This window comes from Tepidimonas sp. (assembly GCF_036825565.1).
Classification (GTDB): domain Bacteria; phylum Pseudomonadota; class Gammaproteobacteria; order Burkholderiales; family Burkholderiaceae_C; genus Tepidimonas.
Genome location: NZ_DAISXZ010000006.1, coordinates 1 through 47,563 on the forward strand (window position 1 = coordinate 1; position 47,563 = coordinate 47,563).

Genomic DNA, 47,563 nt, shown 5'->3' on the forward strand with positions numbered 1-47,563 from the left:
GGATGATACGGGGGGTACGATCCCCCGCAATCGGGGTGGGCCATGGCCGATGCTGGGGGCACGGTCGGTCACCCGGCGTCCTGCGTCGAGGCCGCCGTCGTGCCCGGCGTCTCGGCGTCGGCATTCAGTGCGGCCCAGCGTTGCGGGGTGCCCACGTCGGTCCAGCCGCCGCCCCAGACCTCGGCAGTGACGCGGCCGGCGGCCATGGCCCGGCGCAGCAGCGGGGCCAGCGGCGCGACCATACCCTCGGGATTGCCGGGCGGGATGTCGCACCACGGCGGCTCGAACAGCGCGCGACGCAGCAGCGCCACGGTGGCGTAGGTCCAGCGCGGGCGCGGGTCGTCGGCCGGCAGGTCGAGTGCAAGGCCCTGTGCATCCAGTCCGAAATCGCCGCGCGGGTGGTGCGGCGGATTGGGCACCAGCCACAGGTGGGCCAGCGCCGGTCCGCGGGCAAAGTGCGCCCGCACGGCCGGGTCGAAGCCAAAGTTCGGCATGAAGACATCCCCCGCCGCCAGCCAGAACACATCCGCCATCCGCGGCAGGGCGCGGGCGATGCCCCCGGCCGTTTCCAGGGCGCGGTCGAAGTCTCGGCCCTCCATCGAATAGGCCAGCGCCACGGGGCCGTGCGGGCCGTCATACGCGTCGCCCAAAGCCGCCGGGATTTGCTCGCCCAGCCACGCGGTGTTGATGAGCACGCGCCGCACCCCCGCGCGGGCCAGCGCGTCCAAGTGCCAGACCAGCAGTGGCCGGCCGCGCACGGGCAGAAGGGGCTTGGGGCACGCGTCGGTCAGCGGGCGCATGCGCTCGCCGCGGCCGGCAGCCAGCAGAAGGGCCTCGGCGGGCGGTTCGATCAGATCGGGGGTGGCGCTTGGCGGGTGATCGTGCATGGGGGCATTTTGTCTACAATCCAGCGGGCGGCCACCGCTGCCGCTCCGTCCCGACAACCCTGGAGATCCCGCATGGCACACGTTCCCTCGACCGAGCACAGCGCCGCCGCGGCCGACCCGGCCGAGGCCATCGTCCCCGTGATCCCCTGGCTGATTCCGGTGGCCGGCGCCATTCTGATGTTCTTGCTTGCGTTCATCGCCGTCTTCATGGCCTGATCGGGCTCCGCGCGGGGGGCTCCTGCCCCGTTGCCGCGCAAGCCGGCTTGAGTGACCCCGCCGGGTTTTGGCCTGGCGGGGTTTTGTTATCGGCGCGTGGGTGTGGCCCCGGGTGCCGCGGCCGTCATCTGGGCGTCATGATTTCATGCATGTTTTGCATGGGGGTTTTCGGCGAGCGTGCCCCGACCCGCGGGGGCGCTACATACAATGCCCGCTCGACCCTGCCGGACCGGCATGGGCCCGGGCTATCCCGCGGGCCTCGTGTCGTTGCTGCCACCGCGATCCGCGTGACGATCGGCCGTGGGGTCCCCGACGGCCGGTGCCCGGCACCGGCTCGATGCCATTGAGTCGCCGGAGCGTGTCGGCCAGCATCCGCTGAGGCAGGCTCGGGCGCACCGCGATCCAGGGTTTCACCGCCATGAATGCTCCCGTGATGCAGGGACTCCAGCTCAACACCCCCGCGTATGTCAAACACGCCCGCCTGATCGCCTGGGTGGCCGACATGGCCGCCCTGTGCAAGCCCGACCGCATCGAGTGGTGCGACGGCAGCCAGGCCGAATACGACCGCCTGTGCGATCAGATGGTCGCGGCCGGCACGCTCAAGCGGCTGGATCCCGTCAAGCGCCCCAACTCCTACCTGGCGTGGACCGACCCGTCCGACGTCGCGCGTGTCGAGGACCGCACCTTCATTTGCAGCGAACGCGCCGAGGACGCCGGCCCCACCAACAACTGGATGGCCCCGGCCGAGATGCGGGGCATTCTGCAGCACGGGCGCGACGGCCAGCCGGGCCTGTTCGACGGCTGCATGCGCGGCCGCACCATGTACGTCATCCCGTTCAGCATGGGGCCGCTGGGCTCGCCCATCGCGCAGATCGGTGTAGAGCTGTCCGACAGCCCCTATGTGGTCGTGAACATGAAGCTCATGACCCGCATGGGCCGCGCCGTCTACGATGTGCTGGGCAGCGACGGGCATTTCGTACCCTGCGTGCACACCGTGGGCGCGCCGCTGCAGCCGGGGCAGGCCGACGTCGCGTGGCCGTGCAACCCCACCACCAAGTACATCGTCCACTACCCCGAGACGCGCGAGATCTGGTCCTACGGCTCCGGCTACGGCGGCAACGCGCTGCTGGGCAAGAAGTGCCTGGCGCTGCGCATCGCCTCGGTCATGGGGCGCGACGAGGGGTGGCTGGCCGAGCACATGCTCATCCTGGGCGTGACCAGCCCCGAGGGCAAGAAGTACCACGTCGCCGCAGCCTTCCCCAGCGCCTGCGGCAAGACCAACTTTGCCATGCTGATCCCGCCCCGGGGATTCGAGGGCTGGAAGGTCACCACCATCGGCGACGACATCGCCTGGATCAAGCCGCATGCGGACGGCCGGCTCTATGCCATCAACCCGGAGGCCGGCTATTTTGGCGTCGCCCCGGGCACCAATACGCTGACCAACCCCAACTGCATGGCCAGTCTGACGCGGGACGTCATCTTCACCAATGTGGCGCTGACCGACGATGGCGACGTCTGGTGGGAGGCCATGGGCCCCGCGCCCGCGCACTGCCTGGACTGGCAAGGCCAGGACTGGACGCCCGCCGATGGCGCCGCCGGGCGCAAGGCCGCGCATCCCAACGCCCGCTTTACCGTCGCGGCCACCAACAACCCGGCGCTGGACGCCCAATGGGACGACCCGGCCGGCGTGCCGATCGACGCCTTCATCTTTGGCGGGCGCCGTTCCAACACCGTGCCGCTGGTGACCGAGGCGCGCACCTGGACGGAGGGCGTCTACATGGCCGCCACCATGGGGTCCGAGACCACGGCTGCGGCCTTCGGCGCGCAGGGCGTGGTGCGCCGCGACCCGTTTGCCATGTTGCCCTTCTGCGGCTACCACATGAGCGACTATTTCCAGCACTGGCTGGACATGGAGCACCGGCTGGAAGAGACGGGCCGCACCCTGCCGCGCATCTTCTGCGTCAACTGGTTCCGCAAGGACGCGAACGGTCAGTTCATTTGGCCCGGCTACGGTGAGAACATGCGCGTGCTGCGCTGGATGATCGACCGGCTGGAAGGGCGTGTGGCGGGCGAGGACCACGCCTTCGGCATCAGCCCCACTTATGGCGAGATCCACTGGGACGGGCTGGACTTTGGTCCCGAGCGCTTTGCCGCCGTCACCGACATGAACCCCGCGGACTGGGCGCGCGAGCTGGAACTGCACCAAGAGCTGTTCGACAAGTTGGCGCACCATCTGCCGGCAGAGCTGGTGGAGACCAAGGCCCGCATGGTGCAGCGCATCCTGGGCTGAGCAGACGTTCCGCCCACAATCAAAAGCCCCGCCGTGCGGGGCTTTTCCACGGTTGGAGGGGGCGACGGGCGAGCCGTCGCGCGCCGGTCAGACGTAGTAGAGGCTGTAGCGCCGGCCGTTGGGCCAGGTCATCTGCTCGGCCTGGCTGAGCGCCCATTCGCGCACCGCGTGGGCGGCGCCGGTTGGCTCTGGCCCCAGCGGGCTGAGGGCGTGCGCCCAGGCCGCGTCGGGGGTTTCCATGCGCTGGCGCAGGGCGTTCAGCTCGGCCTGCAGGCGGGCGTCCCGGCGCGCCAGCGCGGCGGTGCGGGCTTCGGCGCGGGCGACGGCGCGGCGCAGCGCCCAGCCATTCAGGCCGGCCATGACGCGCTGGGCGGCGTGGCGGGCGGGCGAGGCCAGCAGCAGACTGCCCAGGAAGACCACCGCCCACATCAGCACCCAGGCGGCCAGCAGGTGGCCGTCGGCCCAGGTGTCGATGAGGCGATCCGTCACCACCGCCAGCGCGGCCACACCCGCTGCCAGCAGCAAGGTGGCCAGCGCGCGCGGCGCGACGGCGCGGCGTGCGGCTTCGACGTGCGAGGCGCCTGCGCCGGCCCCCACGGCGGGGGCCGGGTTCGGGGAATGAATCAGCGTGGTGCTCATGGTGTGACTCCAAGATGCTGCGTTGCAGCAATGCGATGGTTCGCATATTAGGGTTTGCCCTGACGGGTTGCAACTTAATTTTTGGAATGTCATATATTCACCGGGGTGATAAATCGACTCAACTTCCGCACCCTCGACCTGAACCTGCTGCGCGTTTTCGACGAGGTGATGGCCGAGCGCAACCTCACCCGCGCCGCGCACAACCTGGCGCTATCGCAGCCGGCGGTCAGCAACGCCCTGCGGCGGCTGCGCGAGCTGCTGGGCGATGACCTGGTGCGGAGATCCGGCTATGGCGTGGAGCCCACGCCGCTGGCCCTGCAGATCTGGCCGGCGGTGCGCGAGGCGCTGCAACGCCTGCGCGAGTCGTTGGCGCCGGGGCCGTTCGACCCCACGCAGGCGCAGGATGCGTTCGTGCTCGCCATGGCCGATGCCACCGCCTCCAAGATCGTCCCCGGGCTGGTGGCAATCCTGGACCGGGAGGCGCCGGGGGTGACGCTGCGCGTGCTGCCCCTGACCACGCGCGACCCGCGCCCGCTGCTGGAGGACGGCGGGGTGGATCTGGCCATCGGCTATTTTCCGGGGGTGTTGGCCGAGCTGGGCGCCACCCACCTGCAGGAGCAGGCGCCGCGCTTTTTGTCGCGCCGGCTGTACGAGGGGCATTACGTCGTCGTGATGCGCCGCGGGCATCCGCTCGCCCAGGGGCCGCTGACGCTGGACGACTACTGCGCCGCGCGGCATCTGCTGGTGAGCTTTTCCGGGCGGCCGTTCGGCTTCGTGGACGAGGCGCTGGCTGCTCGGTCTCGCCGGCGCCGTATCGTGTTGACGGTCAATCAGTTTTTTACGGCTGGGCAGGTGGTGGCTACGTCCGATCTGTTGACGGTGCTGCCGCACCATTTTTTGAGCAGCACGGGGCGCGCGGCCGAGCTGGCCGTGCAGCCGCTGCCCATCGATGTGCCCACGGTGCATGTGGACATGCTGTGGCACCGGCAAACCGAGCTGGGCAGCGCCCAGCGCTGGCTGCGCGAGACGGTGGTGCGCGCTGTCGCCAGCGCCCCGGCACCCGATGAGGCGTACTGATGCGTGTGCAACTGCTGTCGGATCTGCATTTGGAGGCCAACACCGGTTTCGTCCCCACGCCGGCGGCGGACGCCGACCTGCTGGTCCTGGCCGGGGACGTGGGCTCGTACCAACGGCGCGCCGATGGGGGGCGGCTGGGGCTGCCCGACTGGGGCTTGCAGGCCTTCTCGCCCTTGCCGCAATACGGGGGCTGGCCCACGCCGGTGCTTTACGTGCCGGGCAATCACGAGTACGACGGCCTGGACTGGGACGAGGCCCACGCGGGCCTGCGCGCGGCGTGCGAGCGGTTGGGCATCGTATGGCTGGAGCGCGAGGTGGTCGTCATCGACGGGGTGCGCTTCGTGGGCACGACGCTGTGGAGCGACTTCGACGCGCTGGCTTCGGTGCCGCTGCAGCGCCGTGGCCGGCCGCGGCCCATCACCGACCCGCAGGCGCACCGGCTGCACCAGCGACAGCGGGCCTTTCGGGCCGCCAATTTCCATTTGACCCAGATGGCCACGCAGCGCGCGGGCCGGCTGTTCGACGCGGCGGCCATGCGCGACGAGGCCCTGCGTTGCCAGACGTGGCTGCGCGCGGCGCTGTCGGCCCCCTTCGACGGCCCCACCGTCGTTGTGACCCACTTTGCGCCGACGCTGCGCAGCGCCGATCCGCGCTATGGCGTGCAGCCTGGCACGGCCGGCTTTTGCAATGGGCTGGACGACCTGCTGCCACTGGCCGATGTGTGGTTGCATGGCCACCTGCACTGCCCGCACGACTACCGCGTCGACCGCTGCCGCGTGGTGGCCAATCCGCTGGGGTATGCCGACAAGGGCGAGCAGGGCGCCTTCGCCCCGGCGTCGGTGGTGGCGGTGCCGTCGGGCGTGCCGTGTGTACCCCCCGGGGGATATCCGGCGCGCATCCGCGCCAGCGCCGTGCGCGAGGTGTGGATCGACGTCAGCCAAGGGGCCGATGTGCCGCCCGAGGCGCCGGTGGCTGAGGCGGTGGACGCGCCGCAGGACATCGCGCCGTTGCAGGCCTACGACGAGCGCGTGCAGCGCCTGCTGGAACCGGTCAGCCAATCGGTCGAGCTGCAGCGCGCCGCGCGCCTGTTGGCCAGCGCGCGCGGCGCGGTCAAGGACATGTTCCAGGACGCGCGCATGGGGCGTGCGATCGACCGACAGGTCATGCGCGCGGTGGCCGACGACATTGCCGACAGCGTCACGCGCAACGCCGGTGCGCTGATCAGCCTGGCGCGCGTCAAGACCGCCGACGAGTACACCTACATGCACTCGGTGGCGGTGTGCGCGCTGATGGTGGCGATGGGGCGTCAGCTCGGCCTGCCCGACGACGAGACGCGTGCGGCGGGCTTTGCCGGACTGCTGCACGACGTCGGCAAGGCCGACGTCCCGCTGGAGATCCTGAACAAGCCCGGTCGCCTGACCGACGAGGAGTTTGCGATCGTGCGCGAGCACCCGCGCAAGGGCTGGGAGCGACTGCGCGCGGCGGGCATCGATGACGCGGTGGCGCTGGACGTCTGCCTGCACCACCACGAGCGCTACGACGGCACAGGCTACCCCGACCGACTGGCGGGCGAGGGCATCACGCTGGTGGCCCGCATGGGCGCTGTGTGTGACGTGTACGACGCCATCACCTCCAGCCGCCCGTACAAGGCGGGCTGGGATCCGGCCGAGTCGCTCAAGCGCATGGCGAGCTGGAAGGGCCACTTCGACGAGCGCGTTTTTCAGGCCTTCGTGCGCAGCTCGGGCATCTACCCGGTCGGCTCGCTGGTGCGGCTGAGCAAGGGGCGCTTGGCGGTCGTGGTCGAGCCCTCGCCGCGCAGCCTGCTCAAGCCGGTGGTCAAGACGGTGTTTTCCATCCGCAGCGGCGAGCGGGTCGTGCCCGAGCGCATCGATCTGTCGGCGCCGGGCTGCACGGTTCAGGTGGTGCAGCGCGAGGATCCGGCGCAGTGGAAGATCCCGGATCTCGATGAGATCTGGTCGGGCATCCCTGGGCTGGGCCGCAGCTGAATCCGGTGCCGGCGGGCCGTGGCTCAGGCCATGGGTTCGAGCAGGGTCGCCGCGGCGTCGCGCAGCGCGTGGGTCAGGCGGGCGAGCACTTCGGAGTCCAGGTTCCAGCAGTGCCAGTAAAGCGGCACGGCGTAGGCGCTGCCCGGCGCCACGTCCACCAGCGTGCCGGCCTGCAGGGCCGGCCCCGCGACCAGGCGCGGCACCACGGTCACGCCCCAGCCGGCCAGCGCCGCGCGCACCTGCCCCTCGGACGAGGGGACGTAGCACTGCTGCAGCACCACCTGGGGCAGCCCGAAGGTCTGGCAGACGAAATCGCGCTGCAGATCGTCCTTTCGGTTGAAGGCGACGAAGGGCACGCGGTGAAAGTTGTGGCGCGTCAGCCGCCCCTCCAGCGCCGCGGCGGCGAAGGCTGGGCTGGCCACCGCGATGTAGGCCATGCGGCCCAGCGGCTCCAGCCGGCAGCCGCGCAGCGGCTGCGCCAGCGAGGTCACGCAGCCCATCACCTGGCCCTCGCGCAGCCATTCGTGGGTGAAGTCCTGGTCGTCGTGGATGATTTCCAGCGGCACGCCGTCGCGCACCAGCGGCGTGACGGCCGGCAACGCCCAGCTCGCGATGCTATCGGCGTTGATCGCCACCGAAATGCGCCCCTCGTCGCGCGGCCGGCGCGCCAGCGTGGGCGCCAGGTCGCGCAGGTCGTGCTCCAGGTCGGCGCGCAGCAGCCGCATCATCTTGGCGTGCTTGATGAGCAACCGCCCTGCCGGTGTCGGCTTGATCGGGCGGCTGCGCACCAGCAACACGGTGCCCACCTGCGCCTCCAGCGCGCGCAGCCGCTGCGACACCGCCGACTGCGTGACGGACAGCCGCTGGGCCGCGCGTTCAAATCCGCCCTCCTCGACAATGGCGGCCAGGCATTCGAGGGCATCGGGGTCGAAGGTGGCGGTCATGGCGGTTATTCATTAGTTTAGCTGATGTTATCGCCGTTTGGTGAATATTGCTTTATATTTGTCGCGCCATCGCGCACACTCCCGCCCCACAGGCGGTTGGCGATCCGTGCACGGACGCGGTGGGGCCGCCCAAGGAGACGGACATGCGAGTGGCGGTTCTGGGCGCAGGCATCATCGGCACCTCGACGGCGTGGCACCTGCTGCAGCGCGGGCACGAGGTGGTGCTGGTGGACCGCCAGCCCGATGCGGCGCTGGAGACGAGCTTTGCCAATGCGGCGCAGATTTCGGTCAGCTACTGCGAGCCGTGGGCCAACCCCCAGGCGCCGCTGAAGGCACTCAAGTGGATGTTCGACAAGCGGGCCCCGTTGCTGTGGCGCCCGCAGTGGGATGCCGCGCAGTGGCGCTGGCTGTTGCAGTTTCTGGGCCAGTGCACCGATCGCGCGTTCGAGCGCAACGTGGCGCAACTGGTGTCGCTGGGCGCCTTCAGCCACGCCACGCTCAAACAGATGGTGGCCGAGACGGGGATCGAGTACCAGCGCAGCGAGCGCGGCATCGCGCACGTCTACACCGATGCCCAGGCGTTTGCCGAGGCGGGCGAGGCCGCCGAGCTGATGCGCCGCCACGGGGTGCAGCGCCGGGTGGTCTCGCGCGAGGAGCTGTTGCGCATCGAGCCGGCCCTGCAGCCCTTTGCCGGCCAGATCGCCGGGGGTACCTACACCCCCACCGACGAGCACGGCGATGCGCGCGTGTTCACCCAGGCGTTGGCCCGACGCTGCGCGGCCCAGGGGGCGCAGCTGCTGTTCGGCCACGACATCGAGCGGCTGGAGGTGGCGGGCGGCGCCGTGCAGCGGGTGCACCTGCGCTGCCGCGCCACCGGCCAGGCGCGCGCCTTGCAGGCCGACGCCTTCGTGGTGGCGTGCGGTTCGTACACCACGCCGCTGCTGGCCACGGTGGGCATTCGCGTGCCCATCTACCCCGGCAAGGGCTACAGCGCCACGCTGGCCCTGCGCGATCCGGCGCGGGCACCGCAGGTCAGCCTGCTCGACGATGGCCGCAAGATCGCCATCTCGCGACTGGGCGACCGCCTGCGTGTGGCGGGCACGATCGAGCTGGGCGGCTTCGACCTGCGGCTGGACACGCCGGTGGCGCGGGCGCGCTGCCACATGCTGCTGGAGCGCATCGAGCAGCTCTTCCCCGGCGTGGTCGACACGCGCACGCCGGAGCAGGGCGGCGAGCCGCAATTCTGGTGCGGCCTGCGCCCGGCCACACCCACCAACATCCCGCTGATCGGTCGGCTGCCCTTGGGGCGGCTGTGGATCAACGCCGGCCACGGCACCCTGGGCTGGACGCACGGCGCCGGCTCCGGGCGGGCGCTGGCCGAGCTGATCAGTGGCGAGCGCCCGGCAATCGCCATGGACTTCGTCGGCATCGCGGGGGCGCGCGACCGCGCCGCGCGTCCTGCCGCGGCGTCCGCTACGGCCTGAACCGCGGCCCAGGGCGCCCAACCCGCAAGCGCCCAGTGCCCAAGCGCTCAAGCCCAATGCGGGCCCGGGCATTGCGCCGCCTGGCCACGCGCCGGGCGGCGGCAAGGCACAATCGCGCCCCATGTTCGAACCGTCGCCCGAGCGGTTTCGGGCCGCCCTTGGGTGCTTTGTTACCGGCGTGACCATCGTCACCGCGCGCGCGGCGGATGGCGCACCGGTCGGCCTGACCGCCAATTCGTTCAACTCCGTCTCGCTGGAGCCGCCGCTGGTGCTCTGGAGCCTGGCGCTGCGCTCGCGCGCGCTGCCCGTCTTCGAGTCGGCGGCGCATTACGCCATCCATGTGCTGGGGGTGGAACAGCAGGCCCTGGCCCAACGGTTTGCCAGCCGGCAGGCGGACCGCTGGGCCGGCGTGGCGTGGACGCCCAACGCCGACGGCGTGCCGCTGCTGCCGGACTGCGCAGCCGTCTTCGAGTGCCGCAGCCGCAGCCGGTATGTCGAGGGGGACCACGTGATCCTGGTGGCCGAGGTGCTGCGCTGCCGCCACGACGGCTCGACCTCGCCCCTCCTGTACCATGGCGGGCGGTTCTACACCGAGCATCCGCTTTGACGACCTTCGCCGCCCTGCCCCAACGCAAGGACCACCTCGACACGCTGGCCGTGTCGTTGCTGGTGGTGTGCTGCGCGTTCTGGGGGTTTCAGCAGAACCTGATCAAGTTTGCCGGGCGCGAGATCCCTCCGCTGTGGCAGGCGTCGCTGCGCATGTGGGGCGCCACGGCGCTGCTGTGGCTGTGGTGCCGCGGGCGCGGTGTGCCGCTGTTCCAGCGCGACGGCTCGCTGCCGGGGGGGCTGCTGGTCGGGCTGCTGTTCGCGGCGGAGTTCGTCTTCATCTATCTGGGGCTGCAGCACACCAGCGCCTCGCGGTTGACGGTCTTTCTCTACACCAGCCCGTTCTGGGTGGCGTTGCTGCTGCCGTGCTTCGTGCCGGCGGAGCGGCTGCGCCCCATCCAGTGGGCCGGTCTGTGTCTGGCCTTCGCAGCGGTGGCGGTGGCCTTCAGCGAGGCGTTTTGCACGACTCGACGCCCGGGCAGTGGAAGGGCGACGCCATGGGGCTGGCGGCCGGCCTGTTCTGGGGCCTGACCACGGTGGCCATCCGCACCACCCGCATCGCCACGGTCGCCGCCGAAAAATCGCTGTTCTACCAGCTGGGGGTCACCGCGGCCGTGACCCCGCTGCTGTCCCTGGCCCTGGGCGAGCGCTGGGCGATGGATTATTCGGCGTTGGCGTGGGGGGCGGTGTTTTTGCAGACCGCGGTGGGGGCGTTTGCCAGCTACCTGGCCTGGATGTGGATGCTGCGCCACTATCCGGCGACCCGCATGGCGACGTTCACTTTTCTGACGCCGCTGTTCACGCTGGTGTTTGGCGTGCTGCTGTTGGGCGAGCCGCTGACGCTGCAGTTGCTGCTGGCGCTGGCCGGGGTGGCGGCCGGCATCGTGGTGGTCAGGCGGCGCTGAACGGGGGTTAGGGGGCCTGAACCGCCTCGAATGCCGGGTGCAGCTCGTCGATCCAGTGCTCCACCTCCGCTGCACCGATTTGCAGGTGCGCCAGCGCCGCGTACCCGTGCCGCGCCCAGTCGGGCGACGGGGGTACTCCTTCGTGCTGCTGCACCAGATGATCCGCGATTAGCCCCATGGCGACCAGGTGCCGCACCGTGTCCGAATAGCGGGTGCCACCCAGGCAGGTGAAGTCGTGGTGCAGCCGGATGGCCACCGCCACCGGGGGTGGCAGGTGCCAAGTGCGCGCGACGATGGCACCAACCACCGCGTGATCGGTGCGGTGGTTGGCGTTTTCGGTCTGGGTGAAGGTGCGGTCCTTGCGGGCCAGCGCTTCGGTGATCGTGGCGGCATAGCCGCGCACGCCGCGTAGCAGCACCGGCATGCCCACGTGGCAAAACAGGCCAAAGCTGTACGCCAGCCCGGGGTCCATGTCGTAGAGCTGGCGGCCGATGTGTTCGCTGGCGATGGCGCGGCGCGTGGAGCTCTCCCAGAAATGCGCCAGCACCGGCGAATGCACCTGCAGGGCGTTGCGCGTCAGAAAGCCCATGAGCAACTGCACCGCGGGCCGCACACCCAGCACGGTCAGGGCCTGCCCCACGGTGGCTACGGGCTGGCTCAGGCCGTAGAGCGGGCTGTTGGCCTGCCGGATCAGGGCCGCGGCCATGGCCACGTCGCTGCTGGCGATGGTGTCCAGCACCGCGGGGGCGGGCTCGCCGTGCGCGGTGGCATCCTGCAGTTGGCGCAGCAACTCCGGGCACGGCGGGATGACGATGTCGCGCACGGGCCCGCGCGCGCGGGCCTGGTCCAATTCGGCTTCGACGGAGCGATCGGTCATACGCCGATTGTGCCGCAAAGTGGTGGCGGGGCGGCCGGTTTGGGGGTTGGGGTCATGACCCCGCGGGGGCTGGCCGGGTACCGCCTGGGGCCTGGGCTTGGCGGGTCTGGGCATAGGCCACGTACCAGGCCAGGCAGTCCGGGTTGGCCATGGCGTCGCGGTTGACCACGCGCTCTAGCGGCTGGCCCAGCAGCAGCTTCTTGATCGGCAGCTCCTGCTTCTTGCCGCTGAGGGTGCGCGGGATGTCCGGCACCTGCTCGATGGCGTCGGGGACGAAGCGCGGCGACAGCGCACGCCGGATGGCGTCGCGCAGCCGTTCGCGCAGGGGCTCGTCCAGCGTCAGCCCCGGGCGCAGCACCACGAACAGCGGCATGAAGCTCTCGCGACCCAGGTACTCCAGATCGACCACCAGGCTGTCCAGCACCTCGGGCAGCGCTTCGACGGCGGCGTAGATCTCGCTCGTGCCCATGCGCAGACCGTGGCGGTTGATGGTGGCGTCGGATCGGCCGTAGATGACGCAGCCGCCATCGGCGCGCACCTCCAGCCAGTCGCCGTGATGCCAGACGCCGGGGTAGGTGTCGAAGTAGCTCGACAGGTAGCGCGCATTGCCCTCGTCGTTCCAGAAGTACAACGGCATGGAGGGGATGGGGCGCACGCAGACCAGCTCGCCCACCTGTCCGACGACGGCGCGGCTGTCGGCGTCCCAGGCTTCCACCGCGCAGCCCAGTTGCCGGCATTGCATCTGGCCTGGCACCTGCGGCAGGCCCCGGTGGCCGCCAATGAAGGCACCGCAAAAGTCGGTGCCGCCGGAGATGTTGCACCACCACACCGGCCCGCCGGGCCCCCCTGGCAGGGCGGCCGGATCGGCCGGGCGGCCCGCGAGCGCATAGACGCGAGCCAACTGCGCGCTGCCCCAGCGCTGCACCTCCTCGGGCAGGGGCGAGCCGGTGGAGCCCAGCGCACGGATGGTGGACAGATCGTGTCCGCCCGCCTGCAGGGCGGCCAGATCGACTCCCGCCTTCATGACGTTGCCATAGAAGGCCGCCCCCGCGCCAAAGAACGTCACGCGGTGCCGCGCGGCAAAACGCCACAGCACGGTCCAGTCCGGCTCGTCCTTGCGCCCGCCCGGGCTGCCGTCGTAGAGCACGATGGTGGTCCCGCCGGTCAGCCCGGTGATCTGGGCGTTCCACATCACCCAGCCGGTAGAGCTGTACCAGTGAAAGCGCTCGCCCAGGCTGTTGGGGTCGTAGCTGGGGCCAATGTCGTTGTGTAGGACTTTGAGCGCCAGCGTGGTCAGCAGTATGCCGCCGTGCCCGTGCACGATGGGCTTGGGCAGGCCCGTCGTTCCACTGGAGTACACGATCCACAGCGGATGGTCGAACGGCAGCCACTCGGGCGCAAAGTCGCGCACGGCCGCATCGTCGCGATCGACCAGCGCGGCGAAGTCGTGCGTTTCGGTCAGGCGCTCCGCCGCATAGGGCGTGCGCAGCGTGACCACATGAGAAAGCGTCGGCAGGCCGGCGCGCAGCTCCCGCACGGTGGCGCTGCGGTCCAGCGGTCGGCCCGCGTAGTGCACCCCGTCCGCGGCAATCAGCACGGTCGGCTCGATCTGGCGGAAGCGGTCCAGCACCGCCGCCGTGCCCATGTCCGGCGCGCACACGCTCCAGATCGCGCCCAGGCTGGCGCAGGCCAGAAAGGCCACCACCGTCTCGGCCAGGTTGGGCAAATAGGCGGCCACGCGGTCGCCGCGCCGCACCCCCAGCGCGCGCAGGCCCACCGCCAACGCGGCCACGTCGCGCTGCAGCTCGCGCCAGCCCACGGTGCGCACGCGGCCCAGCTCGTCCTCGGCGATGATGGCCGGCTGGCCCGCGGCCTCGGCCGGCTCCACATGGCGCCACACCTGGCGCGCATAGTTCACCTGCGCACCGGGGAACCAGCGTACGTGCGGCATGGCGGCACCTTCCAGCACAGCGTGGTGCGGCGTGGGCGACTCCAGGGCAAAGTGGTCCCACACGCTTTGCCAGAACGCCGCCAGCTCGGTGGTGGACCAGCGCCACAGCGCGTCGTAGTCGTCAAAGCCCAGGCCATGGCGCTGCAGCAGCCAGTCCTGGTAGCGGCCAATCTGGGGGGTGTAGGGGGCGGGCATCCGGTCTCCTTCGGCCATTGGCGCGGTTGGCCGCGCACGGCGGGCATATGGGCCGAATTATCGAGAGCGGCGCTGCGCGGCCCGTCGCGTCGGTGTCAGGCGGGCCGGCCCGAATCCTGCTTGCCCTCGCGCTGGCGCCCATGACCTGACACGAGGCATGCAGGGGCATGGCGCACACGGGCAGAATCACGCCCATTTACCTGCAACCACGCGAGGAGCGAGAACCACCATGTTCCAATGGACGGAAAAATCTGACGCCGCCCTGCAGGCCGGCGGCGTCATCGGGCCGGACGAGCGGCTACCCTGGCCGCAGACCGCCATGTTGGGGGTGCAGCACCTGATCGCCATGTTTGGCGCGACGGTGCTGGCGCCCATCCTGATGGGGTTCGATCCCAACGTCGCGATCCTGATGAGCGGTATCGGCACGCTGTTGTTCTTCGTTGCCACGGGCGGCAATGTGCCCAGCTACCTGGGGTCGAGCTTCGCCTTCATTGGTGTGGTGATCGCAGCCACGGGCTATGCCGGGCAGGGGCCCAACGCCAACATGGGCGTGGCGCTGGGCGGCATCATCGCGTGCGGTGCGCTGTACTTCGTCATCGGGGCCGTCGTGCAGGCGGTGGGTACCGGATGGATCGAGCGACTGATGCCGCCCGTGGTTACGGGGGCGGTGGTGGCGGTGATCGGCCTCAACCTGGCGCACATTCCGGTCAAGAACATGGCCCCGACGCCGTTCGATGCCTGGATGCAGGCGGTGACCTTCGTTTGCGTGGGGCTGGTGGCGGTGTTCACACGCGGCATGGTGCAGCGGCTGTTGATCTTGATGGGCCTGATCGTGGCCAGTGTCGTGTATGCCGTGCTGGCCAACGGCCTGGGGTTGGGCAAGCCGCTCGACCTGTCGGGGGTGGCCAATGCCGCGTGGCTGGGCATGCCCAACTTCAGCGCCCCCGTGTTCAGCGGCCATGCGATGCTGCTGATCGCGCCGGTGGCCGTGATTCTGGTGGCCGAAAACCTGGGCCACATCAAGGCCGTGACGGCGATGACGGGCAAGAACCTGGATGTGTACATGGGCCGCGCCTTCATGGGCGACGGCGTGGCGACCATGGTCGCCGGCAGCGCGGGCGGCACGGGGGTGACCACCTACGCCGAGAACATCGGCGTGATGGCGGCGACCAAGATCTACTCGACCGCGATCTTCGTCGTGGCGGGTCTGATGGCCATTCTGCTGGGCTTCAGCCCCAAATTCGGTGCGCTGATCCAGGCCATTCCGCTGGCGGTGATGGGCGGGGTTTCGATCGTGGTGTTTGGCCTGATCGCGGTGGCGGGCGCCAAGATCTGGGTGGACAGCCGGGTGGACTTTTCCGACAACAAGAACCTGCTGGTGGCGGCGATCACGCTGGTGCTGGGCACGGGTGATTTCACGCTGAAGTTTGGCGACTTCGCCCTGGGCGGCATAGGCACGGCGACTTTTGGCGCCATTGGCTTGTACGCGCTGCTCAACCGGCGCTCGGCGGGCTGACGCCCGCGCCCGGGGCGGGGCCGTTCGTCGCCGCGTTGGCACGAAGTTCCGCCCGGGACGTACACTGCCGGGCATGGACGCCAGGATCAACAGCGCGGCGTTGTCCGGGATGCGCGCGGCGCAGACCCGGCTCAGCAGCGCGGCCAACAACATCGCCAACGCGCAAACCGACGGCTACCGCCGCGAGCAGGTGAGCAGTCAGGCCGAGCCCGTGCCGGGCGCGGGTGTGCGCACCCGCATCGACAAGCGGCCCGAGCCCGGGGCCGATCTGGCCGCCGACATGGTGGAGCAGAAAATGGCGGCCACCAATTTTGCGGCCAATTTGCAAGTGTTCAAAGCGGCCGATCAGGCGATGGGGCGCTTGCTCGACACCCGGGCCTGAATCGACTTGCGCGCGGTGCGCGCGGCAACAAAAAACACCGGGAGCGGGGCTGCCGGTGTCGTCGCAAGCCACCTGTGGCGGTGGCACCTGGATCGTCTCTGTCGGGGTTTACCCTCAAACGGGCGCTTCGCTGCCATGCCGCGCCATTGATTTGTCTCCTCGGTCCTCTCAGAGCTGACCGGCTGCGCACAGGCTCCGGCGTCCGAGTGAGCGTATTCTAGGTGGCGCTGTCCCCGCTGCGGCTTGGGACAAACCCGCAGCGCGGTCATGCGCCGGCCAGGATCCAGCGCGCGGCCTTCTCGGCGATCATCAAGGTGGGGCTGTTGGTGTTGCCGCTGGTGATGGTGGGCATGATGCCGGCATCGACCACGCGCAGCCCGCCGATGCGCCCGCCGTGCCCGTCGCGCACGCGCAAGTGGGGGTCGGTGACCGCCATCGGGTCGCCGTCGCGCCCCATCGCCGTGGTGCCCACCGGGTGGAAGATGGTGGTGGCGATGTCGCCGGCCAGCCGCGCCAGTTCTTTGTCGGTCTGGTACTGCGGGCCGGGACGGTATTCCTCGGGTCGGTAGGGGGCGAGCGCCGGCTGGGCGACGATGCGCCGGGTCAGACGCAGGCTGTCGGCCGCAACCTGGCGGTCCTGCGCGGTGGACAGGTAGTGGGGCGCGATGGCGGGCGCGTCCTCGAAGCGCGGGCTGCGCAGGTGCACCGTGCCGCGGCTGGTGGGGTTGAGGTTGCACACGCTCGCCGTGAAAGCCGGAAAGGGGTGCAGCGGTTCGCCAAAGGCGTCCAGGCTGAGCGGCTGCACGTGGTACTCCACATTGGGCCAATCGAAGCCCGGCCCGCTGCGCGTGAAGGCGCCCAACTGGCTGGGCGCCATGCTCATCGGCCCGCTGCGCGTCAGCAGGTATTGCAGGCCGATGCGGGCCTTGCCCCACCAGCTGCTGGCCAGGGTGTTGAGCGTTTCGGTCCCCTGTACCTTGAACACGGCGCGGATTTGCAGGTGGTCCTGCAGGTTGGCGCCCACGCCGGGCAGGTCCGCCACCACGTCGAGCCCCAAGGGCCGCAGCACGGACGCGGGCCCGATGCCGGAGAGCTGCAGGATCTGCGGGCTGCCGATGGCGCCGGCGCTGAGCACCACCTCGCGCGCGGCCTGGGCCGCCACGCTGCCTTGGGCGGTCCAGACCTCGACGCCCCGGCAGTGCAGGGCGCCGTCGGCACCGCGCTCGATCAGCAGCCGCTTGACCTGCGCGCCGGTCCACAGGGTGAAGTTGGGTCGCCGCTCGCAGGTCGGGCGCAAAAAGGCCTTGGCCGTATTCCAGCGCCAGCCGCTTTTCTGGTTGACCTCGAAGTAGCCCACCCCTTCGTTGGTGCCGCGATTGAAGTCGTCCGTGGCCGGGATGCCGGCCTGCTGCGCCGCCTGCGCGAAGGCGTCCAGAATGTCCCAGCGCAGGCGCTGCTTTTCCACGCGCCACTCGCCCGTGCTGCCCGTGCGCCGGTGGCCGTGCAGGGCGGCAAATGCGGGGTCGGTTTCCGCATCCAGGCGGTAGTGGTCCTCGTGCGCCTTGAAGTCGGGCAGGCAGCGCTCCCACGTCCACTCGTCGTCGCCGGTGATCTGCGCCCATTGGTCATAGTCGCGTGCCTGGCCGCGCATGTAGATCATGCCGTTGATGCTGGAGCAGCCGCCCAGCACCTTGCCGCGCGGGTAGCGCAGTTGTCGGCCGTTGAGGCCGGCGTCCGGCTCGGTCTTGTACAGCCAGTCGGTGCGCGGGTTGCCGATGCAGTAGAGGTAGCCCACCGGGATGTGCACCCAGTGGTAGTCGTCCTTTTGCCCGGCCTCGATGAGCAGTACGCGGTGGCGCGGGTTGGCCGACAGGCGGTTGGCCAGCAGACTGCCGGCGGTGCCGCCACCGACCACGATGTAGTCGAAGGTGTTCACTGGGAGGTCGGCATCACGAACTCGGCGCCCTTGGGCGTGCTCTCGGGCCAGCGCTGCATGACGCTCTTTTGCGCGGTGTAGAAGCGTACACCCTCCTCGCCATAGGCGTGCATGTCGCCGAACAGGCTCTTTTTCCAGCCGCCAAAGCCGTGCGAGGCCATCGGCACCGGGATCGGCACGTTGATGCCCACCATGCCGACCTGCACGCGGCGCGCAAACTCACGCGCCACATGCCCGTCGCGGGTGAAGCAGGCCGTGCCGTTGCCGTAGGCGTGCCCGTTGATCAGCCGCACCGCGGTGGCAAAGTCCGCTACCCGCACGCACGACAGCACGGGGCCGAAGATCTCGTCGCGGTAGATCGACATCTCGGGGGTGACGTGGTCGAACAGCGTGCCGCCCAGCCAGAAGCCGTGGTCGCAGCCCGGGCCGGCGCTGCGGCCGTCGAAGCCCCGGCCGTCCACCAACAGCTGTGCCCCTTCGCGCACGCCGGCCTCGATGTAGCCGGTGATGCGCTGGCGCGCGGCGTCGGTGACGATGGGGCCCATCTCGGCCTGCCGATTCATCCCGTCCAGCACCTTCAGCGCCCGCGTGCGTTCGACCAGCCGGGGCATGATCCGGTCGGCCACGTCGCCCACCAGCACGCCGACCGAGATGGCCATGCAGCGCTCGCCGGCCGAGCCGAAGGCTGCGCCGATCAGCGCGTCGACCGCCTGGTCCAGATCCGCATCGGGCATGACGACCATGTGGTTCTTGGCCCCGCCCAGGGCCTGCACGCGCTTGCCGTGGCGCGCGCCGGTCTCGTAGATGGTGTTGGCGATCGGCGTCGAGCCGACGAAGCTGACGGCCCGCACATCGTGGTGATCCAGCAGCGCGTCCACCGCCACCTTGTCGCCCTGCACCACGTTGAACACGCCGTCGGGCAAGCCGGCCTGCTGCAGCAGCTCGGCGATGCGCAGCGACGGCGACGGATCGATCGGGCTGGGCTTGAGCACGAAGGTGTTGCCGCAGGCCAGCGCGACCGGGAACATCCACATCGGCACCATGACGGGGAAGTTGAACGGCGTGATGCCGGCCACCACGCCCAGCGGCTGGCGCATGGTCCAGTTGTCGATGCCGGTGGAGACCTGCTCGGTGTAGTCGCCCTTGAGCAGCTGCGGAATGCCGCAGGCGAATTCGACGATCTCGATGCCGCGGGTGACTTCGCCTTGCGCGTCGGTGAACACCTTGCCGTGCTCGGCGGTGATCATGGCGGCCAGCTCGTCGCGCTGCTGATTGAGCAGCTCCAGAAACCGGAACAGGATGCGCGCGCGGCGCAGCGGGGGCAGTTCGGCCCAGGCGGGGAAGGCCGCCCGCGCGGCCGCGACGGCCGCCTGCACCTCGGCCGCATCGGCCAGCGCGACGCGGCCGGTGACGGCGCTCGTCGCGGGGTTGAAGACGTCCTGCTGGCGGCCCGACTGGCCGGCGACGGGGCGGCCGCCGATGTAGTGGCCGATGGCGGTGGGGGTCAGGATCATGGTCTTAAATCCGGCTCATGTGAAAGCCCCCACTTTAGAAGAGTGCAATCCGCCTGACCAGCGAGTTTTTCAAAAGTCAGACATAAGGTGATCTAATATCCAGATGGACCACACCGCCATGCGTGCCTTTGCCGCCGTGGCCCGCGAAGGCAGCCTGTCGCGGGCGGCGCGGCGCCTGCACCTGACTCAGCCGGCCTTGAGTCTGCAGCTCAAGGCCTTGCAGGCGCGGCTGGGGGTGCGGCTGTTCGAACGCACCCCGCGTGGCATGCGCCTGACCCCCGATGGCGCGGCCCTGTTGCCGCTGGCCGACCGGGTGCTGGCGGCGCAGCGCGAGTTCGACGGCGCCGCCCAGCGCCTGCGGCAGCAAGTGCGCGGCGAGCTGGCCATCGGCACCATCCTGGACCCGGAGTTCACCCGCCTGGGGGCCTTTTTGCGCGAGCTGGTGGAAACCGCTCCTTTCCTGCAGACGGTGTTGCGCCAGGGCATGAGCGGCGAGGTGCTGCAGCGCCTGGACGCGGGCGAACACGACGTGGGCTTCTACCTCGGCGACCCGGACGAGGACCGCGGGACGGCGGGGCGCTACCGCGTGCGCACGCTCACCCCGTTCACCTACCGCGTGTTGGCACCCGCCGGGTGGGGGCCGCAGGTGCAGGGGCGCGGCTGGGCCGAGCTCGCGGCCTTGCCGTGGATCGAGACGCCGCCCGAGTCGGCCCATCACCGCCTGCTGCGCCGCACCCTGCAGCCGCTGGGGTTGCAGGTGCGGCGTGTGGCTCTGGTGGATCAGGAGGCGTCGATGCTGGACCTGGTGCGCTCCGGCGTGGGCCTGAGCCTGGTGCGCGACGCGGTGGCTATCCGCGAGGTGCAGGCGCGCGGGCTGGTGGTGGCCGACCGGGTGGCGCTGGGGTGTGTGCTGAGTTTCGTCAGCCTGGCCGAGCGGCAGGGCGAACCGCCCATCGAAGCCGCCTGGACCGCGCTGGATCGGGTCTGGGGCGGTACCGAGGGCGGCGTCTAGGGCGGGGATGACGGCCGCGAACCGTCCGGGGACGGCCGCGCTGGCGTCACCAGTGCTTGGGCAGCGGAATCTTGCCGTAACCGTTGACCGGCTTGCCCGCGCCGGCGGTGAACTGCGGGTCGCGGTGCGCCACCTGGTGGCGCAGGCGGGCAAATTCGTCCAGCCGCAGCATCAGATCGTGCTTGATCGCCATCAGCGCCGCGGCAGTCGTGAAATCGAAGCCGCGCCGCGTGCCGCCCCGCGTGTCCAGGAACAAATGGTTCACGTAATCCAACATGCCCGGCCAATCGTCCTGCAGTTGCAGCAGGCGCTCCCGGATGTGGGGGTAGGCGATTTGTTCGAGACGTCCGCTCAGGACGTCGGGCATACGGTCCATGGCAGATGACGGTGGTGGGCGAAATACCGCGATCGTAACGCAGTCCAAACGGGCTGCCCAGTGGGCGACAGGTTCCCGGTGTGGTGCCAGACGCCGCCGGCGCTCCCCGGCCGTTTAGCCGCGCCAAAAGAATATGGCGCTCATCACGACCCCGGTGCCGATGACCACCGCCCGCACGGCGGCAGCGGGCAGCCGCCGTGCGCCGTGTGCGCCCGCATAGCCCCCGGCGGTGGCGGCCGCCATCATCAGCACCGCCGGGCCCCAGGCGATGGCACCTACGAGCGCAAATGTCGCCACCGACAGCAGCGACAGCACCAACGAATGGAGGTTTTTGAGCGCGTTGGCAGTGTGGATGCGCGACTCCCCCGTCGCGGTGTACAGCGCCATGAGCAGGATGCCCAACCCGCCGTTGAAGTAGCCCCCGTACACGGACACGGCCGCCAGCCCCCAGGTCCGCGCGCCGCGGCCCGGGAAGCCGCCGCGGTGCTCCGCCAACCAGCGCACGCACCGCGGCCCGGCCATGAAGACGACCGTGGCAAACAGCAGCAGCCACGGCACGATGGCGCGAAAGGCGCTGGCCGGGGTGATCAGCAACAGCAGGGACCCCACCACCCCGCCCACCGCGGCGATGCTGGCCTCCATGCGCAGGCGGTGTGGCGGCACTCGGGCCAGCTCGTCGCGCATGCCCAGAGCGCTGCCCAGATAGCCGGGGCTGACGGCCACCGCGCTGGTGGCGTTGGCGACGATGGGGTTGACGCCCGTGAACACGAGCGCAGGGAACGTCAAAAAACTGCCGCCGCCCGCGATGGCGTTGAGCACGCCCGCGGCAAAGGCGGCACTCGCCAGCAGCAGGCCGTCAGTCAGGGTCATCATGAATGGGGGGGATCCAGAGGCAGGCGTCGGTCTTGCCGCACCAAGGTTTCGAAGGTGTCCAGGTCCACCGGCGGGCTAAACAGAAAGCCCTGCAGTTGATCGCAACCGAGCGCGCGTAAAAATTGCATCTGCTCGACGGTCTCGACCCCTTCCGCGACGATCTCCTGGCGCAGCTGGTGCCCCATGGTCACGATCGCGCGGGCGATGGCACCGTCGCTGATCTGGTGCGGAATGCCGGTGACGAAAGAGCGGTCGATTTTGAGCGTGCGAATCGGAAAGCGCTTGAGGTAGGCCAGGCTGGAGTAGCCCGTGCCGAAGTCGTCCAGCGCCAGGCCCAGGCCCATGGCGGCCAGGGCCTCCATGATGGGCACGACATTCTCGGCGCCGCGCACCATCACGCTTTCGGTTACCTCCATCTGCAGTTGCCGTGGCGCCACGCCGTGTTCGCGCAGCAGGGAATCCAGGCGCCCGGGCAGCGTGGGTAGGAATTGCCGGGCCGAGACGTTGACCGCCAGCGAGGGCATGGCGATGCCGCCGGCATTCCAGCGGCGCAGGATGCGGCAGGCCTCCTGCAGGACCCAGTCGCCCAGTTCCAGGATTAGCTGCGACTCCTCGGCCAGCGGGACGAAGTGCGCCGGGCCGAGCAGCCCCTGGCGGGGGTGCTGCCAGCGCAGCAGCGCCTCGGCGCCCACGATGCGTCCGGTGCGCAGGCTGACCTTAGGTTGCAGCCACAGGCGCAGTTCGCCTTGCGCGCTGGCGCGGCGCAGTTCGTGCTCAAGCCGCAGGCGCTCGGTGGCGCGCGCCTGCATGTCGGCGCTGAAGAAGGTCACCGGTGGCTGGTCCGGGTCGGCCGTGCGCTGGGTGGCCGCTTCGGCGCAGCGCAACAGCGCTGCCGTTTCGTGGCCGTTGTCGGGGAACAGAGCCACGCCGATGCAGGCCGGGCACTCCACCTCGCCGTCCAGCGCGGCATAGGCCGGCTGCAGCCGCTCGATCAGCTTGTGCGCGACCAGGGCCGCGTGCTCGCGCAGCGGCAGCCCCGGCAGCACGGCGACCACCGTGTCGTGGTCCAGCCGCGCCAGCAGGTCCTGCTCGCGCAGCGCGCCCTGCAACCGGCCGGTGGCCGCGCGCACCAGGGTGTCGCCCACGGTGTGTCCCAGGGTGTCGTACAGGCGCCCCAGGCGGGGCCAGCGGATGGCCAACACCGCCATCAGCGACCGGCTGCGCCGGGCCTGCGCCAGCAACTGCCCTAGCAATTGCGCCAGCAGCAGCCGGTTGGGCAGCCCGCTGACGGGGTCGAAATGGTCGCGCAGGCGCTGAGCGCCGGGAGCGCGCGGATCGCGCTGCTGGGGCACCAGCACGCACAGCACATGCCGCTGTGCCTCGGCCCCGACCCGCACGGCGCCCAGGCTGACGCCCAGTGGCAGCGGGTGCCCCTCGCGGTGCCGCGCCGTGGCTTCGCCGTGCCAGTGGCCCTCGTCGCCGTGCATCAGCGCGTCCAGCGGGGGCGGGGCGAGGTCCGCCCACAAGGTGGGCCAGAGGGGCGTCGTGCCGTCCGGGACATGGCCCGTGATGCGGGTGAAAGCGGCGTTGGCCACCACGGCCCGGCCTGCCGGGTCGAGCACCACCAGGCCGAGTGGGCTGCGCTGCAGCAGGCCGCCCAGGCGGGCCCATCGGTCTGCTTGCTTGCTGTCGTCGTCGCTGGCGGGTTCGTAGCGGACATGCAGGCCGAGCGGCTCGCCCTGGGCGTCGTGGCGCCGCCGCAGCGTCCTCCACAGGCGGCGGGGCTGGCCGCTGGCATCCGGCCGCTCGACCAGCAGCCGCAGGGCCTCGCCCTCGTGGGGCAGAGTCACCGGTTGGGGGTGCGTGGGATCTTGCCCGTCGTCGAGCAGCCAGGGCAGCGGCTGTCCCAGGACGGCCGAGGCCGGCAGGCCAAACAGGGCGACGGCCTGCGCGGGCCAGTGGGTCACGAAGCCGGCGGCATCGAGTTCGATGTGGACGGCCGCCCCATCATCCTGCGCATCGCTCACGCCCGGCCCCCGCCCCGATCAGGTCCAAAGTCCAGTGACAGGCCGCCAGGATGCAGGCTTGGAACCGGGGCCCCTCCATCCCCCAGGCCGGCCAGTGGCGGGTGACACCATCGAGCGCGCGGGCCTCGACCGCTTGCCAGGTGCGCAGCAGGGCCCCGACCGGATGCGCGGCCTGGTCGGGGACGAGCAGGGCATCGCGCAGGTCGTCGCCGATGGCCAGCGGGCGCAGCAGGTCGGGCAAAGGCTGCCCAAACAGCACGTCCAGCCGCGAGAGCATGCCCGCCATGAAAGCCTGATCCTGCCCCACGCGGTCCAGCCCGGCACCCTGCGCCAACGCCTCCATGCCGCGCGCGCGCAGGGCCACGTCCATCTGCAGCATGGCGCCGCGGGCGTCGTCGTCGCCCGCGGCAAAGACCAGCAGGTGCAGCCAGCGCTTGAGGGGCTTGCGGCCCATCATCAGGATGGCCTGCCCGTAGCTGGTGATTTCCCGGCGCGCGCCAAACGCGGCGGAGTTGACCAGTCGCAGCAGTTGGTAGGACAGGGCCGCGTCTTCGCGAAAGGCCGCCTCCAGCTCGTGCAGATCGGCGTCGGCATGCACCAGCTCCAGCAGCCGCAAGGCGCGCTGGCGCGGCGCCGTGTGGGCGGTGTTGGGCCGGGCCGGCGGCTTCAGGTACCACGTCCCGGCGGTTCACCGCGGGCCGTGGCCGTCCGGGGGCTGTGTGTGGCACTCGGCGACCTCATCCGGTTGGCACGGCGCGATGGTGTCCGCCGCGGGGGCCAGCTCCCCGCGTTGGCCGACCCAGCAGGTGGGCCATCGCTCGGTCAGGGCCGTCACCTCGGCCGACCGCCACCATGTGGGCTCCACCCCCTGGGGACTGGGCAGCACGTGCCAGCGCAGGCCGACCGGCTGACCGGCGGAGCTGGCCAGCCACTCGGGCAGGGCGATGAGGCGGTCGGGCGCGGCGGTGTGCATCCCAGCTATGCTAACCGCTCGCTACCGCCCCGGTATCGCCCAGGCTCCCTGGCCGTGTCAGGCGTGACGACCTGGGGACGGCATCAGGGCGCGGCCGTCACCACCGGCGCCACCGGCTCCGGCGCCAGCAGCGTGCCTTGGCGCAGACCCTTGATCGTGGCCAGCACCAGCGCCGCGATCACCACCGACACCAGCGCCAGCAGCCCCAGCGCCGCGAGTTGCAGCCCCGGGTGCGCCAGCGCCGCAGCCAGCTTGAAGGTGAGGGCGGTGAACGCCGCCAGCGGAAACGATACGGCCCAGAACGGCAGCGCGAACGGTTGCGCGAAGTAGCGCCGCGCCTGCGTGCCGACCCACAGCAGCATGAACAGCCCCACGCCCCACATCGCCGCCGCCACGCCCGGTGGCCAGCCGAAGCGCAGCACGCACAGCCCCACCACCGCCGCCGGCGCCAGCGAGATGAACCACGTCGGCTGCAGCCGCGGTGGCATCGGCCCGTGCGCCAAGCGCCGCGCCACCAACAGGGTGAACACCACCGGCCAGAAGAACACCCCGATGCCGAAGTGCACCGCCGACCACAGGGCGTGCTCGAAGCCGACGCCGGCCAGCGGTGCCACGACGTTGCCCACCACCGGAATGTAGAGCACCGGCGTGATGCCATTCCACAGCGACTGCGCGTCCGGCGCGTGCGCCACGGTGGGGGCCAGCCAGCGCCCCAGCGCCCAGACGGTGACGCTGAGCTGGCCGATCGAGCCGATCCACCACAGCGCCTGTGCCAGCGGCCGAGCCAGGCCCATGGCCTGCAGCCAGGTCGCCAGCAGGATCAGCGCCACCGGTATCGCCGCGACGAAGGCGTGGCGCACCGGGTGGCGCAGGTCTTCGGCAAGCGCCTCGGGGTGGCGTTGCCAGCGGCGCAGGGAACCCGCGAGAAGCACCACGCACACCGTCGCGGCCAGCGCGCCGATGACCAGCGCCGACCCTTCGGCCCACGGGCCGAGCACAGGGCCGGCGGCGTGCCAAGCCAGCGCCAGGCCGCTCAGGCCCATCACCAGCGTGAACCAGCCCGGGTGCAGAAACTTCAGCGGGGTGGGATGGGCAGCGTTCATCGCGGCCTCCGCTGCGCTTTCAGCAGGCCTTGCAGGGGATGGCCGCTTCGGGCACGCCCAGCTTCTTCAGGATGATGGCCAGCGGGCAGAAGTTGGTGAAGCCGAACTGGAACAGGTTCAGGCCGACGAAGGCGGTGAAGGCCAGGAACCATTCGCTGACGAACAGCGGGCTGGCCGGCGCGCCCAGCGCCACCGACAGGAACACGAACAGGCCCGCGATCACACGGATCCAGCGCTCGACGGTCATGATGCTCTCCTTACTAGCTAGGGTTGGGACAGGGTTGCAGGAAAACCGGGCTCAGGCGGGGCGCGGCGCTCCCCGCCCCTCGTGGCGGCGCCGGTACACGGCGTAATAAAGCACCGGGATCACCACCAGCGTCAGCAAGGTGGAGACGGCGATGCCGAAGATCAAGGACACGGCCAAGCCGTTGAAGATCGGGTCGTCGAGGATGAAAAACGCCCCCAGCATCGCCGCCAGAGCGGTCAGCGCGATTGGCTGCGCGCGCACCGCGGCGGACTGGATCACGGCCTCCTTGAACGGCATGCCTTTGGCGGTCTCCAGCTCGATGAAGTCCACCAGCAGGATCGAGTTGCGCACGATGATGCCCGCCAGCGCAATCATGCCGATCATGCTGGTGGCGGTGAACTGCGCACCCAGCAGCGCGTGGCCCGGCATGATTCCAATCATCGTCAACGGAATCGGCGCCATGATGATCAGCGGCGTCAGGTAGCTGCGGAACTGCGCCACCACCAGCAGGTAGATCAGCACCAGCCCGACCGCGTAGGCCGCGCCCATGTCGCGGAACGTCTCGTAGGTCACCTGCCACTCGCCGTCCCACTTGATCGCGTACTCGCGCCACGGGTCGGCCGGCTGGCGAATCCAGTATTCACCCAGCGGCCCGGCGTTGGGCAGCGCGGCCTCGGCCAGCCGGCCGCGGATCCCAAACATCCCGTACAGCGGCGAGTCGGTCTGGCCGGCCATGTCGCCCAGCACATAGACCACCGGCAGCTGGTCCTTGGTGAAGCGCGGCGGGTCGATGACGCCGCGCTCGACGCGCACCAGCTCCGACAGCGGCACCATGCGGCCGTCGGCGGCCTTGAGCGGCAGCGCCAGCAGCGCCTCCAGCCCGACCTGGCGCTCGCGCGGCAGCTGCAACCGCACCGGCACCGCGAACTTGGCGTGGCCGTCGTGCAGGTAGGCTGCGTCGCTGCCGGACAGCGCCGTGTAGACCGTTTGCGCGATCACCTGCGCCGGGATGCCCAGGCTTTCGGCGCGTGCACGTTCGATGCGCAGGAACACGCGTGGCGCCTCCTCCTTCAGCGTGGTGTCGATGCCAACGATGTCGGGCGTGTCGGCGAACGCTTGGGCGACACGGCGCGCCAACTCGGCACGGCCGGCCTCGTCCGGCCCATACACCTCGGCGACGATCGGCGACAGCACCGGTGGCCCCGGCGGCACTTCCACCACTTTGATACGCCCGCCGTGCGCTTGCGCGACCGCCTCCAGCCCTGGGCGCAGGCGCTGCGCGATGGCGTGGCTTTGCTCCTTGCGGTGCTTGGCGTCGACCAGGTTGACCTGCAGGTCACCCTGCTCGGCATCGGCGCGTAGGTAATACTGCCGCACCAGCCCGTTGAAGGTGATGGGGCTGGCGGTGCCGGCGTAGCCCTGCACGTGCGTGACCTCCGGCTGCTGCGCCAGGAACGCCGTCATGTCCTGCAGCGCGGCAGCGGTGTCCTCCAGCGCCGTGCCGGCGGGCATCTCCAGCACCACCTGAAACTCGCTCTTGTTGTCGAACGGCAGCATCTTCAGGATCACAGCCTGCACCACCGCCAGCCCCACCGACAGGAACAGGCCGGCCAGCACGCCCAGCGCCAGCAACCAGCGGTGGCGCGCACTTTCCAGGAACGGCGTCAGCACGCGCGTGAAAAAGGTCTGCAGCCCGCGCGTCAGCTTGGACGGCCCGTGCGCCGCGTGGCCGGCAGCACCATGCGCGCCCATCAGCTTCCACGCCAGCCACGGCGTGATGGTGAAGGCCACCGCCAGCGAGATCGCCATGCCCATGCTGGCGTTGATCGGGATCGGGCTCATGTACGGGCCCATCAGGCCGCTGACGAAGGCCATCGGCAGCAGCGCCGCAATCACCGTCAGCGTTGCCAGAATCGTCGGGCCGCCGACCTCATCGACCGCGCGCGGGATGATGTCCAGCAGCGACGCCTGCGGCGTGAGCTGGCGGTGGCGGTGGATGTTTTCCACCACGACGATGGCGTCGTCGACCAGGATGCCGATGGAGAAGATCAGCGCGAACAGCGACACGCGGTTGAGCGTGAAGCCCCACGCCCACGAGGCAAACAGCGTCGCCGTCAGCGTCAGGATCACCGCCACGCCGACGATGACCGCTTCGCGCCGGCCCAGCGCCAGCCCGACCAGCACGATCACGCTGCCCGTGGCAAAGATCAGCTTGCTGATCAGCTTGTTGGCCTTGTCGGCGGCAGTGGCGCCATAGTCGCGGCTGATGGTCACCTCGACGCCGTCCGGGATCAGCGTGTTGTGCAGGCGCTGGAGTTGCTGCGTGGCGGCGCGCGCCACGTCCACGGCGTTTTCGCCCGGCTTCTTGGTCACGATGACCGTGACCGCCGGGTAGAGCTGGCCGGGCTGCGCCCCCTGTGGCAGCGTCGCCGCCGGCCCCGGCGTGTGCCAGACGTAGCGGCGCGGCAGCTGCGCGCCTTCCTCGATGCGTGCCACCTCGCGCAGGTACACCGGGCGGCCCTGGTGCACGCCGACGACGATGTCGCCGACGTCCTGCACGCTCTTGAGGAACTCGCCGGTCTCCACCGTCAGCAGGCCCGGCGCGCCGGGCTGCTGGCGCGGCTGCGCCACGGTGCCAGACGGCATGGCCTGGTTGGCCGCGGCGATCGCCTGGTGGATGGCCTGCAGCGGTACGCCGCGCGCGCGCAGCCGCTCCGGCTCGATCCAGACGTGGATCGCGCGCCCCGGGCCGCCGATGGTCTGCACCTCGCGCGTGCCCGGCACGCGCTTGAGCTCGGTCTCGATCGCGTGCGCGACGCGCTCGAGCTCCCAGGCACTCTTGCCCGTGGGGCTCCACAGCGTGGCGGCCAGCACCGGCACGTCGTCGATGCCCTTGGGCTTGACGATCGGCGGCAGCACGCCCAGGCCCTGCGGCAGCCAGTCCTGGTTGGCGTTGAGCACATCGTACAGGCGCACCAGCGCCTCGGTGCGCGGCACGCCGACCTTGAACTGCACCGTCAGCACCGCCACGCCCGGGCGCGAGACGCTGTAGGTGTGCTCGATGCCGTGGATCTGCGACAGCACGTGCTCGGCCGGCTGCGCCACCATCTTTTCCACGTCCGCGGCGGAGGCGCCGGGAAACGGGATCAGCACGTTGGCCATCGTGACGTTGATCTGCGGCTCCTCCTCGCGCGGGGTGACCAGCACCGCGAAGACGCCCAGCAGCAGCGCCACCAGCGCCAGCAGCGGCGTGATGGCGTTGGCCTGGAAGGCGCGCGCGATCACGCCGGAAATGCCCAGCCGTTCGGCTTGGGTACTGGTAGGGGTAGTTTGGGATTCGGCGTTCATCGGCCGTTCTCCTGCGTGCGGGGAAGGGGACGATGGCCGATCAGGGCGCCGGCTGCGCACCGCGCAGCCCGGCACGCACCGGATCGAGCGCGACGCGCTCGCCCGGCTGCAGGCCCGACAGGATCTCGACCCCGGCCTCGCCGTGGTCGGCGCCGGTGCGCACCGCGCGCAGCACGAAGGCGGAGGGCGCGCCCGCCGGGGCCGCCACGTAGGCCGCTGTCAGCTCGCCCCGGCGCAGCAGGGCGCTGGCCGGCACCACCAGCCGCTCGTCGCTGCCCGCCGCGAAGCGCACCTTGACCGCCTGGCCGGGCAGAACACCCTGCGCATCGGCGGCCGCGAGCGGCAGGCGCCACTCCACCGTCTGCGCCACCGGGTCCGCCGCCGGCAGGCGACTGCGGCCGCTGGGCTGCACCCAGCGGCCTTCGGGCAGGCGCACCTCGACGCGCTGCGCGCGCTCCGCCAGCGCCGACTGCGACGCCGGCACATGCACGGTGGCGCGCAGCGGCTGTGGCGCGTACACCGTCAGCACCGGGCGGCCCGGCGCCGCGAGATCGCCGGCCTCGGCATGCGTGCCCAACACGAAGCCGTCGAACGGCGCCGTCAGGCGCGTGAAGCCCTGCGCCAGCGCGGCCTGCAACTGCGCGGCCTTGGCCTGCTGCAGCGCGGCGCGCGCCGCGGCGGCCTGCGCCTCGGCGGTGTCCAGCGCCGCCTGCGAGACAAAGCCCTGCGCGCGCAGCTCGCGCGTGCGTTTGGCGTGCGCCTCGGCGTTGCGCAGCTCGGCCTCGGCCTGCGCCACCGCGCCGCTGGCGCGCTGCACGCCGGCGCTGGATTCGCGGTCATCGATCACCGCCAGCACCTGCCCGGCGCGCACGCGGTCACCGGCCTTGACGTGCAGCTGGGTGATGCGGCCGCTGGCCTGGGCCGCCAGCGTCGCCTGCTGCTGCGCTTCGATGGTGGCGTCCAGCAGGAGCGCCTGGCCGACCGGGCGGCGGGCGGCTTCGACCACCGGCACGCGCGGCCCGGCCGCCTCCGGTTGGGCCCAGGCCGGGGTGGACAGCGCGTTGCCCAGCAGCACGGCCGCAGCGGCCGCAGCGGCCGCGCCGAGCCAGCGCCGCAAGGTCGTCTGGGAAAAGGGGGGCGTACAGTGATCCATGGCTTGATCCTCCATTGCCCGCAAGTATAGCGTCATACCCCCAGGAGTACAAGGGCTACGGCGCTTCGGCCCCGTCGACGGCGAACGGCACGCGCGCCGCCACCGCGCACAGCAGCTCGTAGGCGATGGTGCCGGCGGCCTGCGCCACCTCGTCCACCGGCAGCACTGCGCCGCTGGTGCTGCGGCCCCACAGCACCACTTCGTCGCCGAGGTGGCACGGCCCGCCGGCGGCCTCCACCGGGGTCAGGTCCACCGCCAGCATGTCCATACTGACGCGCCCGACCAAGTGGGTGCGCACGCCGCGCACCAGCACCGGCGCGCCGGGGGCTTGCGACAGGCTGGCGTGGCGCGGATAGCCGTCGGCGTAGCCGCAGGCGACGATGCCGATGCGCATGTCGTGTGCGGCGGTGTAGATCGAGCCGTAACCGACCGTCTCGCCGGCGGCCACCGGCTGGATGGCGATCAGGCGGCTGGCCAGCGTCATGGTCGGCTGCAGGTCCCAGTCGGCGGCGGTGTGCGCCGGGTGGTCCGGCGCGCTGCCGTATAGCGCAATGCCGGCGCGCGCCCAGTCCGCCCCCAGCGCCCCGCCGTCGTCGCCCAGGCGCAGCCGCCGCGCGTGGCGCAGCGTGGCGGCGCTGTTGCATAGGCTGCGCTCGCCGGGCAGATCGCGCGTGGCGCGCACGAACGCCTCCACCTGGTGCAGCACGCCCTCGCGCCCGCGGCGCAGCCCGTCAGCGTCGGAAAAGTGCGTCATCAGCCCGATCTCGCCGACCTGCGGCAGCGCCTGCAGCCGCGCCCACGCGGCGCGGTAGGCCTGCGGGCGAAAGCCGAGTCGGTTCATACCCGAGTTCATCTTCAGGAACACGTGGTGCGGCTGGTGTGTCTTGTGCGCTGCCAGCCAGTCGATCTGCTCCTCGGTGTGGACCACGTGCCACAGGTCCAGGCGCGAGCAGGTCTCCAGGTCGCGCGGCTCGAAGCAGCCTTCCAGTAGCAGGATCGGGCCGCGCCAACCCAGCGCGCGCAGCCGCTCGGCCTCGGCCAAGTCCAGCAGCGCAAAACCGTCGGCGCCGCGCAGCGCCGGCCAGACGCGCTCGATGCCGTGGCCGTAGGCGTTGGCCTTGACGACGGCCCACACACGCGCGTCGCCGGCGGCGGCGTTGCAGCGGTGCAGGTTGTGGCGCAGGGCATCCAGGTGCACGGTAGCGAGGATCGGGCGGGGCATGGCAAGCGAAGGGAAAGGGGGATGAGCGGAGGGGAGTCCGGCGCAGGCGCATGCTATAAACCGCGCACCCTGCGCCAGACGCGACTTTCGCACAGGCCGGCGGTGTGCGCTCCCCTGATTCGAGGCTTTTTCGGATATTTCGCCCCCATGAAGCGCGGCTTCTACACCATCATGACGGCGCAGTTCTGCAGCTCGCTGGCCGACAACGCGCTGTTCGTGGTGGCGGTGGAGCTGCTGCGCAGCCGAGGCGCCCCGGAATGGCAGGCCGCTGCGCTGGTGCCGATGTTCGCGTTGTTCTACGTGCTGCTGGCGCCGTGGGTCGGGGCGTTTGCGGACTCGCGGCCGAAGGGGCAGGTCATGTTCATCAGCAACGCCATCAAGGTGGTGGGCTGCGTGCTGATGCTGACCCCCGTGCACCCGCTGCTGGCCTACAGCCTGGTGGGGCTAGGCGCGGCGGCGTACTCGCCGGCCAAGTACGGCATCCTCACCGAGCTGTTGCCGCCATCGCAGCTGGTCAAGGCCAACGGCTGGATCGAGGGGCTGACGATCGCCTCCATCATCCTTGGCGTCGTGCTGGGTGGCCAGCTCGTCTCGCCCGCGGTGGCCGCGTGGTTGGCGGCGCACGAGGCGGCGTGGCTGCGCGCCCGGCTGCCGACGGCATCGGAGCTGGCCATCGTTGGCCTGGTGGTGGTGTACGGGCTGGCGGCGGCGTTCAACCTGCGCATCCCGCGCACCACGGCGCCGCTGCGCCACCTGCCGCCCAATCCGCTGGCGCTGCTGCCGGACTTCTGGCGCTGCAACCTGCGCCTGTGGCGCGATCATCTGGGCCAGATCTCGCTGGCCACCACCACGCTGTTCTGGGGCGTCAGCGGCAACCTGCGCTACATCGTGCTGGCCTGGGCCGCCGCGGCGCTGGGTTACAACACCACGCAGGCCTCCAGCCTGGTCGGCGTGGTGGCGGTCGGCACGGCGGTGGGGGCGGTGGTGGCTTCGGTGCGCATGCGCATCGACCAAGCCCCGCGCGTGATGCCACTGGGTGTGGCGATGGGGCTGCTGGTGGTGCTGATGGTGCTCATCCGCGACGTGTGGGTGGCCGCGCCGTTTCTCGTCCTGCTGGGGGCGCTGGGTGGCTTTCTGGTGGTGCCGATGAACGCGCTATTGCAGCACCGCGGCCACAACCTGATGGGCGCCGGCCGCTCGATCGCGGTGCAAAACTTCAACGAACAAACCTGCATCCTGGGGCTGGGCTTTCTCTACAGCGCGGCCACCGGCGCGGGGCTGTCGGCGTTTGGCGCCATCACCGCATTCGGGCTGCTGGTGGCTGGGGTGATGCTGCTGATCACGCTGTGGCACCGGCGCAATCTGCGCTGCTACCCACACGAGCTGGCGCGACTGTTCGAGATCGCCCGCCGCGACGACCTGCACGGCTGAGCGGCGCAGGCGCCGACCGACCGTGATTCCATCATCCGAGGAGACCCCGCCATGGTTGTGCCCCGTTCGTCGTCCACCCCGTCCACCCAGTCGGCCCCGCTGTCCCGCCGTGGCTGGCTGCACTCGGCGGCGTGGGGGGTGGCCGCACTCGCGGTCCCGGCTGCATCCGGTTACGCGCAGACCGGCGGCTGGCCGTCGCGGCCGTTGCGCCTGTTGGTGGGTTTTCCGCCCGGCTCGTCGCCCGACCTGACCGCGCGCACCCTGGCCGAGCCGTTGGCCCAGGTGCTCGGCCAGCCGGTGGTGGTGGAAAACCGCCCGGGCGCGGGCGGCAACATTGCTGCAGAGCAGGTGGCGCGCGCCAACGATGGCCACACCTTGGGACTGATGATCAACGGCAATCTGACCATCGCCAAGATCCTCAACCCCGCCACGCCCTACGATCCGCTGACCGACCTGGCGCCGGTGTCGCTGGTCGGCACCGCGCCTCTGGTGCTGACGGCCTCGACCCGGCTGCCGGCCGAGCCCGCCGCCGTCCTGGCCGCGGGGCGCGAGGCGGGCGACCGCTGGAATTACGGCACCCCGGGGGCGGGCACGGTCGCCCACATCGGGATGGAGATGCTCAAGGTGGCCGCGGGCTGGCGCGCCGTGCATGTGCCGTATCCGGGCAATCCGCAGGTGGTCACGGCCATGATCCAGGGCGATGTGCAGGTGGCCCTGCTGCCCCCCGGCGTGGCGCTGCCGCAGGTGCAGGCAGGTCGGTTGCGCGCGGTGGGGTTGACCTCCCCCGGGCGCAGCACGCTGGCCCCGCAGGTGCCCAGCCTGGCGGAGCTGGGCCTGCGCGGCTTCGATCTGGAAATCTGGAACGCCGTTGCGGCGCCGGTGACCTGGCCCGCGGCCCAAATCCAGCGCGTGGCTGCAGCCCTGGCCGAGATCGTGCGGCGGCCCGAGGTGCGCCAAAAGCTGTTTGCCCAGGGCTGGCAGGTGGCCGGCACGGCGCCCGAGGGGCTGGCCCAGCGCGTGCGCACGGACACCGCACGCATGCAGGCGATCGTCGAGCGCAACGGCATCCGCGCGCAGTGAGCGCATCGGGGCGCGCCGCAGCGGCCCGGACGCACCCCCGTTTCAGCGGGCCAGCAGCGCCAGCAGGCCCTGCATTAGCCAGGGCAAGGCCAGGGCGCTGAACAGGGCGGCCAGCCCCATGGCGAGTCCGGCGAAGGCGCCCATCGTGGGGCTGACCTGAAAGGCCCGCGCGGTGCCGATGCCGTGGGCCGTGACGCCCAAGGCAAAGCCGCGCACCATCGGGTCGGCTATGCCCAGCCGATCGAACAGCCAGCGCGCCGTCGCCGCGCCCCAGATGCCGGTGACCACGACCAGAACCGCGGTCAAGGACGGCAGCCCCCCCAGGCGCTCGGCGATGCCCATCGCCACCGGCGTGGTCACCGACTTGGGGGCCAGCGAGGCCAGCGTCTGCGGGCTGGCCCCCAGCAGCCAGCCCAGGGCTACGGCGCTGACCGCCGCGGCCAGCGCCCCGGTCACCAGCCCCGCGACCAGCGGTGCCCACGTGCGCCGCAGCAGCGGCCACTGCGCGTGCAGGGCGACGGCGAGCGCCACCGTCGCCGGACCGAGCAGAAAGTGCACGAACTGCGCCCCTTCGAAATAGGTGGCGTAAGGTGTGCCGGTCAGGGTCAACAGCCCGCCGATCAGCGCGACCGCGCTGGCCACCGGGTTGGCCAGCGGGTGCGCGCCGAAGGCCAGAAACAGGCGGTGCGCCACGCCGTAGGCCAGCAGGGTGATCGTCAGCCCCAGCAGCGGGGAGGCAGACAGGTAGACCCAGATTGCGCCCAGGCGGGTGCCGTCGAGGGCGGCTGTGGTGGCGTTCACCGGGGGCCTCCGGGCGTTGGTGTCGAGGCTCGCGCGGGCGGCCCCTCCTCGCGCGGGAGCAGGGCACGCACCGTCCAGGCGGTCACCGCCAGTCCAATCCAGGTGCTGACCGCCAGCGCGACGGCAATGGCCACGGCCTCGTCCCCCAGCCGCTGTAGGTGTTGCACCACGCCCACGCCAGCCGGCACGAACAGCAGCGACAGATGCTGCAGCAGGCCCTGGGTGGTGGGCTGCAAGGCGTCGCGCCAAGACGGCCGCGCCATCAGCAGCGCCAGCAGCAGCGCCATGCCCAGCACCGGACCGGGGATGGGCAGGCCCAGTATCCGCGCCAGCACCTCCCCGGCCAGTTGCAAGGTCAACAGGGCGGTCAGGGCGGGCAGCATGGCGGGCGACGCGCTAGGCTGGGGTCCGTGCAGGGCTGGCGGCCAGGGCCTCGTCCACCACCTCCACCCAGTGGCGCACCGGGGTGGAGGTGCCGCTTAGCAGGTGGGTGATGCAGCCGATGTTGGCCGACACGATCGTCTGGGGTGCAGCCGCTTCCAGGTGACCCAGCTTGCGGTCGCGCAACTGGCGGCTCAGCGTCGGCTGCAGCACACTGTAGGTGCCGGCCGATCCGCAGCACAGGTGCGATTCCTGGCGCGCCAGCGTGACCTCGAAGCCCAACTCGCCCAGGTGCCGCTCCACGCCGCCGCGCAGCTTCTGGCCGTGCTGCAGCGTGCAGGGGGGGTGAAACACCAGCCGCCGGGGCACCGCCGCGGGCAGGCCGTTGCCCAGCCGCTGCCGCCAGGCGGGCACCAGGTCGGGCAGCAGCTCACTCAGGTCGCGCGTGAGATCGCTGGTCCGGCGCGCTTTCTCGGCATAGGCTGGATCGTGCCGCAGCGCGTGCGCGTAGTCCTTGACCATCACACCGCAGCCCGAGGCGTTCATGACGATGGCTTCGACGCCGGGGCTGCCATCGGTGGGTTCGATCCAGGGCCACCAGGCGTCGATGTTGGCACGCATGTCGTCCAGCGCCCCCACCTGGTCGTCCAGGTGGAAGCGGATGGCTCCGCAGCAGCCGGCTTTGGGCGCCACCACGGTCTGAAGCCCCGCCGCGTCCAGCACGCGCGCCGTCGCGGCGTTGATGGTGGGCATCATCGCTGGCTGCACGCAGCCGGCCAGCATCAGCACGCGGCGCGGCCGGGGCATCTGCGGCCATGCACCGGCATCGCGCCGGGCCGGCACCTTGGCCTGCAGCGGGGCGGGCAGCACATCGCGCACGGCCTGCCCCAGCCGCATCGCTGGACCGAACAGTGGGGACGTCAACCCTTCGCGCAGCAGCCAGCGCACCGCCCGCTCGCCTGCCGGCCGTTGCACGCGCGCCTCGACCATCTTGCGCCCGATGTCCAGCAGATGGCCGTACTCCACTCCGCTCGGGCAGGTGCTTTCGCAGTTGCGGCAGGTCAGGCAGCGGTCCAGGTGCTGCTGCGTCGCCCGGGTGGGCTCGGCGCCTTCCAGCACCTGCTTGATCAGATAGATGCGCCCCCGCGGTCCGTCTAGCTCATCGCCCAGCAGTTGATAGGTCGGACAGGTGGCGGTGCAAAAGCCGCAGTGCACGCAGCGCCGCAGGATGGCGTCGGCCGTCTGACCGTCGGGCGTGCTCAAAAACTCGGCAGCGAGTCGGGTTTGCATGGATCAAAATCCCCAGACGCCCGGCTGAAAGAGGCCGTGCGGATCGAACGCGGTCCGCACGCGCTGCTGCAGCGCGCGCAACGGATCCTCGGGCGGCGTGAAGCGGCCGCGCGCCTGCGGCGTCGCGGCCGGGGCGCGAAACAGCGTCGCATGCCCGCCCGCCTGTCGGGCCATGGCGCGCAGGGTATCCGCGGCATCCAGTGGCGCCCATACCCAGCGCTGCCCGCCAAACCACTCGACCAGCGTCGGCCCGGGCAGTGCCAGCATGGGGGCGGTGGGAGCCACCGACAGCCGCCACAGCCCGTGGGCGGGCGACGGCGGGGTGGCAAAGAAGGGCAGCGTCTGCTCCCGCGTGGCCTCCCACTCGCGCTGGGCGGTGGCGGGGTCGAGCCGATCTCCGCCCACTTCGGCCAGCAACCGTTGGCAGGCCGTCTCGACCGCTGCGGCCGCGCCGCGCAGCCGCAACAGCAGGGTGCCGCCCGCGTCGTCCTGCCACCGGCTGGCGTTGAGCGGCAGTGGCTGGGCGCGCCAGCGCGCCAGTTGCTGCAGCGCCGCGTCGGCGGACAGCGGCAGCCGCAGGGTGGCCTCGCCGGCCGGCCGGGGCAGAACCTTGAGCGAGACCTCCGTGATCAGCCCCAGCGTGCCGAGGCTGCCGGCCAGCGCCCGGCTGACGTCGTAGCCGGCGACATTTTTCATCACCTGCCCGCCAAAGACCAGATCCTCGCCCCGGCCATTGAGCAGCCGCGCCCCCAGCACATAGTCGCGCACGCCCCCCACGGCGGCACGCGCCGGGCCGGCCAGGCCGGCCGCCACCATGCCCCCGACGGTGGCCCCCTCGCCCAAGTACGGCGGCTCGAAGGGCAGATACTGGGCGTGGCGGTCGAGGGTGGCCTCCAGTTCGCTCAAGGGGGTGCCGCAGCGGACCGTGATCACCAGCTCGGTCGGCTCGTGGCTCAGGATGCCGGTGTATGCGCGCGTATCCACGACCTCGGCTTCGGCGGCCACGGGGTCGCCATAGAACGCCTTGGTACCTCCGCCGCGCAGACGCAAGGGGCGGCGATCGGCGGCCGCTGCGCGGATGCGCTCGGCCCATGCGCGCACTGCGTCATCCGCTGCGCCGTCGCCAGGGGGCAAAGAAGGGGTATCGTCGGCCATGGGCGGCAATGGTAGCCCGCGCGGGCACCGCTGGCGTGAACTTTTTGAACGGCAGGCTTGAGCCGGTCTGCGCCGGCTCGGGGTGCCTTGGCACCCGATCCCACGGCCCCGTCAGTCCCAATACGTCGCCGGCGGCAGGCCGGGGGTGGCCACCCGGCGCGCGAACACGGCGCCGCTGTGGGGGTAGTGCGCCAGTTCGGCAGCCGAGCGGCGCTGCCGCGCCGTGGTGACGAACAGGGTGCGCAGGTCCGGCCCGCCAAAGCACAACATGGTCGGACACTGGGCTGGTACCGGCCAGTCGGCCAGAATCTGCCCGCTGGGGCTCAGGCACAGCACCCGCGCCCCTTCGAACATCGCCACCCAGTAGTTGCCCGCGCTGTCGGTGGCGGCGCCACCCGGACGGCCCCCGTAGCCCTGACCCAGGTCCTGCTCGAAGCGCCAGTCCGGCGGGCGCGCATCGAACCGCTTGAGCAGCAACCGCATCCCCAGCACCGGCGGCCATTGGCCGGCCGACACCATCGGCAAGGTATATACCGCGCAGCCGTGGGGATCGGCCCAGTACAGCAGCTTGCCGTCGGGCGCCCAGGCCAGCCCGTTGAAGGTGTACACACCCGACTGGATCAGCGCGAGCTCCGGCCGCTGCCGGTCGCGCGCGCGCAGACAGTACAGCGCGGCGTCGGGCCGGTCGCGGGCATCCACGCTGCTGCCCACCCAAAAGCGGCCCCAGGGGTCGCACTTGCCGTCGTTGAAGCACACCCGGCGCGTATCGTAGGGCGCGTCGGCAATGCGCTCCAGTGGCAGGTTCCAGTCCGACAGGTGGTAGATGCCGTCGCGCAGCGCGATCAGCCAACCCCCGCGGCGGCAGGGCACCAGGGCCCCGGGTGTCTGGGGTAGCTCCCGGAACTCGCTGCGGCCACTGGGCACGTGCAGCCGCCACAGCCGCTGCAGGCCGGCGTCGACCCAGTACAGCCGATCCTCCAGCCCGCGCCAGACGGGCGATTCGCCATGGGCGCAGACCGGCGGCGTCAGGCAGGTCCAGCCGCCCATCCCGGTGGCATCGCCGTCGGCATCAGGGGGAGGGGTCGTGGCCATGCGCCGATCTTATGTCATGCGCTGCGGGCGGTGCAGCCCCTGGCATACACTGCGGGCCATGTTGTGGGTCAAAACCTTTCACATCGTCTTCATCGCCAGTTGGTTTGCCGGGCTGTTCTACCTGCCGCGCATCTTCGTCAACCTGGCGATGGTGCCGGCCGACAGCCCGGCCGAGCGCGAGCGGCTGCTGCTGATGGCGCGCAAGCTGCTGCGCTTCATGACGCTGCTGGCGGTGCCCGCGCTGGCGCTGGGCCTGTGGCTGTGGCTGGGCTATGGCATCGGTCTGGGGCCAGGCCATGGCTGGATGCACGCCAAGCTGGCGATCGTGGTGCTGCTCATTGGCTACCACCACGCCTGTGCGCGGCTGTTGCGCCGCTTCGAGACGGGCACCAACCGCCATGGCCACCGCTGGTACCGCTGGTTCAATGAGGTGCCGGTGCTGCTGATGCTGGTGGCGGTGGCGCTGGTGGTCGTCAAGCCCTTCTGAGCCGGGTGGCGGTGAGGCCGACCTCCGCGCCCCTCCCCGGTGCGCGCAGCTTGTCGCTGGCCTGGCCCTTGCTGGGCTGCTACACGGTGCTGGTCGTCTATGCCAGCCTATTTCCGTTCGAGAGCTGGCGGGCGCAAGGGGTCGCGCCGTGGGCCTTTCTGACCGCGCCCTGGCCGCGGTACTGGACCCGTTTCGACGTCGTCGCCAACCTGTTGGGTTATGTGCCGCTCGGGGCCCTGCTCACGGTGGCCCTGGCCCGCGCCGGGTGGCCGCGGGGTGCGCCGGTGCTGGGCGTCGTCGGGCCGGCGCTGCTGTCCCTGGCCATGGAGGCCACCCAGACCTATCTGCCGCAGCGCGTGCCGTCGCAGGCCGATGCCCTGCTCAACGCCATCGGCGCTCTGATAGGCGCGGTCGGGGCCACGGTGCTGCTGCGCTGGCGGGTGCTCGGGTCGTGGGCGCAGTTTCGCGCCCGCTGGCAGCAGCCGGGTGGGCAGTGGGCATGGGCGGTGTTGCTGCTGTGGCCCCTGGCCGTGCTGTACCCCACGCCCGTGCCGTTTGGCACCGGCCAGTTCTGGCCGCGGCTGGAGGCGGCGCTTTGGCGGGCCGCGGAGGGCTCGCCGCTGCAGGCGTGGCTGCCGCAAAGCCCGCCCCTGGCCGCCCCCAGTCCCCTGACCGAAGCGCTGCTGGTGGCCTTGAGCCTTTGGCTGCCCGTGCTGCTGGGTTATGCCAGCGTGCGCCACATCGGGCAGCGCAGCGTCTTTGCCCTGCTGTTTGGCGCGGTGGCCTGGGGCAGCGGGGCCTTGTCGGCCGTGCTGTCCTTCGGCCCGCTGCACGCCTGGGCGTGGCTCACGCCGCCCACACAGTTGGGCTTGGCCGCAGCCGGGGCGATGTCGCTGTTTGCCCTGCCGCTCGGCTCGCGCGCTGCGGCGCTGCTGGCCGTACTCGCCGGGGGGCTGATGCTCGGTTTGCTCAACCGTGTGCCCGACCCCGCCTACCTCGGGGAATGGTTGCAGACCTGGGAGCAGGGGCGCTTCAGCCGCTTTCACGGTCTGTCCCAGTGGCTGGGTTGGCTCTGGCCCTGGGCGGCTCTGGCCGCGGCCGCCCGGCTGGCCCTGCGCCGCAGCGAGGGGGCGTCCTACAATCGCCGCCCATGACCGACGCCACGCACGACGCGGCCACGCCGCCTTACTACCGCCGCCACATCTTCTTCTGCCTGAACGACCGGGCCAACGGCGAGGCTTGCTGCGCCCGCCACGGCGCCCAGCAGGCGTTCGAGCACTGCAAGGCGCAGGTGCGCACCCTTGGGCTCGCCGGTCCGGGGCAGGTGCGGGTCAACAAGGCAGGCTGTCTGGACCGTTGTGCTGGCGGGCCGGTGGCGGTCGTGTACCCGGAAGGGGTCTGGTACACCTATGTGGACCTCGCCGACATCGACGAGATCGTCACCTCGCACCTGCGCGACGGGGTTGCCGTCGAGCGGCTGCGCCTGCCGCCCGACGTGGGGCGCTGACGCCGCGGTGCGGCCCTGCCGATGAACGCCCACACCGAGTCGTCCTTCATCCCCGGTCCGGCCGGCCCGCTGGAGTTGGCGATCGATCGCCCCGCCGTGCCCCGCCCCGACGGCGGGTTGGCGGTGATTGCCCATCCGCACCCCTTGTTTGGCGGCACCCTGCACAACAAGGTGGTACAGACGCTTGCCCGCGCCTTCGTGCAGCAGGGCTGGGTGGCGGTGCGCTTCAATTTCCGCGGTGTGGGGGGCAGTGCAGGCGTGCACGACCACGGCGTGGGCGAGGTCGACGACCTGCTCGCGGTGGCGGGGGCGTGCGTGGGCGAGCCCGTCCCGCTGGCGCTGGCCGGGTTTTCGTTCGGCGGCTATGTGGCTGCGGCCGCGGCCGTCCGTCTGGGGACGCAGCGGCCGGTGCAGGCCGTGGCGCTGGTGGCCCCGGCCGCCAGCCGCTTCACCCTCCCCGCGCTGGATGCGGAACTCCACGAGCGCACCCTGGTCGTTCATGGGGAGGTCGACGACACCGTGCCGCTGGCCGCGGTGCTCGACTGGACGCGCCCGCAGGGGTTGCCCATCACCGTGGTGCCCGGGGGGGAGCATTTCTTCCACGGGCGTCTGCCGTTGCTCAAGTCCTTGGTCGTGCGCCATCTGCGCGCGCTGTGATCCGCCACCCCCGCCGCGGGTGGCTTGGAGGGTTTTCCGTCGTGTCTGTCGTTGCGTTGTTTTTGCCGTTCGCTGCCATCCGTGCCGGTCTGCACCGGCTGCGTCGTCTGGGCAGGGGCGCCCTCGTCGCGCTGTGCGCCTGGGCGCTGGGCGTGGGGCTGGCGCATGCCCAGGCTCCTCAGCCGCCGGAGGTGGCTGCGCGGGCGTGGCTGCTGCTGGACGCTACCAGTGGCCAGGTGCTCGCCGCCAAGGACCCGGACGAAGCGGTCGAGCCGGCCTCGCTGACCAAGCTGATGACGGCGTATCTGGTGTTCGATGCGATCAAGTCGCGCAAGCTGGCCCTGGACCAAAAGCTCGTCGTCAGCGAGCGGGCGTGGCGCATGCCCGGCTCGCGCATGTTCATCACCCCTAACGCGCAGATCCCGGTGGAAGATCTGCTCAAAGGCATGATCGTGCAGTCGGGCAACGATGCCACCGTGGTGCTGGCCGAAGGCGTCGGGGGCACGGTGGAGCACTTCGTCGAGCTGATGAACCGGCAGGCCAAGGCCCTGGGGCTGACGCGCACCCAGTTCCAGAACCCGGAGGGACTCACCGCCCCGGGCCACACCACGACCGCGCGCGATCTGGCCACGCTGGCCATGCGGCTGATGCGCGACTTCCCCGAGTACGTGGGCTACTACGCCATCCAGCGCTACCGCTACCCCGGCACGCCGGCGGCCAACGACACCAACCGCAACTTGCTGCTGTTTCGCGATCCCACGGTGGACGGGCTCAAGACCGGGCACACGGCCGCGGCGGGCTACTGCCTCGTGGCGACGGCGCGCCGGCCCGTGCCGGGCCTGGGCGAGGGGGCGGCGGGGCAGCGCCGCCTGATCAGCGTGGTGCTGGGGGCGGCCAGCGAAAACGCCCGCGCCGCCGAAAGCCAGAAACTGCTCAACTGGGGCTACACCGCGTTCGATGCGGTGCGGCTGTCGGCCCCGGGCCAGCCCGTTGCCACTCCCACGGTCTGGAAGGGTCGCGCCAGCGAGGTCAAGCTCGGCCGCCCGGAGGGCGTGGTGGTGACCGTGCCGGCTGGCATGGCCAAGGGGCTGCGCACCGAGGTGGTCCGGCCCGACCCCCTGGTCGCGCCACTGCAAAAAGGCCAGCCGCTGGGCACGCTGCGCGTGCTGTCCGCAGGGGGCGAGCCTGTTGCCGAAGTGCCGCTGGTCGTGCTGGAGGCGGTCGAAGAGGCCGGGCTGCTGGGGCGGCTGTGGGGTGCGCTGCGCCTGTGGATCCGCTAAACGCGCCGGCCGGACATTGCGCCCAACCACGGCGCGTGTTACAGTAGCGGGCTTTTCGGATTAGTCCGAAGGGTGAATTGTTTTCTTTGACGTTTAGGGACGTTATGCCAACCATCAACCAACTCGTGCGCCACGGGCGGACGGTCGAGAAGACCAAGTCCAAGAGCCCGGCGATGGAGAACTGCCCCCAGCGGCGGGGTGTGTGCACCCGCGTCTACACCACGACGCCCAAGAAGCCGAACTCGGCGCTGCGTAAGGTCGCCAAGGTGCGCCTGACCAACGGCTTCGAGGTCATCTCGTACATCGGCGGTGAAGGCCACAATCTGCAAGAGCACTCGGTGGTGCTCGTGCGCGGCGGCCGTGTGAAGGATCTGCCCGGCGTGCGCTACCACATCGTGCGCGGCTCGCTGGACCTGCAGGGCGTCAAGGACCGCAAGCAAGCCCGCTCCAAGTACGGCGCCAAGCGGCCCAAGAAGGCCTGATCGGTGCATGCCACGCGTGCGCGGCCGTCATGCGGCTGTCACGCATCGGTGTCGGAATGCCTGGCTGGGGGGCCTCCGGCAGTGTAACCGCAGCAACCCTTGAGGTGCCGGTGGTCGAGTAAGTGAGGGTCCCGATGGCCCTCGTGGCACCTGGGTGCCAACTGAAGCAAAAAGGATCGAACCATGCCACGTCGTCGCGAAGTCCCTAAACGCGAAATCCTGCCGGATCCCAAGTTCGGCAATGTCGAGCTCTCCAAGTTCATGAACGTCGTCATGGAGAGCGGCAAGAAGGCGGTCGCCGAGCGCATTGTTTACGGCGCGCTGGAGCACATCGAGAAAAAGACCGGCAAAGACCCGCTGGAAGTCTTCTCGACCGCGCTCAACAACGTCAAGCCCCTCGTCGAGGTCAAGTCCCGCCGCGTCGGTGGTGCCAACTACCAGGTGCCGGTCGAAGTGCGCCCGGTGCGGCGCCAGGCCCTGGCCATGCGTTGGGTCAAGCAGGCCGCGCGCAAGCGCAGCGAAAAATCGATGGCGCTGCGTCTGGCCAACGAGCTGATCGAGGCCACCGAAGGCCGCGGCGGCGCCATGAAGAAGCGCGACGAGGTCCATCGCATGGCCGAGGCCAACAAGGCGTTCAGCCACTTCCGCTTCTGACGCCGTCCGAGCGCCAGGCCGCGACCTCAACCCCAAGCCCGCCACCGCACTGCACGAGGTTGGCGGGCTTCGCCCATCCAAAATCGGAGTTTTCTCATGGCACGTACCACGCCCATCGAGCGTTACCGCAACATCGGCATTTCGGCGCACATCGATGCCGGCAAGACCACCACGACCGAGCGCATCCTGTTCTACACCGGCGTGAACCACAAGCTCGGTGAGGTGCACGACGGCGCCGCCACCATGGACTGGATGGAGCAGGAGCAGGAGCGCGGCATCACCATCACGTCCGCCGCGACCACTTGCTACTGGCGCGGCATGGACCTCAATTTCCCTGAGCACCGCTTCAACATCATCGACACCCCGGGCCACGTGGACTTCACCATCGAGGTGGAGCGCTCCATGCGCGTGCTCGACGGCGCCTGCATGGTGTACTGCGCGGTCGGTGGCGTGCAGCCGCAGTCCGAGACCGTCTGGCGTCAGGCCAACAAGTACAAGGTGCCCCGTCTGGCCTTCGTCAACAAGATGGACCGCACCGGCGCCAACTTCTTCAAGGTCTATGAGCAGATGAAGCTGCGCCTGAAGGCCAACCCGGTGCCCATCGTCATCCCCATCGGCGCCGAGGACAACTTCCAAGGCGTGGTGGACCTCATCAAGATGAAGGCCATCATCTGGGACGAGGCTTCGCAGGGTATGAAGTTCGAGTACCGCGAGATCCCGGCCGAGCTGGTGGATCAGGCCAGCGAATGGCGCGAAAAAATGGTCGAAGCCGCGGCCGAGGCCAGCGAAGAGCTGATGAACAAGTACCTCGAGACCGGTGAGCTGACCGAGGACGAGATCATCGCCGGCCTGCGCCAGCGCACCATCGCGGTGGAGATTCAGCCGATGCTGTGCGGCACCGCCTTCAAAAACAAGGGCGTGCAGCGCATGCTGGATGCGGTCATCCAGTTCCTGCCCTCGCCGGTGGACATCCCGCCGGTGGCTGGCACCGACGACAACGAGCAGCCCGCTTCCCGTCAGGCCAGCGACGAGGAAAAGCTCTCCGCCCTGGCGTTCAAGCTGATGAGCGACCCGTTCGTGGGTCAGCTCACCTTCGTGCGCGTCTACTCGGGCGTGCTGCGCAAGGGCGACACTGTGCTCAACTCGGTCAAGGGCAAGAAGGAGCGCATCGGCCGCATCGTGCAGATGCACGCCAACAACCGCCAAGAGATCGAAGAAATCCGTGCTGGCGACATCGCCGCCTGCGTGGGCCTCAAGGAAGTCACCACCGGCGAGACGCTGTGCGACCCGGCGGCGCCGATCGTGCTGGAGCGCATGGTGTTCCCCGAGCCGGTGATCCGGCAGGCGGTCGAACCCAAGGCCAAGGCCGACCAGGAAAAGATGGGCATCGCGCTGTCGCGCCTGGCCGCCGAGGACCCGTCGCTGCGCGTCTACACCGACGAAGAATCCGGCCAGACCATCATCGCCGGTATGGGCGAGCTGCACCTGGAGATCATTGTCGACCGCATGAAGCGCGAGTTCGGCGTCGAGGCCAACGTGGGCAAACCGCAGGTCGCCTACCGCGAAACCATCCGCGGCTCGGTGGAAGAGGCCGAAGGCAAGTTCGTGCGCCAGTCCGGCGGTAAGGGCCAGTACGGTCACGTCGTCTTCAAGATCGAGCCCAACGAAGCTGGCAAGGGCTTCGAATTCATCGACGCCATCAAGGGTGGCGTGGTGCCGCGCGAGTACATCCCGGCGGTGCAAAAGGGTGTCGAAGAGGCGCTGCAGACCGGCGTGCTGGCCGGCTACCCGGTCGTCGATGTCAAGGTCACGCTGCACTTCGGTTCGTACCACGAGGTGGACTCGTCCGAACAGGCGTTCAAGATGGCCGCCATCTTCGGCTTCAAGGAAGGCTGCAAGAAGGCCCAGCCCGTCATCCTCGAGCCCATGATGGCCGTGGAAGTCGAGACGCCGGAGGAATACGCAGGCAACGTGATGGGCGACCTGTCGTCCCGCCGCGGCATGGTGCAGGGCATGGACGATCTGCCCGGCGGTGGCAAGGTCATCAAGGCCGAGGTGCCGCTGTCCGAGATGTTCGGCTACTCCACCACGCTGCGCTCCATGTCGCAGGGCCGCGCGACCTACACGATGGAGTTCAAGCACTACAGCGAAGCCCCGCGCAACGTGCAGGAAGCCATCATCGCCGCGCGCGCGAAGTAACCCATCCCTCTGGTCTTGGGCACCCCGCTCGAAGGGGAGGTCCCGCTGCCCGTGGCGGGACCGTGCCTCAGACGTTAAACCCGCACGGGCACCGTTCTTTGATGCGAGGAAACTGCAATGGCAAAGGAAAAATTCGAGCGGACCAAGCCGCACGTCAACGTGGGCACGATTGGTCACGTGGACCATGGCAAGACGACGCTGACGGCGGCGATCACGACGGTGCTGGCGGCCAAGTACGGTGGCCAGGCCAAGGCGTATGACCAGATCGATGCGGCGCCCGAAGAGAAGGCGCGTGGCATCACCATCAACACCGCGCACGTCGAGTACGAGACGGCCAACCGCCACTACGCGCACGTCGACTGCCCCGGCCACGCCGACTACGTCAAGAACATGATCACCGGTGCTGCCCAGATGGATGGCGCCATTCTGGTCGTCTCTGCGGCCGATGGCCCCATGCCCCAGACTCGCGAGCACATCCTGCTGGCGCGTCAGGTTGGCGTGCCCTACATCATCGTCTTCATGAACAAGTGCGACATGGTGGACGATGCCGAGCTGCTCGAACTCGTCGAGATGGAAGTGCGCGAGCTGCTGTCCAAGTACGACTTTCCGGGCGACGACATCCCCATTGTCAAGGGCTCGGCGCTCAAAGCGCTGGAAGGCGACAAGGGCGAGCTGGGCGAAGGCGCCATCATGAAGCTGGCCGAAGCGCTGGACAGCTACATCCCCACGCCCGAGCGCGCCATCGACGGTGCCTTCCTGATGCCCGTGGAAGACGTCTTTTCGATCTCCGGGCGCGGCACCGTCGTGACCGGCCGTATCGAGCGCGGCATCATCAAGGTGGGTGACGAAGTCGAAATCGTTGGCATCCGTCCCACCGCCAAGACCACCTGCACCGGCGTCGAGATGTTCCGCAAGCTGCTCGACCAAGGCCAGGCGGGCGACAACGTTGGCATTCTGCTGCGCGGCACCAAGCGCGAAGAAGTCGAGCGCGGCCAAGTGCTGGCCAAGCCCGGCTCCATCACGCCGCACACCCACTTCACCGGTGAGGTGTACGTGCTGAGCAAGGAAGAAGGCGGCCGTCACACGCCGTTCTTCAACAACTACCGTCCGCAGTTCTACTTCCGCACCACCGACGTCACGGGCTCCATCGAGCTGCCCAAGGACAAAGAGATGGTGATGCCGGGTGACAACGTCTCGATCACGGTCAAGCTGATTGCGCCGATCGCGATGGAAGAAGGCCTGCGCTTTGCGATCCGCGAGGGCGGGCGCACCGTCGGCGCCGGCGTCGTCGCCAAGATCATCGAGTGA

General features: G+C 70.3%; 42 protein-coding genes and 2 pseudogenes. 22 read left to right on the plus strand and 22 right to left on the minus strand.

Annotation, left to right across the window (positions count from 1 at the left end):
• Nucleotides 1-68: 68 nt before the first annotated feature.
• Nucleotides 69-887, minus strand: a complete 819-nt coding sequence (locus V7026_RS01970; protein WP_334153570.1) for a nucleotidyltransferase family protein — start codon at nucleotides 885-887, stop codon at nucleotides 69-71.
• 72 nt (nucleotides 888-959) lie between these two features.
• Here V7026_RS01970 and V7026_RS01975 point away from each other — a divergent pair, with 72 nt between their 5' ends.
• Nucleotides 960-1,103, plus strand: coding sequence for a hypothetical protein (locus tag V7026_RS01975; RefSeq protein ID WP_197484434.1), 144 nt, complete (start codon nucleotides 960-962; stop codon nucleotides 1,101-1,103).
• 418 nt (nucleotides 1,104-1,521) lie between these two features.
• On the plus strand, nucleotides 1,522-3,393 hold the full coding sequence (locus V7026_RS01980) for a phosphoenolpyruvate carboxykinase (GTP) (protein WP_334153571.1): 1,872 nt from the start codon (nucleotides 1,522-1,524) through the stop codon (nucleotides 3,391-3,393).
• Between the two features lie 87 nt (nucleotides 3,394-3,480).
• Here V7026_RS01980 and V7026_RS01985 read toward each other — a convergent pair whose 3' ends face one another.
• Nucleotides 3,481-4,032 (minus strand): hypothetical protein, encoded by a 552-nt coding sequence (locus V7026_RS01985; RefSeq protein ID WP_334153572.1) that lies wholly within the window; start codon nucleotides 4,030-4,032, stop codon nucleotides 3,481-3,483.
• Nucleotides 4,033-4,140: 108 nt separating this feature from the next.
• On the opposite strand from V7026_RS01985, the gene V7026_RS01990 reads away from it, so the two are divergent.
• From V7026_RS01990 to V7026_RS02000, 3 genes and pseudogenes are all read left to right on the plus strand, one after another.
• Nucleotides 4,141-5,109: a LysR family transcriptional regulator gene (locus tag V7026_RS01990; protein ID WP_334153606.1), complete on the plus strand. Its 969-nt coding sequence runs from the start codon at nucleotides 4,141-4,143 to the stop codon at nucleotides 5,107-5,109.
• A pseudogene (locus V7026_RS01995) lies at nucleotides 5,109-5,960 on the plus strand (metallophosphoesterase); the annotation flags it as partial. The gene V7026_RS01990 and the pseudogene V7026_RS01995, both read left to right, overlap by 1 nt.
• A 9-nt stretch (nucleotides 5,961-5,969) precedes the next feature.
• Nucleotides 5,970-7,115, plus strand: a complete 1,146-nt coding sequence (locus V7026_RS02000) for an HD-GYP domain-containing protein (RefSeq protein WP_443082300.1) — start codon at nucleotides 5,970-5,972, stop codon at nucleotides 7,113-7,115.
• Nucleotides 7,116-7,138: 23 nt separating this feature from the next.
• Here the strand turns inward: V7026_RS02000 and V7026_RS02005 are convergent, their stop codons facing one another.
• Entirely contained in the window at nucleotides 7,139-8,059 is a 921-nt protein-coding gene (locus tag V7026_RS02005) for a LysR family transcriptional regulator ArgP (RefSeq protein ID WP_334153573.1), read from the minus strand.
• Between the two features lie 143 nt (nucleotides 8,060-8,202).
• On the opposite strand from V7026_RS02005, the gene V7026_RS02010 reads away from it, so the two are divergent.
• From V7026_RS02010 to V7026_RS02020, 3 genes and pseudogenes are all read left to right on the plus strand, one after another.
• Nucleotides 8,203-9,543 carry a D-amino acid dehydrogenase gene (locus V7026_RS02010; protein WP_334153574.1) on the plus strand — a complete coding sequence of 447 codons (1,341 nt, stop codon included), beginning with the start codon at nucleotides 8,203-8,205 and terminating at the stop codon, nucleotides 9,541-9,543.
• A gap of 121 nt (nucleotides 9,544-9,664) precedes the next feature.
• A complete protein-coding gene (locus V7026_RS02015) occupies nucleotides 9,665-10,150 on the plus strand; it encodes a flavin reductase family protein (protein WP_334153575.1) in 486 nt (161 codons plus the stop codon).
• Nucleotides 10,151-10,164: 14 nt separating this feature from the next.
• Nucleotides 10,165-11,054, plus strand: a pseudogene (locus V7026_RS02020) (DMT family transporter).
• A 7-nt stretch (nucleotides 11,055-11,061) separates the two neighbouring features.
• Here V7026_RS02020 and V7026_RS02025 read toward each other — a convergent pair.
• Both V7026_RS02025 and V7026_RS02030 read right to left on the minus strand, forming a co-directional pair.
• Nucleotides 11,062-11,931: an HDOD domain-containing protein gene (locus V7026_RS02025; protein WP_334153576.1), complete on the minus strand. Its 870-nt coding sequence runs from the start codon at nucleotides 11,929-11,931 to the stop codon at nucleotides 11,062-11,064.
• Nucleotides 11,932-11,983: 52 nt separating this feature from the next.
• Nucleotides 11,984-14,077 carry an acetoacetate--CoA ligase gene (locus V7026_RS02030; protein WP_334153577.1) on the minus strand — a complete coding sequence of 698 codons (2,094 nt, stop codon included), beginning with the start codon at nucleotides 14,075-14,077 and terminating at the stop codon, nucleotides 11,984-11,986.
• 229 nt (nucleotides 14,078-14,306) lie between these two features.
• On the opposite strand from V7026_RS02030, the gene V7026_RS02035 reads away from it, so the two are divergent.
• A complete protein-coding gene (locus V7026_RS02035) occupies nucleotides 14,307-15,593 on the plus strand; it encodes a solute carrier family 23 protein (RefSeq protein WP_334153578.1) in 1,287 nt (428 codons plus the stop codon).
• A 73-nt stretch (nucleotides 15,594-15,666) separates the two neighbouring features.
• The gene (locus V7026_RS02040) at nucleotides 15,667-15,975 is read left to right on the plus strand and encodes a flagellar basal body protein (protein ID WP_334153579.1); all 309 of its coding nucleotides are present in this window, start codon (nucleotides 15,667-15,669) and stop codon (nucleotides 15,973-15,975) included.
• A 265-nt stretch (nucleotides 15,976-16,240) separates the two neighbouring features.
• Here V7026_RS02040 and V7026_RS02045 read toward each other — a convergent pair whose 3' ends face one another.
• Entirely contained in the window at nucleotides 16,241-17,911 is a 1,671-nt protein-coding gene (locus tag V7026_RS02045) for a GMC family oxidoreductase (protein WP_334153580.1), read from the minus strand.
• Nucleotides 17,908-19,425: a CoA-acylating methylmalonate-semialdehyde dehydrogenase gene (locus V7026_RS02050; protein WP_334153581.1), complete on the minus strand. Its 1,518-nt coding sequence runs from the start codon at nucleotides 19,423-19,425 to the stop codon at nucleotides 17,908-17,910. The genes V7026_RS02045 and V7026_RS02050 overlap by 4 nt, the downstream gene beginning before the upstream one ends.
• Before the next feature lie 103 nt (nucleotides 19,426-19,528).
• Here V7026_RS02050 and V7026_RS02055 point away from each other — a divergent pair, with 103 nt between their 5' ends.
• Nucleotides 19,529-20,437: a LysR family transcriptional regulator gene (locus V7026_RS02055; protein ID WP_334153582.1), complete on the plus strand. Its 909-nt coding sequence runs from the start codon at nucleotides 19,529-19,531 to the stop codon at nucleotides 20,435-20,437.
• A gap of 46 nt (nucleotides 20,438-20,483) precedes the next feature.
• Here V7026_RS02055 and V7026_RS02060 read toward each other — a convergent pair whose 3' ends face one another.
• From V7026_RS02060 to alr, 10 genes are all read right to left on the minus strand, one after another.
• Complete coding sequence (locus tag V7026_RS02060; RefSeq protein WP_334153583.1) at nucleotides 20,484-20,813, minus strand: hypothetical protein; 330 nt, start codon at nucleotides 20,811-20,813, stop codon at nucleotides 20,484-20,486.
• A 114-nt stretch (nucleotides 20,814-20,927) separates the two neighbouring features.
• Nucleotides 20,928-21,686 carry a sulfite exporter TauE/SafE family protein gene (locus V7026_RS02065; RefSeq protein WP_334153584.1) on the minus strand — a complete coding sequence of 253 codons (759 nt, stop codon included), beginning with the start codon at nucleotides 21,684-21,686 and terminating at the stop codon, nucleotides 20,928-20,930.
• Nucleotides 21,683-23,713, minus strand: coding sequence for a putative bifunctional diguanylate cyclase/phosphodiesterase (locus tag V7026_RS02070; protein ID WP_334153585.1), 2,031 nt, complete (start codon nucleotides 23,711-23,713; stop codon nucleotides 21,683-21,685). The genes V7026_RS02065 and V7026_RS02070 overlap by 4 nt, the downstream gene beginning before the upstream one ends.
• Nucleotides 23,694-24,329 (minus strand): HDOD domain-containing protein, encoded by a 636-nt coding sequence (locus V7026_RS02075; protein ID WP_334153586.1) that lies wholly within the window; start codon nucleotides 24,327-24,329, stop codon nucleotides 23,694-23,696. The genes V7026_RS02070 and V7026_RS02075 overlap by 20 nt, the downstream gene beginning before the upstream one ends.
• Before the next feature lie 72 nt (nucleotides 24,330-24,401).
• The gene (locus tag V7026_RS02080; protein WP_334153587.1) at nucleotides 24,402-24,686 is read right to left on the minus strand and encodes a hypothetical protein; all 285 of its coding nucleotides are present in this window, start codon (nucleotides 24,684-24,686) and stop codon (nucleotides 24,402-24,404) included.
• A gap of 83 nt (nucleotides 24,687-24,769) precedes the next feature.
• Nucleotides 24,770-25,789, minus strand: a complete 1,020-nt coding sequence (locus V7026_RS02085; RefSeq protein ID WP_334153588.1) for an SLAC1 anion channel family protein — start codon at nucleotides 25,787-25,789, stop codon at nucleotides 24,770-24,772.
• A gap of 19 nt (nucleotides 25,790-25,808) precedes the next feature.
• Complete coding sequence (locus tag V7026_RS02090) at nucleotides 25,809-26,036, minus strand: YgaP family membrane protein (RefSeq protein ID WP_068607687.1); 228 nt, start codon at nucleotides 26,034-26,036, stop codon at nucleotides 25,809-25,811.
• Between the two features lie 51 nt (nucleotides 26,037-26,087).
• On the minus strand, nucleotides 26,088-29,384 hold the full coding sequence (locus V7026_RS02095; RefSeq protein WP_334153589.1) for an efflux RND transporter permease subunit: 3,297 nt from the start codon (nucleotides 29,382-29,384) through the stop codon (nucleotides 26,088-26,090).
• Between the two features lie 40 nt (nucleotides 29,385-29,424).
• On the minus strand, nucleotides 29,425-30,537 hold the full coding sequence (locus V7026_RS02100) for an efflux RND transporter periplasmic adaptor subunit (protein WP_334153590.1): 1,113 nt from the start codon (nucleotides 30,535-30,537) through the stop codon (nucleotides 29,425-29,427).
• Between the two features lie 55 nt (nucleotides 30,538-30,592).
• Nucleotides 30,593-31,759 carry an alanine racemase gene (gene alr / locus V7026_RS02105; RefSeq protein WP_334153591.1) on the minus strand — a complete coding sequence of 389 codons (1,167 nt, stop codon included), beginning with the start codon at nucleotides 31,757-31,759 and terminating at the stop codon, nucleotides 30,593-30,595.
• Between the two features lie 147 nt (nucleotides 31,760-31,906).
• Here alr and lplT point away from each other — a divergent pair, with 147 nt between their 5' ends.
• Together lplT and V7026_RS02115 are read left to right on the plus strand one after the other, a co-directional pair.
• On the plus strand, nucleotides 31,907-33,190 hold the full coding sequence (gene lplT, locus V7026_RS02110) for a lysophospholipid transporter LplT (RefSeq protein WP_334153593.1): 1,284 nt from the start codon (nucleotides 31,907-31,909) through the stop codon (nucleotides 33,188-33,190).
• A 51-nt stretch (nucleotides 33,191-33,241) separates the two neighbouring features.
• Nucleotides 33,242-34,270, plus strand: coding sequence for a Bug family tripartite tricarboxylate transporter substrate binding protein (locus V7026_RS02115; protein WP_334153594.1), 1,029 nt, complete (start codon nucleotides 33,242-33,244; stop codon nucleotides 34,268-34,270).
• Between the two features lie 42 nt (nucleotides 34,271-34,312).
• On the opposite strand, the gene V7026_RS02120 is transcribed toward V7026_RS02115, so the two are convergent.
• The 5 genes from V7026_RS02120 to V7026_RS02140 all read right to left on the minus strand — a co-directional run bounded on the left by V7026_RS02120 (nucleotide 34,313) and on the right by V7026_RS02140 (nucleotide 38,989).
• Nucleotides 34,313-35,071, minus strand: a complete 759-nt coding sequence (locus tag V7026_RS02120; protein ID WP_334153595.1) for an LrgB family protein — start codon at nucleotides 35,069-35,071, stop codon at nucleotides 34,313-34,315.
• Nucleotides 35,068-35,454 (minus strand): CidA/LrgA family protein, encoded by a 387-nt coding sequence (locus tag V7026_RS02125; protein ID WP_334153596.1) that lies wholly within the window; start codon nucleotides 35,452-35,454, stop codon nucleotides 35,068-35,070. Before V7026_RS02125 ends, V7026_RS02120 begins: the two co-directional genes overlap by 4 nt.
• 13 nt (nucleotides 35,455-35,467) lie before the next feature.
• Nucleotides 35,468-36,742, minus strand: a complete 1,275-nt coding sequence (gene glcF, locus V7026_RS02130; protein WP_334153597.1) for a glycolate oxidase subunit GlcF — start codon at nucleotides 36,740-36,742, stop codon at nucleotides 35,468-35,470.
• A gap of 3 nt (nucleotides 36,743-36,745) precedes the next feature.
• A complete protein-coding gene (gene glcE, locus V7026_RS02135; RefSeq protein WP_334153598.1) occupies nucleotides 36,746-37,897 on the minus strand; it encodes a glycolate oxidase subunit GlcE in 1,152 nt (383 codons plus the stop codon).
• Nucleotides 37,898-38,008: 111 nt separating this feature from the next.
• Entirely contained in the window at nucleotides 38,009-38,989 is a 981-nt protein-coding gene (locus V7026_RS02140) for an SMP-30/gluconolactonase/LRE family protein (protein ID WP_334153599.1), read from the minus strand.
• 58 nt (nucleotides 38,990-39,047) lie between these two features.
• Between V7026_RS02140 and V7026_RS02145 the strand changes: the two genes are divergently transcribed.
• The 9 genes from V7026_RS02145 (at nucleotide 39,048) to tuf (ending at nucleotide 47,563) form a co-directional block, all read left to right on the plus strand.
• Nucleotides 39,048-39,476, plus strand: a complete 429-nt coding sequence (locus V7026_RS02145) for a CopD family protein (protein ID WP_334153600.1) — start codon at nucleotides 39,048-39,050, stop codon at nucleotides 39,474-39,476.
• Nucleotides 39,477-39,487: 11 nt separating this feature from the next.
• Nucleotides 39,488-40,630 carry a VanZ family protein gene (locus tag V7026_RS02150; RefSeq protein ID WP_334153601.1) on the plus strand — a complete coding sequence of 381 codons (1,143 nt, stop codon included), beginning with the start codon at nucleotides 39,488-39,490 and terminating at the stop codon, nucleotides 40,628-40,630.
• Entirely contained in the window at nucleotides 40,627-40,983 is a 357-nt protein-coding gene (locus V7026_RS02155) for a (2Fe-2S) ferredoxin domain-containing protein (RefSeq protein ID WP_334153602.1), read from the plus strand. Before V7026_RS02150 ends, V7026_RS02155 begins: the two co-directional genes overlap by 4 nt.
• 21 nt (nucleotides 40,984-41,004) lie before the next feature.
• A complete protein-coding gene (locus V7026_RS02160) occupies nucleotides 41,005-41,640 on the plus strand; it encodes an alpha/beta hydrolase (RefSeq protein ID WP_334153603.1) in 636 nt (211 codons plus the stop codon).
• 107 nt (nucleotides 41,641-41,747) lie between these two features.
• Complete coding sequence (locus tag V7026_RS02165) at nucleotides 41,748-42,920, plus strand: D-alanyl-D-alanine carboxypeptidase family protein (RefSeq protein WP_443082301.1); 1,173 nt, start codon at nucleotides 41,748-41,750, stop codon at nucleotides 42,918-42,920.
• Between the two features lie 104 nt (nucleotides 42,921-43,024).
• A complete protein-coding gene (gene rpsL / locus V7026_RS02170) occupies nucleotides 43,025-43,402 on the plus strand; it encodes a 30S ribosomal protein S12 (protein WP_068607664.1) in 378 nt (125 codons plus the stop codon).
• A gap of 183 nt (nucleotides 43,403-43,585) precedes the next feature.
• Nucleotides 43,586-44,056 (plus strand): 30S ribosomal protein S7, encoded by a 471-nt coding sequence (rpsG, locus tag V7026_RS02175; RefSeq protein ID WP_068607662.1) that lies wholly within the window; start codon nucleotides 43,586-43,588, stop codon nucleotides 44,054-44,056.
• Between the two features lie 96 nt (nucleotides 44,057-44,152).
• A complete protein-coding gene (fusA, locus tag V7026_RS02180) occupies nucleotides 44,153-46,255 on the plus strand; it encodes an elongation factor G (RefSeq protein WP_334153604.1) in 2,103 nt (700 codons plus the stop codon).
• 117 nt (nucleotides 46,256-46,372) lie between these two features.
• Nucleotides 46,373-47,563, plus strand: coding sequence for an elongation factor Tu (gene tuf, locus V7026_RS02185; protein ID WP_334153605.1), 1,191 nt, complete (start codon nucleotides 46,373-46,375; stop codon nucleotides 47,561-47,563).

Excerpts from the sequence above, each read along its gene's own strand:
- V7026_RS01970 (WP_334153570.1), bottom strand. The coding sequence starts at position 887 with ATGCACGATCACCCGCCAAGCGCCACCCCCGATCTGATCGAACCGCCC.
- V7026_RS01975 (WP_197484434.1), top strand. The coding sequence starts at position 960 with ATGGCACACGTTCCCTCGACCGAGCACAGCGCCGCCGCGGCCGACCCG.
- V7026_RS01980 (WP_334153571.1), top strand. The coding sequence starts at position 1,522 with ATGAATGCTCCCGTGATGCAGGGACTCCAGCTCAACACCCCCGCGTAT.
- V7026_RS01985 (WP_334153572.1), bottom strand. The coding sequence starts at position 4,032 with ATGAGCACCACGCTGATTCATTCCCCGAACCCGGCCCCCGCCGTGGGG.
- V7026_RS02005 (WP_334153573.1), bottom strand. The coding sequence starts at position 8,059 with ATGACCGCCACCTTCGACCCCGATGCCCTCGAATGCCTGGCCGCCATT.
- V7026_RS02010 (WP_334153574.1), top strand. The coding sequence starts at position 8,203 with ATGCGAGTGGCGGTTCTGGGCGCAGGCATCATCGGCACCTCGACGGCG.
- V7026_RS02015 (WP_334153575.1), top strand. The coding sequence starts at position 9,665 with ATGTTCGAACCGTCGCCCGAGCGGTTTCGGGCCGCCCTTGGGTGCTTT.
- V7026_RS02025 (WP_334153576.1), bottom strand. The coding sequence starts at position 11,931 with ATGACCGATCGCTCCGTCGAAGCCGAATTGGACCAGGCCCGCGCGCGC.
- V7026_RS02030 (WP_334153577.1), bottom strand. The coding sequence starts at position 14,077 with ATGCCCGCCCCCTACACCCCCCAGATTGGCCGCTACCAGGACTGGCTG.
- V7026_RS02035 (WP_334153578.1), top strand. The coding sequence starts at position 14,307 with ATGTTCCAATGGACGGAAAAATCTGACGCCGCCCTGCAGGCCGGCGGC.
- V7026_RS02040 (WP_334153579.1), top strand. The coding sequence starts at position 15,667 with ATGGACGCCAGGATCAACAGCGCGGCGTTGTCCGGGATGCGCGCGGCG.
- V7026_RS02050 (WP_334153581.1), bottom strand. The coding sequence starts at position 19,425 with ATGATCCTGACCCCCACCGCCATCGGCCACTACATCGGCGGCCGCCCC.
- V7026_RS02055 (WP_334153582.1), top strand. The coding sequence starts at position 19,529 with ATGGACCACACCGCCATGCGTGCCTTTGCCGCCGTGGCCCGCGAAGGC.
- V7026_RS02060 (WP_334153583.1), bottom strand. The coding sequence starts at position 20,813 with ATGGACCGTATGCCCGACGTCCTGAGCGGACGTCTCGAACAAATCGCC.
- V7026_RS02065 (WP_334153584.1), bottom strand. The coding sequence starts at position 21,686 with ATGATGACCCTGACTGACGGCCTGCTGCTGGCGAGTGCCGCCTTTGCC.
- V7026_RS02080 (WP_334153587.1), bottom strand. The coding sequence starts at position 24,686 with ATGCACACCGCCGCGCCCGACCGCCTCATCGCCCTGCCCGAGTGGCTG.
- V7026_RS02085 (WP_334153588.1), bottom strand. The coding sequence starts at position 25,789 with ATGAACGCTGCCCATCCCACCCCGCTGAAGTTTCTGCACCCGGGCTGG.
- V7026_RS02090 (WP_068607687.1), bottom strand. The coding sequence starts at position 26,036 with ATGACCGTCGAGCGCTGGATCCGTGTGATCGCGGGCCTGTTCGTGTTC.
- V7026_RS02095 (WP_334153589.1), bottom strand. The coding sequence starts at position 29,384 with ATGAACGCCGAATCCCAAACTACCCCTACCAGTACCCAAGCCGAACGG.
- V7026_RS02100 (WP_334153590.1), bottom strand. The coding sequence starts at position 30,537 with ATGGATCACTGTACGCCCCCCTTTTCCCAGACGACCTTGCGGCGCTGG.
- alr (WP_334153591.1), bottom strand. The coding sequence starts at position 31,759 with ATGCCCCGCCCGATCCTCGCTACCGTGCACCTGGATGCCCTGCGCCAC.
- lplT (WP_334153593.1), top strand. The coding sequence starts at position 31,907 with ATGAAGCGCGGCTTCTACACCATCATGACGGCGCAGTTCTGCAGCTCG.
- V7026_RS02115 (WP_334153594.1), top strand. The coding sequence starts at position 33,242 with ATGGTTGTGCCCCGTTCGTCGTCCACCCCGTCCACCCAGTCGGCCCCG.
- V7026_RS02125 (WP_334153596.1), bottom strand. The coding sequence starts at position 35,454 with ATGCTGCCCGCCCTGACCGCCCTGTTGACCTTGCAACTGGCCGGGGAG.
- glcF (WP_334153597.1), bottom strand. The coding sequence starts at position 36,742 with ATGCAAACCCGACTCGCTGCCGAGTTTTTGAGCACGCCCGACGGTCAG.
- glcE (WP_334153598.1), bottom strand. The coding sequence starts at position 37,897 with ATGGCCGACGATACCCCTTCTTTGCCCCCTGGCGACGGCGCAGCGGAT.
- V7026_RS02140 (WP_334153599.1), bottom strand. The coding sequence starts at position 38,989 with ATGGCCACGACCCCTCCCCCTGATGCCGACGGCGATGCCACCGGGATG.
- V7026_RS02145 (WP_334153600.1), top strand. The coding sequence starts at position 39,048 with ATGTTGTGGGTCAAAACCTTTCACATCGTCTTCATCGCCAGTTGGTTT.
- V7026_RS02155 (WP_334153602.1), top strand. The coding sequence starts at position 40,627 with ATGACCGACGCCACGCACGACGCGGCCACGCCGCCTTACTACCGCCGC.
- V7026_RS02160 (WP_334153603.1), top strand. The coding sequence starts at position 41,005 with ATGAACGCCCACACCGAGTCGTCCTTCATCCCCGGTCCGGCCGGCCCG.
- rpsL (WP_068607664.1), top strand. The coding sequence starts at position 43,025 with ATGCCAACCATCAACCAACTCGTGCGCCACGGGCGGACGGTCGAGAAG.
- rpsG (WP_068607662.1), top strand. The coding sequence starts at position 43,586 with ATGCCACGTCGTCGCGAAGTCCCTAAACGCGAAATCCTGCCGGATCCC.
- fusA (WP_334153604.1), top strand. The coding sequence starts at position 44,153 with ATGGCACGTACCACGCCCATCGAGCGTTACCGCAACATCGGCATTTCG.
- tuf (WP_334153605.1), top strand. The coding sequence starts at position 46,373 with ATGGCAAAGGAAAAATTCGAGCGGACCAAGCCGCACGTCAACGTGGGC.